General features: G+C 62.4%; 54 protein-coding genes (1 of these 54 running past the window's edge). 26 read left to right on the top strand and 28 right to left on the bottom strand.

All coding sequences use genetic code 11. The annotated features are described in order from the left end of the window. Positions 1-1,815, top strand: partial view of an adenosylcobalamin-dependent ribonucleoside-diphosphate reductase gene (locus NA619_RS16645; protein WP_255962971.1) — the 3' portion only. 336 nt of this gene lie to the left of the window's left edge; 1,815 of the gene's 2,151 nt are visible here — the last part of the coding sequence; its start codon lies beyond the left edge, outside the window; it ends in the stop codon at positions 1,813-1,815. 50 nt (positions 1,816-1,865) lie between these two features. After that, positions 1,866-2,561 (top strand): NrdJb, encoded by a 696-nt coding sequence (locus tag NA619_RS16640; protein WP_255962970.1) that lies wholly within the window; start codon positions 1,866-1,868, stop codon positions 2,559-2,561. 242 nt (positions 2,562-2,803) lie between these two features. Here the strand turns inward: NA619_RS16640 and ppnN are convergent, their stop codons facing one another. From ppnN to NA619_RS16610, 6 genes are all read right to left on the bottom strand, one after another. Further along, the gene (ppnN, locus tag NA619_RS16635) at positions 2,804-4,177 is read right to left on the bottom strand and encodes a nucleotide 5'-monophosphate nucleosidase PpnN (protein ID WP_255962969.1); all 1,374 of its coding nucleotides are present in this window, start codon (positions 4,175-4,177) and stop codon (positions 2,804-2,806) included. A 303-nt stretch (positions 4,178-4,480) separates the two neighbouring features. Beyond that, positions 4,481-5,413, bottom strand: coding sequence for a phosphatidate cytidylyltransferase (locus NA619_RS16630; RefSeq protein ID WP_255962968.1), 933 nt, complete (start codon positions 5,411-5,413; stop codon positions 4,481-4,483). A 1-nt stretch (position 5,414) separates the two neighbouring features. After that, complete coding sequence (locus NA619_RS16625) at positions 5,415-6,035, bottom strand: lysophospholipid acyltransferase family protein (RefSeq protein WP_255962966.1); 621 nt, start codon at positions 6,033-6,035, stop codon at positions 5,415-5,417. 103 nt (positions 6,036-6,138) lie between these two features. Continuing rightward, a complete protein-coding gene (locus NA619_RS16620) occupies positions 6,139-6,759 on the bottom strand; it encodes a CDP-alcohol phosphatidyltransferase family protein (RefSeq protein ID WP_255962965.1) in 621 nt (206 codons plus the stop codon). A gap of 187 nt (positions 6,760-6,946) precedes the next feature. Further along, complete coding sequence (locus NA619_RS16615; protein ID WP_255962964.1) at positions 6,947-7,897, bottom strand: homoserine kinase; 951 nt, start codon at positions 7,895-7,897, stop codon at positions 6,947-6,949. Positions 7,898-7,927: 30 nt separating this feature from the next. Next, positions 7,928-8,209, bottom strand: coding sequence for a DUF2782 domain-containing protein (locus NA619_RS16610; protein WP_255962963.1), 282 nt, complete (start codon positions 8,207-8,209; stop codon positions 7,928-7,930). A gap of 75 nt (positions 8,210-8,284) precedes the next feature. Here NA619_RS16610 and polA point away from each other — a divergent pair, with 75 nt between their 5' ends. After that, entirely contained in the window at positions 8,285-11,029 is a 2,745-nt protein-coding gene (gene polA, locus NA619_RS16605; protein ID WP_255962962.1) for a DNA polymerase I, read from the top strand. Positions 11,030-11,803: 774 nt separating this feature from the next. Here the strand turns inward: polA and NA619_RS16600 are convergent. From NA619_RS16600 to NA619_RS16575, 6 genes are all read right to left on the bottom strand, one after another. Further along, positions 11,804-13,747, bottom strand: a complete 1,944-nt coding sequence (locus NA619_RS16600) for a DUF4105 domain-containing protein (protein WP_255963029.1) — start codon at positions 13,745-13,747, stop codon at positions 11,804-11,806. Positions 13,748-13,767: 20 nt separating this feature from the next. Further along, positions 13,768-14,088, bottom strand: coding sequence for a DUF2388 domain-containing protein (locus NA619_RS16595; RefSeq protein WP_255962961.1), 321 nt, complete (start codon positions 14,086-14,088; stop codon positions 13,768-13,770). Between the two features lie 26 nt (positions 14,089-14,114). Further along, on the bottom strand, positions 14,115-14,408 hold the full coding sequence (locus NA619_RS16590; RefSeq protein ID WP_255962960.1) for a DUF2388 domain-containing protein: 294 nt from the start codon (positions 14,406-14,408) through the stop codon (positions 14,115-14,117). An 82-nt stretch (positions 14,409-14,490) separates the two neighbouring features. Further along, positions 14,491-14,808, bottom strand: a complete 318-nt coding sequence (locus NA619_RS16585; RefSeq protein WP_255962959.1) for a DUF2388 domain-containing protein — start codon at positions 14,806-14,808, stop codon at positions 14,491-14,493. Between the two features lie 106 nt (positions 14,809-14,914). Then, positions 14,915-15,115 (bottom strand): DUF1127 domain-containing protein, encoded by a 201-nt coding sequence (locus NA619_RS16580; protein WP_255962958.1) that lies wholly within the window; start codon positions 15,113-15,115, stop codon positions 14,915-14,917. 166 nt (positions 15,116-15,281) lie between these two features. Further along, positions 15,282-15,680, bottom strand: coding sequence for a nuclear transport factor 2 family protein (locus NA619_RS16575; RefSeq protein WP_255962957.1), 399 nt, complete (start codon positions 15,678-15,680; stop codon positions 15,282-15,284). Between the two features lie 177 nt (positions 15,681-15,857). Here NA619_RS16575 and NA619_RS16570 point away from each other — a divergent pair, with 177 nt between their 5' ends. From NA619_RS16570 to NA619_RS16555, 4 genes are read left to right on the top strand one after another with little or no spacing between them, the layout of a single operon-like run. Further along, positions 15,858-17,045: an ABC transporter substrate-binding protein gene (locus NA619_RS16570; RefSeq protein ID WP_255962956.1), complete on the top strand. Its 1,188-nt coding sequence runs from the start codon at positions 15,858-15,860 to the stop codon at positions 17,043-17,045. Between the two features lie 51 nt (positions 17,046-17,096). Continuing rightward, on the top strand, positions 17,097-17,966 hold the full coding sequence (locus tag NA619_RS16565; RefSeq protein WP_255962955.1) for a branched-chain amino acid ABC transporter permease: 870 nt from the start codon (positions 17,097-17,099) through the stop codon (positions 17,964-17,966). Continuing rightward, the gene (locus NA619_RS16560) at positions 17,963-20,449 is read left to right on the top strand and encodes a branched-chain amino acid ABC transporter ATP-binding protein/permease (RefSeq protein WP_255962954.1); all 2,487 of its coding nucleotides are present in this window, start codon (positions 17,963-17,965) and stop codon (positions 20,447-20,449) included. Before NA619_RS16565 ends, NA619_RS16560 begins: the two co-directional genes overlap by 4 nt. Continuing rightward, positions 20,446-21,669, top strand: a complete 1,224-nt coding sequence (locus NA619_RS16555; protein WP_255962953.1) for an amidohydrolase family protein — start codon at positions 20,446-20,448, stop codon at positions 21,667-21,669. Before NA619_RS16560 ends, NA619_RS16555 begins: the two co-directional genes overlap by 4 nt. On the opposite strand, the gene NA619_RS16550 is transcribed toward NA619_RS16555, so the two are convergent. Next, positions 21,666-21,983 (bottom strand): putative quinol monooxygenase, encoded by a 318-nt coding sequence (locus tag NA619_RS16550; protein ID WP_255962951.1) that lies wholly within the window; start codon positions 21,981-21,983, stop codon positions 21,666-21,668. The genes NA619_RS16555 and NA619_RS16550 overlap by 4 nt on opposite strands. Before the next feature lie 154 nt (positions 21,984-22,137). Here NA619_RS16550 and NA619_RS16545 point away from each other — a divergent pair, with 154 nt between their 5' ends. Further along, on the top strand, positions 22,138-22,728 hold the full coding sequence (locus NA619_RS16545) for an NAD(P)H-dependent oxidoreductase (RefSeq protein ID WP_255962950.1): 591 nt from the start codon (positions 22,138-22,140) through the stop codon (positions 22,726-22,728). A gap of 2 nt (positions 22,729-22,730) precedes the next feature. Here NA619_RS16545 and NA619_RS16540 read toward each other — a convergent pair whose 3' ends face one another. The 5 genes from NA619_RS16540 to NA619_RS16520 form a co-directional block, all read right to left on the bottom strand. Further along, entirely contained in the window at positions 22,731-23,426 is a 696-nt protein-coding gene (locus tag NA619_RS16540; RefSeq protein ID WP_255962949.1) for a GntR family transcriptional regulator, read from the bottom strand. An 86-nt stretch (positions 23,427-23,512) separates the two neighbouring features. Beyond that, on the bottom strand, positions 23,513-25,102 hold the full coding sequence (locus tag NA619_RS16535; RefSeq protein ID WP_255962948.1) for a gamma-glutamyltransferase family protein: 1,590 nt from the start codon (positions 25,100-25,102) through the stop codon (positions 23,513-23,515). A 169-nt stretch (positions 25,103-25,271) separates the two neighbouring features. After that, positions 25,272-26,723 (bottom strand): NAD(P)(+) transhydrogenase (Re/Si-specific) subunit beta, encoded by a 1,452-nt coding sequence (locus tag NA619_RS16530; RefSeq protein WP_255962947.1) that lies wholly within the window; start codon positions 26,721-26,723, stop codon positions 25,272-25,274. Further along, positions 26,720-27,046, bottom strand: coding sequence for an NAD(P) transhydrogenase subunit alpha (locus NA619_RS16525; RefSeq protein WP_241529796.1), 327 nt, complete (start codon positions 27,044-27,046; stop codon positions 26,720-26,722). Before NA619_RS16525 ends, NA619_RS16530 begins: the two co-directional genes overlap by 4 nt. Positions 27,047-27,058: 12 nt before the next feature. Further along, complete coding sequence (locus tag NA619_RS16520; RefSeq protein ID WP_255962946.1) at positions 27,059-28,180, bottom strand: Re/Si-specific NAD(P)(+) transhydrogenase subunit alpha; 1,122 nt, start codon at positions 28,178-28,180, stop codon at positions 27,059-27,061. Between the two features lie 580 nt (positions 28,181-28,760). On the opposite strand from NA619_RS16520, the gene gspE reads away from it, so the two are divergent. Genes gspE through NA619_RS16470 form a run of 10 tightly spaced genes read left to right on the top strand, consistent with a single transcriptional unit; the run spans position 28,761 to position 36,435 of the window. After that, complete coding sequence (gene gspE, locus NA619_RS16515; protein ID WP_255963028.1) at positions 28,761-30,272, top strand: type II secretion system ATPase GspE; 1,512 nt, start codon at positions 28,761-28,763, stop codon at positions 30,270-30,272. A 4-nt stretch (positions 30,273-30,276) separates the two neighbouring features. Further along, a complete protein-coding gene (locus NA619_RS16510; protein WP_255962945.1) occupies positions 30,277-30,417 on the top strand; it encodes a hypothetical protein in 141 nt (46 codons plus the stop codon). Further along, positions 30,417-31,631 carry a GspF family T2SS innner membrane protein variant XcpS gene (gene xcpS / locus NA619_RS16505; protein ID WP_255962944.1) on the top strand — a complete coding sequence of 405 codons (1,215 nt, stop codon included), beginning with the start codon at positions 30,417-30,419 and terminating at the stop codon, positions 31,629-31,631. The genes NA619_RS16510 and xcpS overlap by 1 nt, the downstream gene beginning before the upstream one ends. Positions 31,632-31,636: 5 nt before the next feature. After that, complete coding sequence (gene gspG, locus NA619_RS16500; protein WP_255962943.1) at positions 31,637-32,071, top strand: type II secretion system major pseudopilin GspG; 435 nt, start codon at positions 31,637-31,639, stop codon at positions 32,069-32,071. Positions 32,072-32,074: 3 nt separating this feature from the next. Next, a complete protein-coding gene (gene gspH, locus NA619_RS16495; protein ID WP_255962942.1) occupies positions 32,075-32,650 on the top strand; it encodes a type II secretion system minor pseudopilin GspH in 576 nt (191 codons plus the stop codon). After that, positions 32,647-33,054 carry a type II secretion system minor pseudopilin GspI gene (gspI, locus tag NA619_RS16490; protein WP_255962941.1) on the top strand — a complete coding sequence of 136 codons (408 nt, stop codon included), beginning with the start codon at positions 32,647-32,649 and terminating at the stop codon, positions 33,052-33,054. The genes gspH and gspI overlap by 4 nt, the downstream gene beginning before the upstream one ends. Then, a complete protein-coding gene (gspJ, locus tag NA619_RS16485) occupies positions 33,051-33,800 on the top strand; it encodes a type II secretion system minor pseudopilin GspJ (RefSeq protein WP_255962940.1) in 750 nt (249 codons plus the stop codon). Before gspI ends, gspJ begins: the two co-directional genes overlap by 4 nt. Beyond that, positions 33,797-34,780 carry a type II secretion system minor pseudopilin GspK gene (gspK, locus tag NA619_RS16480; RefSeq protein ID WP_255962939.1) on the top strand — a complete coding sequence of 328 codons (984 nt, stop codon included), beginning with the start codon at positions 33,797-33,799 and terminating at the stop codon, positions 34,778-34,780. Before gspJ ends, gspK begins: the two co-directional genes overlap by 4 nt. A gap of 3 nt (positions 34,781-34,783) precedes the next feature. Beyond that, on the top strand, positions 34,784-35,926 hold the full coding sequence (gene gspL, locus NA619_RS16475) for a type II secretion system protein GspL (RefSeq protein WP_255962938.1): 1,143 nt from the start codon (positions 34,784-34,786) through the stop codon (positions 35,924-35,926). Further along, positions 35,923-36,435 (top strand): type II secretion system protein M, encoded by a 513-nt coding sequence (locus NA619_RS16470; protein WP_255962937.1) that lies wholly within the window; start codon positions 35,923-35,925, stop codon positions 36,433-36,435. The genes gspL and NA619_RS16470 overlap by 4 nt, the downstream gene beginning before the upstream one ends. A gap of 124 nt (positions 36,436-36,559) precedes the next feature. Here NA619_RS16470 and NA619_RS16465 read toward each other — a convergent pair whose 3' ends face one another. The 3 genes from NA619_RS16465 to NA619_RS16455 form a co-directional block, all read right to left on the bottom strand. Beyond that, positions 36,560-37,960: an aminoacyl-tRNA deacylase and HDOD domain-containing protein gene (locus tag NA619_RS16465; protein ID WP_255962936.1), complete on the bottom strand. Its 1,401-nt coding sequence runs from the start codon at positions 37,958-37,960 to the stop codon at positions 36,560-36,562. 74 nt (positions 37,961-38,034) lie between these two features. Beyond that, entirely contained in the window at positions 38,035-40,110 is a 2,076-nt protein-coding gene (recG, locus tag NA619_RS16460; protein ID WP_255962935.1) for an ATP-dependent DNA helicase RecG, read from the bottom strand. A 4-nt stretch (positions 40,111-40,114) separates the two neighbouring features. Continuing rightward, on the bottom strand, positions 40,115-41,035 hold the full coding sequence (locus NA619_RS16455) for a hydrogen peroxide-inducible genes activator (RefSeq protein WP_102837173.1): 921 nt from the start codon (positions 41,033-41,035) through the stop codon (positions 40,115-40,117). Between the two features lie 166 nt (positions 41,036-41,201). On the opposite strand from NA619_RS16455, the gene NA619_RS16450 reads away from it, so the two are divergent. The 5 genes from NA619_RS16450 (at position 41,202) to NA619_RS16430 (ending at position 46,022) form a co-directional block, all read left to right on the top strand. Further along, positions 41,202-42,062, top strand: coding sequence for an SDR family NAD(P)-dependent oxidoreductase (locus tag NA619_RS16450; protein ID WP_255962934.1), 861 nt, complete (start codon positions 41,202-41,204; stop codon positions 42,060-42,062). Between the two features lie 714 nt (positions 42,063-42,776). Continuing rightward, on the top strand, positions 42,777-43,949 hold the full coding sequence (locus NA619_RS16445; protein ID WP_255962933.1) for a zinc-dependent alcohol dehydrogenase: 1,173 nt from the start codon (positions 42,777-42,779) through the stop codon (positions 43,947-43,949). A gap of 78 nt (positions 43,950-44,027) precedes the next feature. Next, positions 44,028-44,552 (top strand): transcriptional regulator, encoded by a 525-nt coding sequence (locus tag NA619_RS16440; protein ID WP_255962932.1) that lies wholly within the window; start codon positions 44,028-44,030, stop codon positions 44,550-44,552. Between the two features lie 75 nt (positions 44,553-44,627). Continuing rightward, the gene (locus tag NA619_RS16435; protein WP_255962931.1) at positions 44,628-44,834 is read left to right on the top strand and encodes a hypothetical protein; all 207 of its coding nucleotides are present in this window, start codon (positions 44,628-44,630) and stop codon (positions 44,832-44,834) included. A gap of 255 nt (positions 44,835-45,089) precedes the next feature. Further along, on the top strand, positions 45,090-46,022 hold the full coding sequence (locus NA619_RS16430) for an AEC family transporter (protein ID WP_255962930.1): 933 nt from the start codon (positions 45,090-45,092) through the stop codon (positions 46,020-46,022). A 30-nt stretch (positions 46,023-46,052) separates the two neighbouring features. Here the strand turns inward: NA619_RS16430 and NA619_RS16425 are convergent, their stop codons facing one another. Then, positions 46,053-47,000 carry a methyltransferase gene (locus NA619_RS16425; protein ID WP_255962929.1) on the bottom strand — a complete coding sequence of 316 codons (948 nt, stop codon included), beginning with the start codon at positions 46,998-47,000 and terminating at the stop codon, positions 46,053-46,055. Positions 47,001-47,027: 27 nt separating this feature from the next. Then, on the bottom strand, positions 47,028-48,479 hold the full coding sequence (locus NA619_RS16420; protein WP_255962928.1) for an iron-containing redox enzyme family protein: 1,452 nt from the start codon (positions 48,477-48,479) through the stop codon (positions 47,028-47,030). A gap of 193 nt (positions 48,480-48,672) precedes the next feature. Here NA619_RS16420 and NA619_RS16415 point away from each other — a divergent pair, with 193 nt between their 5' ends. Both NA619_RS16415 and NA619_RS16410 read left to right on the top strand, forming a co-directional pair. Further along, entirely contained in the window at positions 48,673-48,891 is a 219-nt protein-coding gene (locus tag NA619_RS16415; protein WP_255962927.1) for a hypothetical protein, read from the top strand. Positions 48,892-49,059: 168 nt separating this feature from the next. Beyond that, on the top strand, positions 49,060-49,395 hold the full coding sequence (locus NA619_RS16410) for a PilZ domain-containing protein (RefSeq protein ID WP_255962926.1): 336 nt from the start codon (positions 49,060-49,062) through the stop codon (positions 49,393-49,395). On the opposite strand, the gene NA619_RS16405 is transcribed toward NA619_RS16410, so the two are convergent. Then, on the bottom strand, positions 49,392-50,708 hold the full coding sequence (locus NA619_RS16405; protein WP_255962925.1) for an MFS transporter: 1,317 nt from the start codon (positions 50,706-50,708) through the stop codon (positions 49,392-49,394). The two genes, NA619_RS16410 and NA619_RS16405, sit on opposite strands and share 4 nt — an antisense overlap. A 284-nt stretch (positions 50,709-50,992) precedes the next feature. Here NA619_RS16405 and NA619_RS16400 point away from each other — a divergent pair, with 284 nt between their 5' ends. Continuing rightward, positions 50,993-51,688, top strand: coding sequence for a dienelactone hydrolase family protein (locus NA619_RS16400; protein WP_255962924.1), 696 nt, complete (start codon positions 50,993-50,995; stop codon positions 51,686-51,688). Positions 51,689-51,992: 304 nt separating this feature from the next. Here NA619_RS16400 and NA619_RS16395 read toward each other — a convergent pair whose 3' ends face one another. The 4 genes from NA619_RS16395 to NA619_RS16380 are packed head-to-tail and all read right to left on the bottom strand — an operon-like array spanning position 51,993 to position 56,290. Further along, on the bottom strand, positions 51,993-54,089 hold the full coding sequence (locus NA619_RS16395; protein WP_255962923.1) for a flagellar biosynthesis protein FlhA: 2,097 nt from the start codon (positions 54,087-54,089) through the stop codon (positions 51,993-51,995). Further along, a complete protein-coding gene (gene flhB, locus NA619_RS16390; RefSeq protein WP_255962922.1) occupies positions 54,086-55,225 on the bottom strand; it encodes a flagellar biosynthesis protein FlhB in 1,140 nt (379 codons plus the stop codon). Before flhB ends, NA619_RS16395 begins: the two co-directional genes overlap by 4 nt. After that, positions 55,218-55,997 carry a flagellar biosynthetic protein FliR gene (gene fliR / locus NA619_RS16385; RefSeq protein WP_255963027.1) on the bottom strand — a complete coding sequence of 260 codons (780 nt, stop codon included), beginning with the start codon at positions 55,995-55,997 and terminating at the stop codon, positions 55,218-55,220. The genes flhB and fliR overlap by 8 nt, the downstream gene beginning before the upstream one ends. A gap of 20 nt (positions 55,998-56,017) precedes the next feature. Continuing rightward, positions 56,018-56,290 carry a flagellar biosynthetic protein FliQ gene (locus tag NA619_RS16380; protein WP_045422699.1) on the bottom strand — a complete coding sequence of 91 codons (273 nt, stop codon included), beginning with the start codon at positions 56,288-56,290 and terminating at the stop codon, positions 56,018-56,020. Positions 56,291-56,501 lie beyond the last annotated feature (211 nt).

The following is a 56,501-nucleotide window of genomic DNA, read 5'->3' as shown; positions in this document are numbered from 1 at the left end:
GATTCGATGGACGACATCCTCGGCAAGGTTCACGAGGCCGGCCTGACCCTCAAGGCCGGCTGTGGCATCGGCTATGAATTCAGCACCTTGCGGCCGCGCGGCTCCTTTGTTTCCGGCGCAGGCGCGCATACCAGCGGGCCGCTGTCGTTCATGGATATCTTCGACAAGATGTGCTTCACCGTCAGCTCCGCCGGCGGTCGCCGTGGCGCGCAGATGGGCACTTTTGACGTTGGCCATCCGGATGTCCGCGAGTTCATCCGCGCCAAGCGTGAAGACGGCCGGTTGCGCCAGTTCAACCTCAGCCTGCTGATCACCGACGAATTCATGCAGGCGGTAGATCAAGACGCCGACTGGCCGCTGATCTTTCCCCTGCACCTTAAGGAAAAAGCCGAGCTTGATCTCGACGACTCGGAGCAGGTGGTGTGGCGCGAGTGGCCAAGCCATGAGGGTTACATCGTCCGGGACGACGGCTTGGTGGCCTGCAAGATTTATGGGCGGGTCAAGGCGCGGCATCTGTGGGACATGATCATGGTCTCCACCTACGATTATGCCGAGCCGGGCTTCATCCTCATCGACCGGGTCAACCAGCTGAACAACAACTGGTGGTGCGAAGCGATCCGCGCCACCAACCCTTGCGGCGAGCAGCCGCTGCCGCCCTATGGCTCCTGCCTGCTGGGCTCGATCAACCTGACCAGCTTCGTCATCGACCCCTTTGGTGCCGATGCGCGTTTCGACTGGGACAAGTACCGTGAAGTGGTGCGCCTGTTCACCCGCATGCTCGACAACGTCGTCGAGATAAACGGCTTGCCGCTGGCTCAGCAACGCCACGAGATCGAGAGCAAACGCCGCCACGGTATGGGTTTTCTCGGGCTCGGCTCTACGTTGACGCTGCTCAAGCTGCGTTACGGCAGCCCTGAAGCCTGCGTCTTTACCGAAGAAGTGGCCCGCGAAATGGCGCTGGTCGGCTGGGAGGTGGCGTTGGAGCTTTCCAAGGAAAAAGGTCCCGCGCCGCTGCTGACCGAGACCTTTGAGGTCACCGCCGAAATGCTGCGCAAGCGCCCTGAAATGGTGACGGACGGCTACAAGCTCGGCGACCAGGTAGCGGGCCGCGTACTGCACGCCAAATACTCACGCTACATGCAGAAGATTGCCGAATACGCCCCCGAGCTGATCGATCAGCTGGCCGAACAGGGCGCGCGCTTCACCCATCACAGCTCCATCGCCCCTACCGGCACCATCAGCCTGAGCCTGGCCAATAATGCCTCCAATGGCATCGAACCCAGTTTCGCCCATCACTACTCGCGCAACCTGATCCGTGCCGGGCGCAAAGCCAAGGAAAAGATCGAAGTGTTCAGCTACGAACTGCTGGCCTATCGCACGCTGATCAATTCGCGCGCCAAGCCGGGCTCGAACGAGCCGGGCGAGCAGCTGCCGGACTATTTCATCACCGCCGACGATGTCACCCCGACCCAGCACGTCGATATCCAGGCCGCGGCGCAGAAATGGGTCGACTCGTCGATTTCCAAGACCGCCAACGTGCCCACCGATTATCCCTTCGAAGCCTTCAAGGACATCTACCGCTACGCCTGGCGGCAGGGGCTGAAAGGCTGCACCACCTTCCGTTTCAATCCGGCGGCGTTCCAGGGCGTGCTGGTCAAGGAAGCTGATCTCGAGAAGACCCTGTACCGCTTCATTCTAGAAGACGGCAGCGTGGTCGAGCTCAAAGGCAATGAAGAGGTCGAGTACGACGGCGAGGTCAATTCCGCCGCCAACCTGTTCGACGCCTTGAAAGAAGGCTACTACGGCAAGTATTGAGCCCCGACTGATAACCGGACGGCCCGTGCCGTCTGGGTGGAGAACCTGTAATGACCGTCAAGATCACTCAACGCATCAAGGGCTTCAAGGTCGTCGACGAGACCTTGGAGCGTCCTGCCGTCACCGCTGAAAACACGACTGGAAAGGTCAGCGTGGTGGAGATGGATGAAAGTCTCCAGCGTCCGGAAACACTGGTCGGCATGACCTACAAGATCAAATCGCCGCTGTTCGAGCACGCGCTTTACGTCACCGTGAATGATGTCGTCCTCAACGCCGGTACGCCCCATGAACAGCGCCGGCCGTTCGAGATCTTCATCAACTCCAAGAACATGGACCATTTCCAGTGGATCGTCGCGCTCACCCGGATCATGTCCGCGGTGTTCCGTAAGGGTGGCGATTGCACCTTTCTGGTCGAGGAGTTGAAGGCGGTGTTCGATCCGCGTGGCGGCTATCTGAAGAAAGGCGGCGTCTACATGCCGTCCATCGTCGCCGAGATTGGCGGCGTGCTGGAACGTCACTTGATTCATATCGGCATGCTCGAAGGCCATGCCCTGGATGAAACCCAGGTCAAGTACCTGGCCGAAAAGCGCGCCGCCTACGAGGCCAGCCAGGGCGCCGTGACGGTGGAGCCGGGCGAAGGCTTTCCCGCCGGCGCGCAACTGTGCAGCAAGTGCAATACCCAGGCAGTGGTGCAGATGGACGGCTGCGCGACTTGCCTGAATTGCGGCAATTCGAAGTGTGGGTGAGCGGTTTGGATTACGCCTTCGAGCCGTCGGATTACGCCTTCGGCTAAGCCAATCTACATCCACCGGTACATCACCGGGGCCCGGCCGGACGAACCCGTGGAGTGGGATTTAGCCCGCCAGATGCTTCCGTGCCCCGTTCCGCCCTCTGCAACCGACCAACCGCCCGGTGGGCTGAAGCCCACCCTACGTTTACCGCGTAGCGTTTGGCCGGGCGACGATAGCCATCAGGGCCCTTTCTGATATCAGGTCACTACTCGGTAGCACGGCTCGTACGGCCGACCGCCCGGTAGCTTCATCCGATGCTGCTCGACGAAGGCCTGCAGCAGTTCATCCAGTGGCTTCATGATCGTCGGGTCGCCGTGGATCTCGTAGCGGCCGAATTCTTCGATGCGGCGGATGCCCTTGTCCTTCACGTTACCGGCGACGATTCCGGAAAATGCCCGGCGCAGATTCGCTGCCAGCAGGTGTGCCGGAACATCTCGGGTCAGCTGAAGGCTGGCCATGTTTTCGTGGGTGGGATCGAAGGGGTACTGGAAGCCTTCTTCGATCTTCAGCAGCCAGTTGAAGTGAAAGGCATCGTTGCGCTCGCGGCGGAACTGCTTGACCGCTTTCAGGCCCTCGACCATCTGCCGCGCGACTTCGGCCGGGTCATCGATGACGATCTGGTACAGGCTCTGAGCCTTCTCGCCAAGCGTGGCGCCGACGAAGTTGCGCAGCTGCTGCAGATAGGGCGCTGCGCTTTCCGGGCCGGTGAGGATGACCGGGAAGGGCACCTCGCGGTTGTCCGGGTGCAGCAGGATACCCAGCAGGTAGAGAAACTCTTCGGCCGTGCCGACGCCGCCAGGGAAGATGATGATGCCGTGACCCACGCGGACGAAGGCTTCAAGACGCTTTTCGATGTCCGGCAGGATGACCAGCTCATTGACGATCGGATTCGGCGCCTCGGCGGCGATGATGCCCGGCTCGGTCAGGCCCAGGTAGCGACCGCCAGCGATGCGCTGCTTGGCGTGAGCAATGGTTGCGCCCTTCATCGGGCCCTTCATCACGCCCGGTCCGCAGCCTGTGCAGATGTTCAGGTTGCGCAGGCCAAGCTCGTGGCCGACCCGCTTGCTGTACTTGTATTCCTCGGTGCTGATCGAGTGTCCGCCCCAGCAGACCACCATGTTCGGCTCGGCGCCGGGCCTCAGCGTGCGGGCGTTGCGCAGCAGGTGGAAGACGTAGTCGGTGATGCCCTGAGAGCTGGTCAGATCGATCCGCGGGCTGCCCAGTTCGCTTTCGGTGTAGACGATGTCGCGTAGCGCGCTGAAGAGCATCTCGCGGGTGCTGGCGATCATCTCTCCATCGACAAAGGCATCGGCCGGGGCATTCAGCAGCTCCAGCCGCACGCCGCGATCCTGCTGATGGATACGCACTTCGAAGTCGTCATAGGCTTCGAGCACGGTCTTGGCATTGTCGATGCGCGCACCGGTGTTGAGGATCGCCAGCGCGCACTGGCGGAACAGCGTATAGGTGCTGCCGGAACCGGCTTCGCTCAGTTGCTGGACTTCCCGTTGTGACAAGGTTTCGAGGCTGCCCTTGGGGCTTACCGAAGCGTTGATTACGTAGCGTGAGGTCATTCGTGGGTTCCATGAAAACAATGCCACCGAGCCAGGCAGGTCAGGTGCATCAGGTGGTGGGTGCCCGGCAGGAGCGGGCACGCATCGCAGTGGTTTGAGCCGCCCCACCCGGCCGCTGGTGGATGGCCGCGCCTGGATGCATTCGAGGCGCAACGGATCAACGGCCGAGCTCGGTCATGTTACTCCCGCCAGGCCGCCCCATGACCGGGCATTACTTGACGTTAAGGGTACGGGAAAGGTTCCGCATGATCACCCCTCGAACCTTTTGCTTTTACCTGCGGCACTGCGGCCCGTCGTCTAGCTTCAGCCCCACCAGTAGCGCACCAGATGGAAGAAGATCGGTGCTGCGAAACATACCGAGTCCAGGCGGTCGAGCATGCCGCCGTGACCTTCGATCATGTGCCCCCAGTCTTTCACGCCACGGTCGCGCTTGATTGCTGACATCACCAGTCCACCGAAAAAGCCGAGGAGATTCACCGTAAGGGCGATCAGCGCGGCCTGCCAGAAATTGAAGGGTGTGATCCAGAACAGTGCCGCACCGACAAGGGTTGCCAGCGCGATGCCGCCGACGAAACCTTCCACCGTTTTCGATGGGGACAGGTTGGGTGCGATCTTGCGTTTGCCGGCCAGCTTTCCGCAGACGTACTGAAGGACGTCCGAGAGCTGAACGACGATCACCAGCCAGGCGATCAGCAGAAGATTGCGGCCCTCGAACCCGGGTATCTGCAAGGTCAGCAATGCCGGCACGTGGGAGACGCAGAACACCGCGATCATCAGCCCCCACTGGACTTTCGAGGCGCGCTCCAGGAAGCGCGTGGTGTCGCCTCCCAGCGAGGCCAGGATCGGAAGCAGCAGGAAGATGTACACGGGGATGAAGATCGCGAACATGCCGTACCAGCCGATGCCGACTAACAGGTACTGCAAAGGCAGGACGAAGTAGAAGGCCGCAACAAGCGCCGGATAATCGCTGCTGCGGGTAGGGGTCAGCGTCATGAACTCGCGCAAGGCGAAAAACGAGACCAGATAGAACAGCACGACGACCGCGGTATGCCCCAGCCAGAACGCGAAACCGATTACCGCCACCATCACCCACCAGGCGTTGATGCGGGCGTTGAGGTTGTCGATCACCGGGTTTTCAGTTTCACCGCTGCGCCGCTTCAGAACGAAGCCGATCAAGGAGGCGAAGGCCAGCAGTGCGCCGATCCCGGCGAAAAGCATCATCGTATTTCGATCCATGTCAGGCTTCCTCCGGCGCCAGTTCCAGCAGCGCGTCACGTGCGCGTGCCAGGAAGGCTTCCTTGTCTTCGTTCTCGGCGATGCTCAGCGGCGCGCCAAAGCTGATGGTGCACAACAGCGGCAGCGGCAGCGTTCGGCCCTTGGGCATCACGCGGTTGAGGTTGGCGATCCACACCGGCACCAGCTCGATGTCCGGGCGCTCGAGACCCAGACGAAACAAGCCGCCCTTGAACGGCAGCAGACCTTCACCGGGGTTGCGGGTGCCTTCTGGAAACAGAATCAGCGAATGACCATCGTCCAACGCATCGAGCATGGGCTGCAGCGGGTTGATTGAGGGGTCGCGGCGTTCGCGATCGACCAGGACGCCGTGGAATACCTGATTGATGATGAAGCGTCGCAATGCGCTGCTTTGCCAGTAGTCGGCGCCGGCAACAGGCCGGGTGCGACGGCGCAGTTCCGGGGGTAGCGAGGCCCACAGCAATACGAAGTCGCCATGGCTGCTGTGATTGGCAAAGTAGATGCGTCTGGTCTTGACCGGGGCACAGCCGAGCCAGAGGCTGCGTGCACCGGTGATCATTCGCGCCCCACCGGTTATGGCGATGGCTAGCAGGGTTGCAAGCATAGATGTTCCTCAGGCCGCGTAGGCCATCAGTAGCGTGGCTCAGATTCGGCAGACAGGGTCTGCACGCACCTGTTCGATGGGGGAAGACGGGCCGGCAGTTCGATCATGCCGGGCCGGAAGAGGATTGCTCTTGCAGGCCGTGTCTTACACGGTTGATCAGCGTCAGCGCCGAAAGCGCGGCAATCAGCAGCAAGGCTGTGTTGATCCAGGCCGGCGGCAACAGACTACTGGCGATGCCGACCGCCAGTACGCCAAAGACGAAGGCACGATCACTTTTGCCCATGGGGCCATCGTAGCGTCGTGAAGCGCCGACCATGGGGCCGAGGACGCCGGCGTATTCGCTGATCAGCGCGAGTATCACGACCAGCACGACGGCGGCCGGCCAGACGCCAGTCACCAGCGCGAAGGGAAGATAGAGGGCACTGTCGGCTGCGACGTCGCAGAGTTCGTTGAGATAGGCGCCGAGCCTGGACTGTTGCCCGAACTCCCGGGCCAGCATCCCGTCGATAGCGTTGAGCGCCATGCGCAGCGTCATCCACACCGGGATCAACAGAAAGACCCAGACCACGTGCGCCAGTGAGGCTACGGTCGCTGCGACCAGCAACGAAATCACCAGCGCCAGCAGAGTGACCTGATTGGCCGTGACCTTCAGCCTGAAAAGGCGCTGCACCAATGGACGCAACAGGTCCTGAAAGCGAGGTTTGAGCTGGTAGATGGAGGGCATGCATCGATTCCTTTCGATGGTTAGGGCGGCGCCAGGCGAGAGCGGGGCCGCGGGCGGGACTCTGGGCCAAAGCCGTCCCGGTATCAAGGATCCAGGGCTGGCGGTGGCGGTTTTTGCGAGCCGATAAGCGAATTCGGCAGCCTGGCTTGGCTGCCATTTGCTCATACTGGCTCAATTGCAGGATCTTCTAGAACGCAAACGGCAGCGCGCTTCGGCATTGCTGACGGGCGGCGAGCAGCCGCTGAAATTCATCGGGGTCCTTGACCAGTACCGGTTGCCCGGCAAATTTCTGCGCAGCGATCAGTCGCGACAGCCAGAACCGCACGCAGGCGACACGCAGCATGGGTCGCCACAGTTCGGCCTCGGCGGGGGTGAAATGGCGCAGGCTGGAGTAGCCCGCCAGCAACGCCTGGCAGCGGTCGTCATCGATCTCGCCGTTGGGGTGCGAGCACCAGTCGTTCACCGTGATGGCGATGTCGTAGAGCATTGGCCCGGAGCAGGCGTTGTAGAAGTCGATCACGCCGGTGAGGTGGGTGCCCTCGAAGAGCACGTTGTCGCGGAACAGGTCAGCGTGCAGATTGGCACGGGGAAGGGCGAGGATCTTGGGCTTAAGTTCGGTGATCTCTGCGACACCATCGCGCAAGAGCGGCAGTTGATCCTCTGGTAACGCCAAGGCAAGGCTGGGACCTTCTTCCTGCATCCAGTCCAGACCGCGATCGCTGCGACGCTCGATGATCTGTTCGCGGGTCGCCAGGTGCAGCTGCGCCAGCAAGCGGCCCACTTCCGCGCAGTGGTGCGCGTTGGGCGATGCGACATGCTTGCCTGGCAGGCGCGGTTGCAGCATTGCCGGTTTTTCTGCCAGGGTGCGTAGGGCTTCGCCGCGATCGGTACGCAGCGCGTAGGGCACCGGCAGACCGTGACGATGGAGCACGTCGAGCAGTTCGATGAAGAACGGCAGATCCTGGCTGGGGCCGCGTTCAATCAGCGTCAGGACGAATTCGCCCTGTTCCACGCTGACGAAGAAATTGCTGTTCTCGCTGCCAGCGGCGATGCCCTCGAAATCGCGCAGGCGTCCCAGTCCATAGGGCGCCAGGAAAACTTCGAGTTCTTCGCGTTGCAGGGGCGTGAAAACCGACATGAGCTGCCTTCCGTTACGTATGGCGCCAGGTTACCAGCTGAAGATTTCCCAGGCCGGGATCAGCATGTCCGGCTTGTCGGCGCGAATGAAGTTGCTGTCGCCATCGGCGCGCACCAGGAAGTAGGGTTTGCCGTTCTTGGGGATGACTTTCACCGCGTAGAGAAAGCCGTTGACCCGGTATTCCTCGACGGTTCGCCCACCTTCCTGGCGGATGGTGACGTCGGGATCGCCCTCGACCGACTCCTGGGCAAAACCGCTCAGCGGCGCCAATGCCAGTAGGCCGGCCAGCAGCAAAGGTTTGATTGCGCGCATGATAACCTTGTCCCTTTGTCGTCAAGTGGTCCGTGCATTCTAGCCCCGGGCCCGCCGAAAAGGTTGATCCCGCTCATGAGCCAAGCGCCCCTCGTACTGGTGGACGGTTCGTCCTACCTCTATCGCGCCTTCCACGCCCTGCCTCCGCTGACTACCTCCACCGGCAAGCCCACCGGCGCGGTGAAAGGTGTGCTGAACATGCTGCTGTCGCTGCGCCGGCAATACCCGGACAGTCCCTTCGCAGTGGTTTTCGATGCCAAGGGGCCGACCTTCCGCGACACGCTGTTTGCCGAGTACAAATCCCACCGTCCGCCGATGCCCGATGACCTCCGCGGTCAGGTCGAGCCGCTGCACGCCAGCGTCCGCGCGCTGGGTATGCCGCTGCTCTGCGTCGAGGGCGTCGAGGCCGACGACGTGATTGGAACACTGGCGCGCCAATGTGCAGCACTCAAGCGCGACGTGATCATCTCCACTGGCGACAAGGACATGGCGCAGCTTGTCTGCCCGCACGTCACGCTGGTGAACACCATGAGCGGCAGCGTCTACGACATCGAGGGCGTGAGGACCAAGTTCGGTGTCGGCCCTGAGCTGATCATCGATTTCCTGGCGCTGATGGGTGACAAAGTCGACAACATTCCGGGCGTCCCTGGCGTCGGTGAGAAGACGGCGTGTGGCTTGCTAAATGGCATTCCGGGCGGGCTCAAGGGCCTTTACGAGAATCTCGATCAGGTGGCCGGGCTGCCGATTCGTGGTGCCAAATCCCTCGGCGCCAAGCTCGCGGAGCATCGTGACGCCGCATTCATGTCCTACGAGCTGGCGACGATCAAGATCGACGTGCCGCTGGATGTGGAAGTGGGCGATCTGATGCCTGGCGAGCCGCACCGGGAGGCCTTGATCGCCCTGTACCGCGAGCTGGAATTCAAGAACTGGCTCGACGAGCTGTTGCGTGAGGTCAGGGAGACCGGTGAAGACTGCGCGGTGCAGCCAGAAGGCTGTTCCATCCAGGCCGAAGCCGAATACGCGACGATCTTCGAGCAGGCCGAGTTCGATGCTTGGCTTGAACGCCTGAAGAACGCTGAGTGTTTCGCCTTCGATACGGAGACCACCAGCCTCGATGCACAGAAGGCGCAGTTGGTTGGCGTCTCGTTTGCCATCGAAGCCGGCAAGGCGGCCTATGTCCCGCTGGCCCACAGCTACATGGGCGTGCCGCAGCAGCTCGATCGCGATGCCGTGCTCGCGGCGCTCAAGCCGATGCTGGAGGACCCGAGCAAGCGCAAGATCTGCCAGCACGGCAAATACGACATGAACGTGCTGATGCACTACGGCATCGAGATGCGCGGCATGACGTTCGACACCATGCTCGAATCCTACGTGCTCGACGCCACCGCCACCCGCCATGACATGGACAGTCTGGCGCTCAAGTACCTGGGTCGCGGCACCATCCGTTTCGAAGACATCGCTGGCAAGGGCGCCAAGCAGCTGACCTTCGACCAGATCGCCGTCGAGCAAGCCGGTCCCTACGCTGCCGAAGACGCGGATGTCACCCTGCGCCTGCATCAGACCCTGATGAGCAAGCTCGAGGCCACGCCGTCGCTGCTCAAAGTGCTTAACGAAATCGAGATGCCACTGGTGCCGGTGCTGGCGCGCATCGAGCGCAACGGCGCATTCGTCGACGCCAATCTGCTCGGGCTGCAAAGCGTCGAGCTGGGCAACAAGCTCGTCGAACTGGAGCGTGAGGCGTTCGACATCGCTGGCGAGGAGTTCAACCTCGGCTCGCCCAAGCAGCTTGGTGCGATCCTCTATGACAAGCTTGGTTGCCCGGTGCTGTCGAAGACCGCCGGCGGCCAACCGTCGACGGCTGAAAGCGTGCTCGCCGACCTGGCCGAGCAGGATTACCCGCTGCCCAAGGTCATCATGCAGCACCGCTCCTTGAGCAAGCTCAAGGGCACCTACACCGACAAGCTGCCGCTGCAGATCAACCCCCGCACCGGGCGGATCCACACCAGCTACCACCAGGCCGTGACGGCGACGGGGCGGCTGTCCTCGTCCGACCCGAACCTGCAGAACATCCCGATCCGCACCGCCGAGGGTCGCCGCATTCGCCAGGCCTTCGTCGCTGCGCCGGGCTACAAGCTGCTGGCGGCCGACTACTCGCAGATCGAACTGCGGATCATGGCGCACCTGGCCCAGGATGCCGGCCTGTTGTACGCCTTCCAGAACGACCTGGACGTGCACCGGGCGACCGCGGCCGAGGTATTTGGGGTCGAACTGGATCAGGTCAGCAATGATCAGCGCCGCAGCGCGAAGGCGATCAACTTCGGTCTGATCTATGGCATGAGCGCCTTTGGCCTGGCCAAGCAGATCGATGTGGGCCGCAAGGAAGCTCAGGCGTACATCGACCGTTATTTCGCGCGCTATCCTGGCGTGCTCGCCTATATGGAGCGCACCCGCACCCAGGCCGCCGAGCAGGGTTATGTCGAGACGCTGTTCGGTCGCCGGTTGTATCTACCCGAGATCAATTCGAAGAACGGCGCCATGCGCAAGGGCGCCGAGCGCACGGCGATCAACGCGCCGATGCAGGGCACCGCGGCAGACATCATCAAGCGCGCCATGATCGCAGTGGATAACTGGTTGCAAGAAAGCGGGCTGGATGCGCGCGTCATCCTGCAGGTGCACGATGAATTGGTGCTCGAAGTCCGTGAGGATCTGGTCGAGCAGGTCCGCGAGCAGATCCTTCCGTTGATGAGCGGAGCCGCTCAGCTGGACGTGCCGCTGCTGGTCGAGGCGGGTGTTGGCAACAACTGGGACGAGGCGCATTGAGTGAGGGCAGCACCGCTGCGTCGCCACGGCGCTGTAGCGCCTCGCGATTCAGGGGAGAATGGCGCGGACCGGCCAAGGTAGCAGCGCGGAATGCCCGCTAAGGCCCGCGCTAGTGCGGTCTAAGCGTGGAACGAAAATATTTTTCCTTGGGCATTGAACTCGTGGATTGAAACCCCGGTCATAGGCTACGAAGGGTGTAGAAGCCCTTCGATGCTCCTTGTTGTGTTAAGTGTTGGCAGATCTCTGGTTACGCCATTGGCGTACCGGACTTAAACCTCGAACTTCCCCCTCCCCCAACGAAGTTCGAGGTTTTTTTTGCCTGCAGAAAAGTGCTCGAGATAGCCCGCCTCGCGGACTGAGCGACCCGGCGATCCGGCGATCCGGCGATCCGGCCGTAGGATGGTGTTGAGCGAAGCGATACCCATCAAGCAGGTCTGCTGAAGCTGATGGGTATCGCAGGCTCAACCCATCCTACGAACATCTAGCGATCGGCATTCAAGCTCAGCTTCCCGAACAATTTACGATCATGCCGGCACACAACTGTCCTCGGAGCGCCCAATCGTAGGATGGCGTTGAGCGGAGCGATACCCATCTAGCAGGTCTGCTGAAGCTGATGGGTATCGCAGGCTCAACCCATCCTACGAGCGTCTAGCGATCGGCGCTCAAGCTTAGCTCCCCGACAAATCCACGGTCATGCCGGTGCACAACCGTCCTCTGAGCGCACTCGATCGTAGGATGGCGTTGAGCGCAGCGATACCCATCGATCCGGCGCTATCAGGGCAGCTGCAAGCCCCCTCCGGCCTTGTGCAGACTACGTAGATGGCTACCGATCTGCGCCAGGTTGGTTTCAACGCTTTCCAGCTCCAGTCGTCGCTCTTCGCCCAGCAGCAGGCGCACCTCGTCGTTCAGCACTTCGGTCAGCTTGCTCAGACGAGCCTGTCGCTGACTGCTTTCCGATTCCAGGCGCTGCCATTCGCTGGCCTGCGGCAGCCCGTAGCCGCTTCCGTCGAGCAGTTCGGCCGGGCGGCTGAGATATCCGCTGTTGGCGAGAATGCCCTGCAAGGTCTCATCAGCCTTCGCCAGGCTTTGGTCGCCCCGCTCGCGCCCGCTCAGGTAGCGATTCTTCAGCTCCTCCTGTGCCAGCAGCAGGTGTCGGCGCAAGGCGGCCTGTTCCACCAGCAGCAGGGCCGCGCTTGCGCGCAAGTCGGCTTTTTCGATCCAGGGGCGGCGCTCATCAGCATTGAGATCCAGCCATTGCTCGACATCCGCCTGGGGCAAGCCGAGGCGTTCACGCAGGACCGCAAACATGGCTTCGTAGCGGTCTCGATAGGAGTCAAAGCGGTAACCCAGACGTAATGCCTCACGCGGATCGTCAAGCACGCTGTTGTCGGCCACACCCCGGTTGATCAGGATCTCCAACAGGCCACTGGGCAGGATGCTGTCCAGTGCGTCGAGTTCGGGGCGTGCGGTGCCGCTGCGCAGCAGTTTGAGGGTCTCCACCGCACAGTTGTTGGACAGGAAGTAGTAATCGCCGTCGTAGCTCCAGTGCATCTCTGCGCTGCGCTCCACCAGCATACCGATCTCGTCGCGTTGCAGCTTCAGGGGAATCGACGCGAGGCTGCGCAGTTCAACCTTGGTGTATTCGTCGATCACCTGGCCCAGCGGCAGCACGAACAGGCGAGAAGGGTAGACGCCGGTCAGGCCGTCCCAGCTGGATAGCTGCACGTCCCCGACGAAGGCGCGGAAGGACAGCACCAGGTGGTGATCCAGATCCAACCGACAATCGGCTCCGCGCGGCCGGCCCGGTGCGCAGATCACCAGCCGCAGCATGCTGTGACCCCAGCGACTTACCCAGGCATCGTTGGCTTCGGCAAACAGATAGTCGACTTCGTAGACGCGTTCCGGATCCAGTTCGACCAGTGGCGTGCGTGCGAAATCATGCCCCGCGTTGAGGATCGGTAGTCCTCCGCCGCAAGCCTGCGCGTTCGCCGGCTGCCAGCCGAAATGCGCCTGGAAGTAGCGATACAGCGAAGGCCGCCGACAGCCGTAACTGGGGTCGAGAAGAAAGTACTCCAGGTTCACCGCGATGAATTCCAGCGGGTTGGTCAACTCATAGGCATCGGGGCTACGCGCCTGCTGGGCATTTTCACGTTCGCGCTCGCCGCGCTGACCGACACGCTGGGGCCAGCCGGCCAGATCGAGAAGACGTGGGTCATCGCTCAGGGTGAAGCGGCGTTCGGTCTGGCCGCGGCAACTGTCGGGCAGGCCAACCAGGCCTAAGCTGCTGGCGCGCTGGCTGCAGAAGGCGAGCTGACGGTGATTCTCCGGAGTCCAGAGCCGGGCGCGGTCATACAGGTGTGCGACTTCGTGGATCAGCGTTGCCAGCATTTCCCGGCGCACCGTGCCGTGGGGCCGCTCGGTGCGCTGTTCGGCAGCGCTGCCATCGGTCAGCGCCGGCAACAGGCGCCGGTTGAGCAGCAGCAGATTGCCGCCAGCGCTGCCGTATACGTCATGGGTCAGCCCCTCATGCCAGCTAACACGGACGTCGCGGTCGAGCCGTTTGATCATTCGCGGCGGCAGTGCGGCCATCGCTTCGTCCAGCAGCTGCTGGCTGGCGGCGCGCTCGGCCGGTTGCAGATCGCGATCATCCAGGGTCAGGCGCAGGTCGGCCTGACAGAGTGTGGTGAACGAAGTAAGCGCGGTTAACCCAATGGCCAGCCAGCGGGCGCGGGATGATTTCACTGCGCGAGGATGGCTTCGGCAAGTACGAGGTCACTGGCCTGCTGCGCTTCCGGGAAGGCGCTGCGCAGGCTACTGAGCGCGGCTTCCAGGCGTGCGCCACGTATCTCGCCACCGCTGGCTACGAAGCCGGCAGCTTCATCACGGGCTTCACTGACGACCTTCATGTCACTGATGCGGCTGGTGACGTCAGAGGTGAAATTGATGCTGCGATCCAGTGCGTTGACGACGATGTTGCTGGTGGCGACCAGCGTCTGCGCCTGAGCGCCGCTGGCGAGGAGGAAAAGTGCGAAAGGCACGGCGATCAGCTTGAAATTCATGAGTCTTCTCTGGAAAACGGAGTGGGTCATTGGACGAGGATTGCTTCGGCCAGTTCAAGGTCGCTCGCTGCCAATTCCGGCTGCTGCTCACGCAACCAGAGCAAGGCCGCCTCCAGGCGCGCCGCACGGAGGTCGCCGTGGCTGGCGACGAAACCAGCCGCGTCTTCACGCGAGTCGAGGATGAGCTTGTTGTCGAAGGGCGCGCTTGTCACCTGACTGGCGACATAGCTGGAGACGACGGTCCCGGCGGTCAGGCTGTCGAACGCCTGGGCGCTGCTGCAGATGCAGCAGCCGAGAAGTGCAAGATAGAGCGAACGCATGTGAATCCTGGAACCGATAAACAGCCGCCAAGGCTAGCGAAACGCCAGCTCCAGAGCCAGCGCTGCGCTCACTGCATTGCGATCAGAGCGCGAGGATTGCGCCGGCCAATTGCAGATCGGTTGCCTGCAGGCTCGGGGCCTGGGTGCGGATGTGCTGCAACGCCGCTTCAAGTTGCGCGCCGCGCGCTTCGCCATTGCTGGCAACGAAGCGGGCCGCATCGTCCTTCGCATCCAGTACCAGTTTGTCATCGCCCAGATTCGAGGTGATGTCTGAGGTCCCTTCCACGGTATTCACCAGCGAGGCGCCGATGGCGTCGATGGTACCGGTGATGCTTCCCGCCGATGCGGTCCCGGCTACCAGGCAGGCTGCGGTGGCAACTGACAACAGATATTTGTTCATGGGGTTCTCCAGGCTGGACGCGAATTGCCGCCGATAGCCGCTATGACCCTCGGATCGGGCATGCCGTTCAGCTTACGGCTCGACGCCATTGCCTGGAAGCGCCATTTCAGCGCCAGAAGGGCTTGTCCAGCTCATGCATCCGCTCGCTTGGGCTGATGCCGATGTCGGCCAGCTGATGATCGTCGAGCGCCGCCAACTGCCGGCGGGTACGTGCCCGCTGCTGCCAGAACCTTAGTAGTTGCAAGGTCCGGCGCAACGACGGCAAGCCAATTACGGGTGTGTCTCTCCGAGTCAGTACGCGCTCCATGAGCCGCTCCTTCCCGCGTTGAACGGGGATGGGTTATGGGCAGATAGAGTCGCGTGCTGACGGGGTCGGGTTACAGTCACAGGCACTTTGAATTGTGCCGGTTCAGTTTGCGGCAGTAGTCATCTGTACTGCCTCACCGCGCCTCAACTGTATTTCTGCGTTCGGGTCAGGGCTTGGCGATCGATGGCGTCAGGATCCATTCGGCGCTGTCGTTCCAGACATCCATCCGCGTGATCTTGCCCTGGCGAACTTCGAAACGGTCGAGATAGCGGTTGCCGGAGAACGTGCTCCCGTCAGGCCATTCGCCGTACAGCGTGCCGTTGGAGTACACCACGGTGTGGTCCTGATGTTCGGTCCAGTCGAACTGCCCCAACTGCTTCTTTACCCAGCGATAGCGGCCCGCGTTGAAGGCGGTGATCTCCTTGGCACTGGGCATCGTACGGCCGCCGGTGAAGGTGATGTTGACGTCTGCCGACATGTAGCCCGCCGCTCTGACCGGGTCGGGCGCCATCGAGGCCTCCAGAAAATCGCTAACAATCTGGACCGCTTCGTTTTCATATTTCATATCGAGATCTCCTGAATGGATGTCAGCTATTGCTTGTAATCGGTGCGGGGCGCACGAAAAGCGTGCGTGTAGCAGCGCTATGCCGGCCTAAGTGACTGATTCAGAGCGTCTGCCGCCTATGGCACCCACTTTGCTAGCAAAGTTCGTACAAATGCTAGCTATCAGGAGTGTCGCCTCATGTTCAAGCTTTCGAGATCCCTATTTCGGCTATGCCCAAAAGTGGCAGCAGTCAGTGCTCTCGGCCTGTGTCTGCTGGGTCAGGCCAACGCTGAGGAGCCCATCAAGATTGGCCTGGTTGCGGCGCTTTCCGGCCAGTCAGCCAAGTCTGGCGAGGCGTTGACCCGTGGTTTGAACGTGGCCATCGACGAACTCAATGCAGCAGGTGGCATTCTCGGCCGGCCGGTGGAGCTGATTCGCCGCGACGACGAAAGCAATCCCGCCAAAGGCATGCTGGCGGCCCGCGAGTTGATCCAACGAGAAAAGGTCGCGGTGCTGTTCGGCGGCCTGGACACACCGGTTTCGCTGGCCATCGTGCCACTTGCCAATCAACTCAAGGTGCCGTTCATGGGCGTCTGGGCCGCCGGTACGGGTATCACCCGAAACGGTGCCAAGGACAACTACGTGTTCCGTGTCTCCGCCGTGGACGAACTGGTCGACGAGGCGCTGGTGGAGTACGGCGTCAAGCAGAAAGGCATGCAGAAGCCCGGCATGATTTTGGTGAACAACCCTTGGGGTGAATCCAACGAGCTCGGTTTTCGCGCGGCGCTGGAAAAGCGCGACATGCCCTACGCCGGTATCGAGCGCATCGAGGACAGTGACCTCGACGTGGTGCCGCAGCTGACTCGGCTGAAAAACGCCGGTGCGGATGCCCTGTTGATGGTAGGCAACGTCGGGCCCTCGGCGCAGGTGGTCAAGTCGCTCGACCGCATGAACTGGGACGTGCCGGTGGTTTCCCACTGGGGCCCGGCAGGTGGTCGTTTCAGCGAGCTGGCCGGCCCCAACGCCAGCCGTGTGCATTTCATCCAGACCTACGTATTTGGCGAGCAGAACAGTGCCAAGGGCGACGCGGTCATGGCTGCCTTGAAAAAACGCTATCCCGCAATCAAGACGATTGCTGATGTGACCCCGGCGGTCGGTATCGCCAATGCCTACGACGGCATGCACCTGGCTGCGCTGGCAATCGAGAAAGCCGGATCGGTGAAGGGCAGCGAAGTGCGCGACGGCTTTTATGCCATCGAGCAGTACGACGGCCTGATCAAGCAGTACAGCAAACCCTTCAACGCCGAAAAGCATGATGCCCTGGGACCGGACGATTACCTGTTCACCCATTTCGTCGACGGCCAGATCGTTCCCCTGCAACCCTGACCTGAGCCGGCCGCTCCGTCATTGACGGAGCGGCTGCAAGGAGCTGTCTTCATGATCACTGCCGCCATCGTCACCGGTCTTGGGCTGGGCAGCATGTATGCCCTGCTGGCGCTGGGTTTCCACATCACCTATGTGGTTTCGCGGACCGTCAACTTTGCCCAGGGCAGCGCCATGATGGTTGGCGCCGTGCTGGGCTACAGCTTTCATATCACCTGGGGCTGGCCGCTCTGGCTGGCGATTCCAATGACCCTGTCGCTATGCGCGCTCTACGGTCTGATGGTGGAGCGCTTTCTGGTCCGACCTTTTCATTCGTGCGGCTCTGATGCCTGGTTGATGGCGACGGTCGCGGCGGGAATTCTTGTCGATAACCTGGCGATGTTTACCTTTGGCAAGGAGCCCCGACAGTTCACCTCCGAGCTGGCGACCACCAGCGTTGCGCTGTTCGGTTCGAATATCTCGCTGCTGCAGATGCTGATTCCGCTGGCCGGCGCCGGCATCGCTCTGGCGCTGCTGCTGGTGCGCCGTTACACGCGGCTGGGCAAGGTGCTGGAAGCCTGCGTGCAGAACCCGGTGGCCGCCCGGCTGATGGGCATACGCGTCAACCGCGTTGTGGCAATCGCCTTCGCCGTGTCAGCCGTGTTCGCAGCCCTGGCGGGGTTGCTGATCGCGCCCTTGTTCAACGTCAGCGCCGAGATGGGCACGCTGTTCGGGCTCAAGGCGTTTGCCGTGGCGATTCTGGGCGGAATCGGTAGCGCCAGCGGCGTGTTCGCCGCCGGCCTGCTGTTCGGGTTGGTGGAAGCAGTGGTGACCCTGTACTTCGGTTCCGCCTTTACCCAGCTGTTCACGTTCGCCCTGGTCATTCTGGCTCTGGCGGTGCGGCCAAATGGACTGTTCGGCAGCAAGACACTGGTGAAAGTATGAAGACTTCGATTCTTGCCCCGGCGGGCATCGCCCTGCTGGCAGTAGCTGGCACAGCACTTTCGCTGATGCTCGACAGTTACTCGCTGCTGGTTTTCAGTTTCTTTGCGCTCACGGTGGTCGTGGGGGTCGGGCTGAATATCCTGATCGGCCTCAGCGGGCAGATCTCCTTCGGTCACATCGCCTTCTATGCCATTGGCGCTTATGCCTCGGCACTGCTGACCATGGCCGGCTTGCCGCTGGCGCTTGCAATGCCCGCCGCGGCGCTGCTGTGCGGGGCCGTCGGTGCCCTGCTGGCGATTCCGGCGTTGCGGGTTACCGGGCCTTATCTGGCGATGATCACCATTGCGTTCGCCCTCGTGGTTCACCATGGCCTGATCGAATGGCGTGGGCTCACTGGCGGTGCCAATGGCCTTATGGGCATTCCCATGCCCGAGTTAGGCGCGCTGGATCCGGCCGTGCTGATGGCGCTGATCGCCACGGCGATGATGGTGATCGCACTGGCCTTTTATCGTCGCCTGCATCAGAGCGGCTGGGGCACGGCGATGCGCGCGGTCAAGGCATCCGAGATTGCCGCTCGCTCCCTGGGTTTCAACCCGGTGCAGACCAAGACCCTGGCTTTTGGATTGTCGGCACTGCTGACCGGCTTCGCCGGTGCGTTGGTGGCGCCGCTGATGATGTTCATCAATCCGGCCTCCTTTCCTTTCTCCCAGTCGATCCTGTTCGTACTGGCCGTGATCGTAGGCGGTGCCGGGACGCTGTTCGGCCCTCTGCTCGGCGCCCTGCTGATCGTGCTGCTGCCCGAGATGCTGGCCGACTTTGCCGAATACCGCCTGCTGATGTTTTCCGCGCTGCTGCTGGTGGTGCTCTGGATTGCGCCTCGCGGCGTGCTTGGCAGCCTCGCCCGGCTGTGGTTCCGTCCGGTCGCGGCGAAGCCGCCGGCAGTTGCCGATCAGGCGCTGCTGGCCAGATTTTTTAGTGAGGGTCGTCAAGCTGCCGGGCTCGAGGTCGAGGACATCAGCATCGGCTTTGGCGGCGTGCAGGCGGCGGACAAAGTCAGCCTGAAGGCGCCGCCGGGCAGCATCACCAGCATCATCGGCACCAACGGGGCGGGCAAGACCACGGTGCTGAACATGATCAGCGGGTTCTATACGCCCGACTCGGGCAGCATCCGTCTGGGCGGACTGGTCTCCGGTCTGCCGGCCTGGAAAATCGCGCGCGCCGGCATCTCGCGTACCTACCAGACCACTCAGTTGTTCGGCGAACTGACGGTGCTCGAGAACATCCTTGCCGGCTTGCAGCAAGGCCGTCTCGGCGGGATTTTCCGGCGCCCCGGCGCTGAGCACCGCGAGCTGGCGATGCACTTGTTGTCGCTGGTGGGCTATCGCGGTTCGGTCAACACGCCAGCCGATGATTTGCCCCATGTGGATCGCCGTCTCGTGGAAATCGCCCGCGCACTCGCGGCGCGTCCGAAGGTGCTGCTGCTGGACGAGCCGGCCGCTGGCCTGGGTCGCGGTGAAACTGACAGCCTGGCTGCGCTGTTCAGGGTCTTGGCCGGTTTCAACATCGCGGTGATTCTGGTCGAGCACGACATGGCGCTGGTGATGGCGGTTTCCGAACGCATCCTGGTGCTTGATGCCGGCAAGCCAATCGCCTGGGGCCTGCCGGAAGAGGTCCGCAGCAATCCTCGAGTGGTGGCCGCGTACCTCGGCGGCACCAGCTATCAGGCGCCCCAGCGTGACGAGCCGTGGGCGGGCTCGCGTGACGCGCGCCTGTTCATCAAGGATCTGGTGGTGGATTACGGCGCGGCGCCGGTGGTCGAAGGCGTCAATCTGGTGGTTAACCCCGGCGAGCTGATCGCCATCCTTGGTGCCAATGGCGCGGGCAAGTCGAGCATCCTCAAATGTCTGGCGGGACTTCACAACGCCACCTCGGGCACCATCTTGCTGGATAACGAGAATATCGAGCACGTGGATGCCAGCGCCATCGCGGCGCGAGGGCTGGCGCTGGTGCCGGAAGGGCGGCAGGTCTTCCCTCAGCTCAGCGTGCGGGACAATCTGCTGCTGGGCGGCTATTCGCGCACCGAGGCATTCGATGCCGAGGCGGAAATCGAAGCCATCCTCAAGCGTTTTCCCCGCCTGCGTGATCGCATCGACAGCCCGGCCGGGCTTCTGTCCGGTGGCGAGCAGCAAATGGTGGCGGTGGGCCGCGGGCTGATGGCCAAGCCGAAAATTCTCCTGCTGGACGAGCCTTCATTGGGGCTTTCACCCGCGATGATCGGTGAGCTGTACGACGCCTTGGCAGCGCTGCGGGACGAAGGCGTGACGTTGCTGCTGGTCGATCAGATGGCCAACCTCGCACTGCAGGTGGCCGATCGCGCCTATGTGCTGGAAACCGGCCGCATCGTTAAATCCGGTACGGCTGAACAGCTGCGCGGTGACAGCGAACTGGAAGCCGCCTACCTCGGGCATGGGACGGCCGCATGAGCGCACTGCACATCATTAACGCGCGCCGCAGCGCCGCCGATCCGCTGAGCGAGCTGCTGATCGAGAGCGGCCATTTCGTCGCTCGGTTCAGCGCCGACAGCGCGCCTCGGGTTCTGGACCTCGCCGGGCGGCTGGTTCTGCCAGGGTTGATCGAAACCCATATCCACCTGGATAAGGCCTGCATTCTGGAGCGTTGCCAGTTGACCGAGGGCACGCTGGCCGAAGCCATCGTCCAGACCCGCATTGCCAAGGCCTCATTCAGCGAGGACGACGTCTACGCACGCGGCGCACAGGTGCTGGAAAAGGCGATCATTCAGGGCACCACTCATATGCGCACGCACGTGGAGATCGATCCAGGCATTGGCCTGACCGGATTTCGCGCGGTCCAGCGGCTAAAGCGGGACTATGCCTGGGCTGTCACCTTGGAAATCTGCGTTTTTCCTCAGGAGGGCATGCTCAACAATCCGGGCACGGAGCGATTGCTGTGCCAGGCGCTGGAAGAGGGTGCCGAGGTGCTTGGCGGTTGCCCCTACACCGATAGCGACCCGGGCGCGCAGATACGGCGGCTGTTCGAGCTGGCGGTGCGGTATGACCGCGACCTGGATTTCCATCTGGATTTCGATCTCAACCCTGAAGGCATGACCATCGGCGAAGTGATTCGCTGTACCGGACTGCATGGATGGGGCGGCCGAGTCGCCGTGGGCCATGTGACCAAGCTTTCCGCGCTGCCACTGGCGCACCTTGAGGAAGTTGCCCGTGCGTTGGCGCAGGCCGGCGTGAGCGTGACCGCATTGCCGTCCACCGATCTGTTTCTCGGTGCCCGCGACAGGTTCAATGACAAGCCTCGAGGCGTTGTGCCCCTGGCGCACTTGCATCGCTGCGGAGTGACCTGTTCGCTGTCGACCAACAACATCGGCAACCCTTTCACGCCCTACGGCGATGCCTCGCTGGTGCGGCAGGCCAATCTGTTCGCCAACGTGACCCAACTATCGACCGAGATGGAGCTGCTCGATTGTCTGGGATGGGTGTCGAGCGAATCGGCACGTTTGCTCAGGCTGCCCGATTACGGTCTGCAGCCGGGGTGTCGGGCGGACTTCATCGTCTTTGATGCACCTTCGCCAGCGGCGGTCATTGCACAGATCAGCCCGCCGCTAATGGGGTTCAAGGCAGGCCGGCAGACCTTCGAGCGTGCGCTGCCGCGTTTGTTGACGCCGCGCTAGTGGTGCGACGCAGAGGCGTCGCTGAGCGTTTCGATCGGTCGGATCACTAAGTCCTGGCTCAGATAGTCCATGCGCTGCTCGTGGAAACGCTGCATATGCGGCAGCGCGATATGTGCGGCAAAGGCTTCGGCCGAGGCCCAGATCTCGAAAAAGATGAACAGAGCTGGATCATGCGCGTCACGCAGCATGTGATATTCGATGCAACCCGGCTCTGCACGGCTGGGCTCGATGTAGGTGCGAAAAAGCGCCTCGAATGCTTCGGATTTATCCGGTTTGGTATGGGCGTGCAGAATGAACCCGTAAGGATCTGGCATGGCGAAACTCCAATTATCGAGAAGCAACGCTAAAGCAAAATCGAGGTTCCGATTGCTGACTTTCAGTCAAAACCCTTTTGCCCTTAGGCGGGTGTTTCGCTGCGCACCTCCTGTTTAAGCTGCCGCCATCCAGAACAACCCAGGTCAGTTTTTCATGAAAAAAGTGCTACTGCTCAATGGCGGCAAGAATTTCGCCCATTCGGAAGGGCGTTACAACGCCACCTTGCATCAGACCGCCCTCGCGTTTCTCGATCGCGCCGGATTCGACGTAAAGACTACCGAGATCGATCAGGGCTACGACCTGGCCGAAGAAGTCGGCAAGTATCTCTGGGCCGATGTGATCATCTATCAAATGCCGGGCTGGTGGATGGGCGCGCCCTGGATCGTGAAGCGTTACCTCGATGAGGTCTTCACCGAAGGCCACGGCAGCCTCTATGCAAATGACGGCCGGACGCGCTCGGACGCCTCACAGAGATACGGCAGCGGCGGGTTGCTACAGGGCAAGCAATACATGATCTCTGCTACCTGGAACGCGCCGCAGCAGGCCTTCGATGATCCAGCGGACTTCTTCGAGGGAAAGGGCGTCGACGCCGTCTACTTCCCTTTCCACAAGGCCAACGAGTTCCTCGGCATGAGCAGCCTGCCGACCTTTCTTTGTGTGGATGTGATGAAACAACCGGCTATCGAGGCGGATGTCGCCCGTTACGAGCGCCATCTGGCGGACGTACTCGGCGTCTCCGCCTGAATTCAGAGATCGCTGAGAATTCGGCGGATGTCCACTTCGGGCTCGGCCAGCTCATCCAGCGCGAGCTGAGCTTCCAGCTCGTCCAGGTGCTCGATCATCACCCGTACCGCTTTGTCTCGGTCGCCTTGCTCAAGCGCGTTGACGATCTGCTCGTGCTCGTCGGACGCGCAGGCCGGTTGGTCGTTGCGCTGATAGAGCGCGACGATTAACGAGCTGCGCACCATCAGGTTGCCGAGAATTTCCGCGAGCACGGTATTGCCGCTGATTTCACCGAGCATCAGATGAAACTCGCTGAGTTCTCGCACGATATCGCGCCGGTCGCTGGCGTTGGTCGCCTTGCGCTCGCTGCGCATATGGGCGGCGGTACGCTGGCGATTCTGGCGCATGGCCTCGGGCGTGATGCTTTCGACGATGGCGCGCTCAATGGCGCGCCGCGCCGCGAATACATCCCGTGCCTCCTTGGCGCTGGGCTGGGATACGAGGGCGCCGCGGTTCGGCTCAATGGTGACGATGCGCTGCATGGCCAGGCGCTGCAGGGCACTCTGCACATGGTTTCGATTGGCTTTCAGCGCCTCCACGATCTGCGCCTCGATCAACCGCGTTCCGGGGCGCAGGCGATGCTGGGCGATGGCCTTGGACAAGGCGTCGACGATGCGCTGCACTTCGATCTGCTTGCTGGTAACGGTCCTGGACCCCATATCTGCTGCCGACTCCCAATGTGGCTTGCAAGCGATGAGCGCTAGCAATGCGCATTATCAGCACTTGAGTTGCGCGAGCAACCTCATCAGCACGAATTGGGCTCAACCGGGTCCTGCCCGAGGCTGTTGCCCTGGCCGCGGGGGTCGTGCATTGCGAAGCGCCGGCCATCGGTTTCGATGGCAATGGCGCCGGCTTGTCCGGTGTACGGGCTGAGGGAAGGAATGATCTCCACTTCATGGCCCATGGCCTGGAGCTTCGCGACCACCGCCGGGTCGATGTCGGCTTCAAGTTTCAGGTTGTCGGTGCTGTCGAAGAAACTGCGCCCGAGAAGAAAGCGGGGCATGCGCAAGGCCTGATCGATCGGCCGGTCGAAATCCACCAACTGGGTGGCCAGCACCATTTGCGTCTGCGGCTGGCCGTCACCGCCCTGGGTGCCGAAAAAAAGCCGTCGCCCATCGTCTGCCAAATAGCAGGACGGGTTGAGCGTATGCGCGGGGCGTTTGCCAGGCGCCCAGGCGTTCGGATGCCCGGGGGCGGCATTGAAGCCGGCGGCGCGGTTCTGCCAGATCACCCCGGTGTTACCGAGAATGCAGCCGGAGCCGAAGTCATGGAACAGGCTTTGGATCAGACAGGCCGTTCGGCCTTCAGCGTCAGTAGCAGCCATCCAGATGGTGTCGGCAGGGCGACCCGGTTCCGCCCACGGCGAGGCGCGGTTGTCGTCGATGCGGTTGGCGCACCCAACGGCATTGGCTTCGCTCAGGGTAGAGGCATAGTCCCAACCACTGGCACGTGGATCATGCAATTCGCCGTTGCGGCGCAGCAGTCCCTGTTTGATCGCCTCAACGAGGAAATGGTAATAGCGGGCGCTGCCACTGCCGCTTTCGGCGACCGGTTTATGCTGCAGCGCGGCCATGGCCTGCAATGTGTAGAGCCCCTGGCATGGTGGCGCGACGTTGAACAAGCGCCCCTGCCGATAGCGCACGGAAATCGGCTCGACTTCTTCGGCGCGCGTGGCAGCCAGATCGGACAGGCTCAGGCCGCACTCCAATCTGCTGAACGCTTCCGCAAAGGCTCGGGCAAGTTCGCCCTGGTAGAAATCCTCGATGCCGTGACGCGCCAGCTGCCGCAGGGTGTCGGCCAGTTGGGGTTGCTTCAGACGGTCACCCTGTTGCAGCCAGCGGCCTTCGCTCTTGCACAGCTGGTGGAGGTCCGGCAGGCCTTCGATCAAATCCCTGCGCTGATGCTGCCAGAACAGCTGCGAGGCGGAGATCTCCACGCCGCTCTGCGCAGTCTCGGCCGCGTCGCGAAGCAGGTCAGCCCAGCCCAGGCGGGAGCCCCATTCGTGGCGGCTGATGCCCTGCGCGATTTGCCAGCTGGCCAGTGCGCCCGCAGTGGTGGCGACCGCGCTCGGCCCGCGCAGACCAATCTTGCCGCCCATCGGTAGCTGTTGTCCTGCCTGGCCAATCCCCACAATGGTGCGCACCCGGCGGTCATGGATCATCCAGAGTGCATCGCCACCCAGTCCGGTCATGTGCGGATAAACAGCCGCGAGCATTGCGCTGGCTGCGAGCATTGCGTCAATGGAAGTGCCGCCCGCATCAAGAATGCGCATGCCGGCGGCCGTGGCCGCAGGGTGTGGGGTGCAAATGACGCCGCGGCGAGATTCGGCCAACATGTATTTGATTCCTTGATTGCTAGCGATCTGATTTCAGGTTGCTAACGTCAAGGCAATAAGTGTTCCGCATACGCGGGGTGTTCAGTAGCCATGCGAACCGAGATGAAGTCACACATGAAAAAACCCCTCGCGGCGATACCGGGAGGGGTTCTGGTATAGCGGACGTCGCTTACTCCACGGCTTTAACCATGTCCTCGACGACCTTCTTGGCATCGCCGAAGACCATCATGGTCTTGTCCATGTAGAACAGCTCGTTGTCCAGACCGGCATAGCCGCTGGCCATGGAGCGCTTGTTGACGATGACCGTCTTGGCCTTGTACGCCTCAAGGATCGGCATGCCGGCGATGGGCGACTTGGGATCGTTCTTCGCCGCCGGGTTGACCACGTCGTTGGCGCCGAGCACCAGCACCACATCGGCCTGGCCGAATTCGGAGTTGATGTCCTCCATCTCGAACACCTGCTCGTAGGGCACTTCGGCCTCGGCCAGCAGCACGTTCATGTGCCCGGGCATGCGCCCGGCGACCGGGTGGATCGCGTACTTCACGGTCACGCCGCGGTGGGTCAGCTTCTCGGCAAGCTCCATCAGCGCGTGCTGGGCGCGGGCTACCGCCAGGCCGTAGCCGGGCACGATGATCACGGTGTCGGCGTTGGTCAGCAGGAAGGCTGCGTCATCGCTGGAGCCGGATTTCACCGGGCGTTGCTCCTTGCTGCCCGTCGCCGCGCCGGCATCGGCGTCGGCACCGAAGCCGCCGAGGATGACGTTGAAGAACGAGCGGTTCATCGCCTTGCACATGATGTACGAGAGAATTGCGCCGCTCGAACCCACCAGCGAACCGGCGATGATCAGCATCGAGTTGTTCAGCGAAAAGCCGATACCGGCCGCCGCCCAGCCCGAGTAGCTGTTGAGCATCGAGACCACCACCGGCATGTCGGCACCGCCGATGGGGATGATGATCAGCACGCCGATGACGAAAGCCAGCGCCACCAGAATCATGAACGCAGTGAAGTTGCCGCTGAAGGTGTAGATCAGGCCCAACACCAGAATCGCGACGCCAACGGCGAGGTTGATCTTGTGCTGGTTGGGGAAGGACACAGGCGCCCCCTGGAACAGGCGGAACTTGTACTTGCCCGAGAGCTTGCCGAAGGCGATCACCGAACCGGAGAAGGTGATGGCGCCGATGGCTGCGCCGAGGAACAGCTCCAGGCGGTTGCCAGCCGGGATCGGATAACCGATAGCCTGGACGATGCCCAGCGACTGCGGCTCCAGCACTGCCGCGATGGCAATGAATACCGCGGCCAGGCCGATCATGCTGTGCATGAAGGCGACCAACTCGGGCATCTTGGTCATCTCGACGCGCTTGGCCATCAGCGTACCGATGGTGCCGCCGATCAGCAGTCCGAGGACGATGAAGCCCAGGCCGCTCCAGGGGCTGGCGCTCTCGGCCAGCTGTGAGCCGAGCTTGAACACCAGGAACACCGTGGTGACCATCGCGATGCCCATACCGATCATGCCGAACAGGTTGCCGCGGCGTGAGGTGGTCGGGTGCGACAGGCCTTTGAGCGCCTGGATGAAGCTCACCGAGGCGATGAGGTAGAGCAGGGTGATCAGGTTCATGCTCATGGCTTGGACTCCGCCTTGGCGCCCGAAACGGCGCGCTCCTTCTTCTTGAACATTTCCAGCATGCGGCGGGTAACGAGAAAGCCGCCGAAGACGTTCACTGCGGCCAGGGTCACGGCCAGGGTGCCCATCAGCTTGCCCATCGGAGTAACGGTCAGGGCGGCAGCAAGCATGGCCCCGACGATGACGATCGCCGAAATCGCATTGGTGACCGCCATCAGGGGTGTGTGCAGCGCGGGGGTGACGTTCCAGACCACGTGGTAGCCGACGTAGATCGCCAGCACGAAGATGATCAGGTTGTAGATGCCATCAGAAATCATGTCCATGTTCGGGCTCCCTTAACCGTTGGTCCGCACGACCTGGCCGTCGCGGCACATCAGGCACGCGGCGACGATGTCGTCTTCAAGATTGAGCTGGAATCGGGCTTCGCCATCGATCACCAGCTTGAGGAAGTCCAGCAGGTTGCGGGCGTATAGCGCCGAAGCGTCCGCCGGCACGAGGGTCGCCAGGTTGGTGTAGCCAACCAGGGTCACGCCGTGCTTGACCACTACCTGATCGGCTTCGGTCAATGGACAGTTGCCGCCCTGAGAGGCGGCGAGGTCGATCACCACCGAGCCGGGCTTCATTTGCTGCACGGTTTCTTCCTGCAGCAACGTCGGAGCTTTGCGGCCCGGGATCAGCGCGGTGGTGATGATAATGTCGGCCTGCTTGGCGCGCTCGTGCACGGCCTGAGCCTGTCGCGCCATCCAGCTTGCTGGCATCGGTCGGGCGTAGCCACCGACACCTTCGGCGCACTCGCGCTCTTCGTCGGTTTCGCAGGGCACGTCGACGAACTTGGCGCCGAGGGATTCGATCTGCTCCTTCACCGCCGGACGCACGTCCGAGGCTTCGATGACTGCACCCAGGCGCTTGGCCGTGGCGATGGCCTGCAGACCGGCTACACCAGCGCCGAGGATCAGCACGCGGGCGGCTTTCACCGTACCGGCGGCCGTCATCAGCATCGGCATGAAGCGCGGGTATTTATCTGCCGCGACCAGCACAGCCTTGTAACCGGCGATGTTGGCCTGCGAGGAGAGCACGTCAAGGCTCTGCGCGCGCGAGGTGCGCGGCGCGGCTTCCAGGGCGAAGGCGGTGATGCCGCGTTCTGCCATGCGTGCGATGTTTTCGTTGTCGAAGGGATTGAGCATACCGACGAGTACCGTGCCGGGCTGCATTTGCGCCAGCTCGGTTTCGCTCGGTGCGTTCACCTTCAGCAGGATCTCTGCTGCGAACGCCGCAGCGGCATCGGCGATGGTTGCGCCTGCCGCTTCATAGGCACTGTCCGGGACGCTGGCCTGTAGGCCGGCCCCGCTCTGCACCGTCACCTGATGCCCCTGGCCGATCAGCTTCTTTATAGTTTCCGGTGTCGCGGCAACGCGCGTTTCACCGGGCCTGGTTTCGAGAGGAACACCTATGTGCATTGTTCTTGTTCTCCTGCTTGATCGTAACCAGCGGGCTGCCCGGTAACCGGGTTGTTGCACCGCTGGTGTTACTTTTCGCCCGGCCACTGCGGTTGGCGGTCGGGTGTGGATCGGCTAACGGACCCCTGCACTGCTGGTCGGGCTCGTTTAGCAGGTCATGTACGACCACTGCGCTCGGTCTCACGTAACCTGCTTTGGCGCGGCATTCTGCAAGGCCTGAAAAAATCAAACAACTGTTTTAATGAGAACGACAATGTGGCGCTTCGTTCACGATATGACTGTTAGGTTGCTTGGCATCGCTACAGGCGGCGCCGGTATTGGCTTCGACTTTGGTCTAAGGTTCCAAATCATGATGTGCGCGGCGCAATCATGAATGACGGACCATAGACGGTGTATCCGTCGGCGGGCTTGTCTGTATGCGACGTTGGTGCCGGTTGGCGCGGCGGCGCGTAATGGCACAGAAAAAATTCAACACAGGGTTTGCAATGTCATGCATTCCTTGTAGTCCATAGCTGTTGGCCGTGCCGGCATCGGACCGCCGGCCAACATGAGTCGCACCCTCTGCGAGAAACTATCTGGCATGGCCGAACTAGATCTGAACGAGATGACCCTTCTGGACGAGCCGCTCCCACGGCGCTTGCCCTTCGCCTTTGCTCGCCGTCACGGGGTCATCCTGCTGGAGCGCCCGGAGGGCATGCGTCTATGCGTGCGCGAAGGTGCGCCGCTGACGGCATTGCAGGAGGCGCAGCGCGTGGCCGGTAGCCCATTGGCCATGCAATGGCTGGCGCAGGATGAATTCGAGCAGGCCCTGAGTGCCGCTTACCAGCACGATTCCTCCGCTGCAATGCTAATGGTCGAGGGGCTGGGCGATGAGATGGACCTGCATAGCCTGGCTGATCAGATTCAGGAAACCGAGGACCTGCTCGAGCAGGAAGACGACGCACCGATCATTCGCCTTATCAATGCGATCCTCGGCGAAGCGATCAAGGAAAACGCCTCCGATATTCACGTCGAAACTTTCGAAAAACGTCTGGTGATCCGCTTTCGCATCGACGGCATCCTGCGCGAAGTGGTGCAGCCCAAGCGCGAGCTGGCGGCGCTGCTTGTGTCGCGGATCAAGGTCATGGCGCGGCTGGATATCGCCGAAAAGCGTATCCCGCAGGATGGCCGGATTTCCCTGCGGGTTGGCGGACGCGAGGTGGACATTCGTGTATCGACGCTGCCTTCGGCCAACGGTGAGCGCGTGGTGCTGCGTTTGCTCGACAAACAGGCCGGACGCCTGACGCTGCAGCACCTGGGCATGAGCGACCGTGATCGCAATGTCATGGAACAGGCGGTGAAAAAGCCGCACGGCATCATTCTGGTTACCGGCCCGACAGGTTCCGGTAAGACCACCACGCTATACGCCAGCCTGGTCACGCTTAATGACCGCTCACGCAACATCCTCACGGTCGAAGACCCCATCGAATACAACCTCGAAGGCATCGGCCAGACCCAGGTCAACACCAAGGTCGACATGACCTTTGCCCGCGGCTTGCGCGCGATCCTGCGTCAGGACCCGGACGTGGTGATGGTCGGCGAAATTCGTGACCAGGAAACCGCGGACATGGCCGTACAGGCCTCGCTCACCGGTCACCTGGTGCTCTCGACACTGCACACCAACAGCGCCATCGGTGCGGTGACGCGCCTGGTGGACATGGGCGTCGAGCCGTTTCTGATCTCGTCTTCGCTGCTCGGCGTACTGGCCCAACGCCTTGTTCGCGTGCTGTGTAATGACTGTAAACGTGCGTACGTGGCAGACGAAGCCGAATGCGCGCTGTTCGGCCTCGACCCCAGCGAGGCGCCGATGCTCTATCACGCCGAGGGCTGCGATGTATGTCGGCAGCTGGGTTACCGTGGGCGGACCGGCATCTACGAATTGGTGATGTTCGACGACTCGTTGCGCAGCATGATCCACACCCGTGCAGCCGAGCAGGACATGGTTCGCCATGCGCGCCGGCTGGGCCCGAGCATCCGCGATGACGGCCTGCGCAAGGTGCGTGAAGGCGTGACGACTATTGAAGAAGTGTTGCGCGTGACCCGCGGGGAATAAGCGCATGAGTTGTACCGGCACAAGGACCGCTACCCAGGCCATGACTGCGTTTGAATACCGACTCTCGACCGATCACCGCGGCGTTCATCGCGCAGGCGTCGTGCATCGTGTCGCCCATGGCCTGACACTGTTGGCTGAACACTGATGGCAGCGTTTGAATACATTGCGCTTGACCCCCGGGGCCGCGAGCAGAAAGGCCTGATCGAGGCCGATAGCGCGCGACAGGCGCGGCAACTGCTGCGCGAGAAGCAGTGGTCGCCGCTGGACGTCAAGCAAGCCAAGGCCAAGGAAGACACCGGCGGTGGCGGCTTTGCCTTTGGCCGCGGGCTCTCGGCGCGCGACCTGGCGCTGGTGACGCGGCAGCTGGCGACCCTGGTTCAGGCGGCGTTGCCCATTGAGGAGGCCCTGCGTGCCGCGGCGGCGCAGTCGGCGTCGCAGAAGATCAAGTCGATGCTCTTGGCCGTGCGTGCACGGGTAATGGAAGGCCACAGCCTGGCCGGCTCGCTGCGTGAATACCCGTCTGCCTTCCCAGAGCTTTATCGCGCCACCGTGGCGGCTGGCGAGCATGCCGGGCATCTCGGGCTCGTGCTCGATCAGCTGGCGGACTACACCGATCAACGTCAGCAGTCACGGCAGAAGATCCAGCTGGCGTTGCTCTACCCAGTGATTCTGCTGGTGGCCTCACTGGCCATCGTGGTGCTGCTGCTTGGGTACGTGGTGCCGGATGTGGTGAAGGTTTTCGTCAACACCGGCCAGGACCTGCCGGCGTTGACCACCGGGCTGATCGCGGTGAGCGAAGTTGTGCAGCAGTGGGGCTGGCTGATGCTGCTGGGGACTATTGCCGCTGGGTTTGCCATGCGGCAGGCTCTGCGCGACGAGAAGATCAAACGGCGCTGGCATGCCTTTATCCTTCGTATCCCGCTGGTGGGGCGGCTGGCACGGGCGGCCAACACCGCGCGGTTCGCCTCGACCCTCGCGATTCTTACCCGCAGCGGCGTGCCGCTGGTGGATGCGCTGGGCATCGCAGCGGCTGTAATCGCCAATCTGCGTATTCGCGACAAGGTGATCGAGGCGGCGCAGCGGGTGCGTGAGGGCGGCAGCCTGACCCGCGCGCTGGACGCCACCAACGAATTTCCGCCGATGATGCTGCACATGATCGCCAGCGGCGAGAAATCTGGCGAACTGGACCAGATGCTGGCGCGAACCGCGCGTAATCAGGAAAACGACCTGGCCGCGCAGATCTCGCTCTTGGTAGGACTCTTCGAACCCTTCATGCTTGTGTTCATGGGGGCTGTGGTATTGGTGATCGTTCTGGCGATCCTGCTGCCGATTCTTTCTCTCAACCAACTGGTGGGCTAGTGAGCATGACGTTGAAGCAATACAAGCAGAGGGGCTTCACCCTCATCGAAATCATGGTTGTGGTGGTGATCCTCGGGATCCTCGCCGCGCTGGTAGTACCGCAGGTGATGAACCGTCCGGACCAGGCCAAGGTGACCGTGGCCAAAGGCGACATCAAGGCCATCGGCGCCGCCCTCGACATGTACAAACTGGATAACTACTCCTACCCCAGCACCCAGCAAGGCCTGGATGCATTGGCGAAGAAGCCCGGCGGCAATCCGCAGCCAAAGAACTGGAACCGCGACGGCTACCTCAAGCGCGTGCCCAAGGACCCATGGGGCAATGAATATCAGTACCTCTCGCCCGGCACTCAGGGGGCCTACGATCTGTACTCCTACGGCGCCGATGGCAAGCAGGGCGGTTCCGAGCTGAACGCGGATATCGGTAACTGGGACCTCTGATCGATGCACCAGGCGCGCCGGGAGGGCGGCTTTACGCTGATCGAGCTGATGGTGGTGATCGTCATCCTCGGCAGTCTGGTGGGCCTGGCGGTGCTATCGATGGGCAGCTCCAATTCGTCGCGGGAGATTCGCGACGAGGCGCAGAGGCTGGCGACACTGATCAGCCTGATGGCCGATGAGGCGGTGCTCGACAGCCGCGAGTACGGTCTGTTGATCAGCCAGGAAGGCTACCGCGTGATGCACTACGACGAAGCCGATGCGCGCTGGCAAGATGCCGGCGATGGCAAGGCGCACCGGGCGCCGGACTGGATACGTCTCGAACTGGAGCTCGAAGGCTCACCGTTGAAGCTGGTGGCACCGGTCAAGCGCGAGGACGACCCTATCGGCTTGTCCAAAGAGGGGGACCGAGAACGCCGTCGCGCCCCGCGTGTTCAGCCGCAGCTTTTGATTCTCTCGAGCGGCGAGTTGTCCCCCTTCACCCTGACCTTCTCCGATCAACGTCCCGGCGGCAGCGGCTGGACCGTCACCAGCGATGGTTTTCAAATGCCCCGCGCCGAGCCGCTGGAAACCCGCCGATGAGTGCAGGCCCGTCGCACGCGCGGGGGTTTTCCCTGCTGGAAGTACTGGTGGCGCTGGCGATCTTCGCCATCGTCGCGGCCGTGGTGCTGACTGCAGCCGGGCGCAGCGTGAACAACGCCGGACGCCTGGAAGCACTGACCCTGGCCGGATGGATCGCCGACAACCGCCTCACCGAGCTGCAACTGCTGCAGCCAGCGCCCGCCATTGGCCGCGAAGACCAGGAGCTGGAGTTTGGCGGGCGCAAATGGCAGACCCTCAGCGAAGTAGAAACCAGCGGCACGCCGGGGCTATTGCGCATTCAGGTCTGGGTCGCTGCGGTCGAGCCACAGCGCAGGGCCAACAATGGTTCGATAGAACAGCGCGCCGTGACCAGCCTGACCGGCTTCGTCGGCGTCGAGCCATGAGCCGAGCCATGGGCAGTCTGGTCACCAGCGGCCAACCGCGACTGCATGGTGCCGCGGCCGGCTTTACCCTGCTTGAATTGCTGATCGCCATCGCCCTGTTCGCGTTGCTGGGGCTGGCAACCTACCGCATGCTCGAATCCGTCCTGCGCAGCGACGAAGTGATCCGTGCCCAGGAAACACGATTGCGTGAACTCGGTCGGGCTGTTTGGCGCCTCGAGCAGGATCTGGTTCAGGCCGTGCCGCGGCCAGTGCGAGACGGCTACGGCGATGAGCAGAACGCGTTTATCGGCCAGCTCGCCGGTTTCGAGGGCGGTGCCTCGCTGGAGCTGACGCGCAGCGGCTGGCGCAACCCTACCGGGCAGCCTCGCTCCAATCTCCAGCGCGTCAGCTGGCGCCTCGCCGGCAGCACGCTGGAGCGTCAATACTGGACGGTGCTTGACCGCGATCTGGACAGTGAGGCCCGTGTGCAGCAAGTGCTCGATGATGTGACCGAGCTGCGCCTGCGCTATCTCGATGCGGAGAACAGTTGGCACGAGGAGTGGCCGCCATTCGATTTCGGTCGCGGCGATCCGGGTGAAGAGGGGCGGCGTATGCCGGTAGCCGTCGAGGTCTCTTTCGATCACCAGCGCTACGGCACCATCACCCGCCTGCTGCGATTGCCCGACGGCCCGACTCCGGAACCCGAATTCATCCAGCCGGACTCCCAGGGCGTGCCGGAACCGGGCGGCGTGGGAGAAATGCAGTGAAGCCCCAGCGCGGCGTGGCGCTCATCACCGTGTTGCTGGTCGTGGCCATCGTCACCGTGGTCTGCGCTGGCATGATTGCCCGTCAGCAACTGTCGATCCGCGGCACGGCTAATCAGGCGCAGGCGCGTCAGGCCTGGCAATACGCGCTCGGCGGTGAAGCGCTGGCGCAATCGATCCTGCGCCGCGATCTGCAGGGGTCAGGGCAGGGCACCGGGTTGCCCGCCGTGGATCATATGCTCGAACCCTGGGCCATGCCGCAGCCGGCGTACGACCTCGACGAAGGACAGGGGCAGGTTCAGGTCCGTATCGAAGACCTGGCCGGGCGCTTCAATCTCAACAGCCTCGTGCAGGAGCAGCAGGCGAATGCCGCGGCGCTGGCGCAGTTCCGCCGCCTGCTGCTGCGCCTGCAGATAACCGAACCCTACGCCGAGCGTCTGGTGGACTGGCTGGACAGCGACCAGCAGCCTACCGGTGAGCAGGGCGCCGAGGACAATGCCTATCTCCTGCTTGACCCCCCGTACCGCACGGCCGGCACGCGCCTGGAGGATCTTTCGGAGCTGCGCCTGTTGCTCGGCATGCGTGATGAAGATTTCCAGCGCATGGCGCCCTACGTCACGGCGCTGCCCGCCGACACGCCGCTGAACGTGAACACGGCCAGCGCCATGGTGCTGTCGAGTCTTGCCGACAGCCTCAGCCCAAGTGCAGCCGAGTCACTGATCGAGATGCGACAGGCCGCTCCGTTCCGCGATACGGCTACTTTCATGGCGCAACCGGCGCTTAGCGGTGTCCAACTGCAAGGCACCAACATCGCGGTAACCAGTCAATTCTTCCAGGCCATCAGCGAGGTGCGTCTGGCAGACCGCCGGCTGGCATTGGTGAGCCAGATCCGGCGTGAAGAAAACGGGGACATTCGCGTATTGAAGCGCAACCTGGGGCAGCCGCCACGCTTGCCCCAACCAACCAGTAACGGAGATCGATAGCCGATGGACTGCCTGTTTCTGCCCGCTGATTGCGGCACCCGGATCGACAGCGATACCCGGGTCTACTGGCTGCCGGGTGAGGGTGAGGAAGGTTGGATGCCTCTGGCAAGCGTCGTCGAGCGAGCGCCGGCGGCCGTGACCCTGGTGCTGCCGGCCGAGGTTTGCAGCTCGTTCGCGGTCGCACTGCCGACGCGCAAGGCGCGCTGGGTCAACCAGGCGTTGGCCTACGCGATCGAAGAGCTACTGGCTGAGAACGTCGATGACCTGCACCTGACCCATGGCGATGCACTGGAGGATGGCCGGCGTCGGGTCATCGCTGTCCGCCGACAGCTGCTGGCCGACTGGCTGCAGGACCTGCAGACCCTCGGGCTGACGGTCGTCGCGATCCATGTCGACGCCGACTTGCTGCCGCGGGATGGCACGCAGTTGTTATTCATCGACGGCCGCGCACTGCTTGGCGGCAGCCCCGAAGCCCGCCTGGCCTTTGACGGCGCGCAATGGCCGCATCTTGCCGGACAGTGCCCTGCACCCCATCACGGGCAAGGCACGGCAAGCGACGCCCCGGCGCCGCTGGATGATTATCAGCAGCTGGACGATCCATACCGGTTCCTGGCCTCGGGCCGCGCTGCGGCGCTGAACCTGGCGCAAGGCGACTTCGCCGTCCAGGCGGCAGGCAGTGGGCTCGGTCAATGGAAGCCGGTGGCGCTCGTGCTGGCGCTGATTCTGGTGGTGCAGCTGGTGTTCAACCTGGTGCAGGCCTGGACGCTGGAGAGCCAGGCCGAGCGCTATGCTGAAGCCAGTCGGGCCCTTTACACCGAGCTGTTCCCGGAAGACCAGCGCATCGTCAACCTGCGTGCGCAGTTCGACGCGCATATCGGCCAGAGCTCTGGCGGCTCGAGCGGCTTCATGCGCCTGCTCGATGAGGTCGCGCTGGCGCTCGCCGAAGGTATTCCCGTGTCGATCGGTCAATTGGATTACAACCAGGCCCGAGGTGATCTGGCCATGCAGGTTCGCGCCAGCGATTTTGCCGCTCTCGAGCAGCTGCGCCAGCGCCTGGGTGAGACCGGAGAAAGCGTCCAGTTGGGCTCGGCCAGCCGTGACGGCGATGCCGTCAGCGCCCGTGTGGTGATTGGAGGTCGAGGATGAACCTGAGACAACAGATGCGCGTGCGCCTGGCCGAGTCGCCGCTCTGGATGCGTTGGCAGCGCCTGCAACCCCGCGAGCGTATGTCGCTGACTCTGCTCGGCGCCTTTCTGCTGGTTGCGTTGCTCTATGTGCTGCTCTGGCAGCCGGCGCAGCATCGCGCGCGCGATGCCCAGACCTATTTCCAGGAGCAACGCGAGCTGCATACCTATATGGAGCAGAACACCGAGCTCGCCCGGCAGATGTCGCGCAGCAATCCGGTGACGCTGGCGCCCGAGCAGTTGCAGGGACTGGTCACCCAGACCGCTCAGCAGAACGGCCTGACCATCGAGAGCTTCGACTTCGGCAATGACGGCAGTTTGCAGGTGACCTTGCCCGGTGCGGGCTACGGCACGCTGCTGCGCTGGTTCGATGAGTTGCAAGCGGCCGGCGCGACGCTGGCCGAGGTCAGCATCACTCAGGTCGGGGAAGGTTTGGTGGATGCCCGGGTGAGTTTCCGGGCGGAAGGTTAGAGCGCGCAGAGGCCGCTCAACGACGAGCGGCCGACGTCTTTAATTCATCGCCGCGCTTTGCCGCACGAGAAATACGGCAGGCTATCGCGGGTAGCGTCGCGATGGCCGTAGCCGTTTTACTCGTTTAGGTCGGCTGAACCTGCATCGCCAGTGCGCGCAGGGCAGCTTCGGCTTCAAGCACCTTGTTCACCACGTCATTGGCCTTTTCACGGCTCAGCCCGAGGCGATCGAAGAGGTCCTGCGGGATCTCGCTGTAGGGACCGGAGCCGATACCGCGGTTGCGCAACAGGCGTACCGCCAAGCAGACCAGATTGGCGTGGCCAGCATGCTCGCCCTGATAGTGCTGGTCGTGCTGAAAGCGCAGCGCTGTCGACAGCTCGTCGGGCATCCCCCAGTAACGCATCAGCCAGGCGCCGATCTGTTCGCGGGTAATCCCCAGCAGATGTTTTTCGATGACGCTGTGGCTCAGGTGCGGGTTGACCTCCATGTGCCGGCAGATCAACGAGAAGTGCGGCGGGAATACATGCGCCAGCACCAGATAACCGAAGTTGTGCAGCAGACCCGCCAGATAGCTTATGCCGGCTTCCGGGCGCTGCGTACGCGGGATGGCGCGGTTCAGCCCTTCGATCACCGCCGCTGTATAGATCGACTGCTGCCAGTACGGCGTTGCCTGTTGCGGCTGATCCTTTGGTAGGCTCAGGGTCTTGCCCAATGCCAGGCCGAGGGCCAGGTTGATCACCAGATCGAAACCGAGCACCCGCACGATGGCATCTTCCACCGAGCGGATCTTGCCGGGTGCTGCGTAATAGGGCGATGCGGCCCAGCTGACCACCTGAGCCGCCAGGGCCGGGTCGGTCTCGACCACACCGGTGATGTCGTCAATGGTGGCATCGGGATCGACGCGCAGCTTGATGATCTTTTGTGCGGTCTGCGCCAGCGGCGGGATTTCGATGGTCTCTTCCAGACGCTTCTGAATCCGTCGTGCGGTAAAACTTTGCACCGCCTGGGTGATTTCCGCGCTGTCTTCCTCGGGACGGTCGAGGTTCGGCTGGATGGTGCTCAGCGGCACCGCGAACTGGCCGGCGCTGGCTTTGCTGAGCATCTGCTTGAAATCGCTGCTAGCCACGGCGAGCAACAAGCCTGGCTGACCGGATTGGATCAGCAGCTCAGATTGCTGCAGCAAGCGTTCCTCATAGAGACAGGGTGAGCTAGTCAGCGGCGGTAGGCCCGGCAAAACCTTGAGGTCGTGCTTGGAAAGCATGCGGGTCAATCGATCCGGCTTGACTGCAATCAGCTGGCGCCCGGTCAGCTCGGCGAGGCGAGCAAGGTCGAGCAGGTGGTCCCGAGGGTAGAGCACCAGCAACGCGCCGATGGCGTCGTCGACCAGCACCGCCTCCATGCGCTGAGCTGGATCCAGGTCGGATCGTTCCTCGCAGGTGCGATAAGGCAGTGCCAATTTGTCCAGCAGCTGGACGATCATTGGCGGGAGCGAATTATGGTTATTGCTTTCGGCAGCCGTGTTCATGAATCTGTCCGTGTTATTCCCGATCGGCGCAGTATAGCCATACCGTTAGTGCGGTTTGAGTTTGCCGACGAGCGTCAAACTTGCCCGTATTGCTGGCCATGGCGCAGCCACCGCTCTAGCAAGGGGCTTACGTGCTGCGGCCAACGTTCCAAAAGCGCCTGTGCCGCATCGCGTACGGCAGGCAGAAGATCGGCATCACGCATGAGATCAGCGACCTTGAACTGAAGCAAGCCGGTCTGGCGAGTGCCGAGCATCTCGCCCGGTCCGCGCAGTTCGAGGTCCTTTTCCGCGATGATGAAGCCGTCGCAAGTCTCGCGCATGATCGCCAATCGCTCGCGGCCGATCTGCGAAAGCGGCGGATGGTAGAGCAACACGCAGTGACTGGCCGCGCTGCCGCGCCCGACTCGTCCACGCAGCTGGTGCAGCTGGGCGAGACCCAGGCGCTCGGGGTTTTCGATGATCATCAGGCTGGAGTTGGGAACGTCGACACCCACCTCGATCACCGTGGTGGCGACCAGCAATTGCAGGCGACCTTCCTTGAACTCGGCCATCACCGCCGCTTTTTCCACCGGCTTCATCCGTCCATGAATCAGCCCGACATTGAGCCCGCCGAGGGCTGCGGAGAGATCTTCGAAGGTGGTTTCGGCCGCCTGGCAGGTAAGCTCTTCGGATTCCTCGATCAGGGTGCAGACCCAGTACGCCTGGCGCCCTTCGTTACAGGCCGAACGCACCCGCTCGATGACTTCCAGGCGGCGGCTGTCAGCCACCAATACCGTATTTACCGGGGTACGTCCCGGCGGAAGCTCATCGAGAATCGATGTGTCCAGATCGGCATAGGCGCTCATGGCCAGCGTTCGTGGAATGGGGGTGGCGGTCATGATCAGCTGATGCGGGCAGAGCCGTCCCTCGACACCCTTGCGTCGCAGCGCCAGCCGCTGTTGCACGCCGAAGCGGTGCTGCTCGTCGATAATCACCAGTGCGAGCCTGCTGAACCGCACCTCATCCTGAAACAGTGCGTGGGTGCCGACCACCATTGGGCAACCGGCTGCAATGCGCTCCAGCGCCGCGGATCGGGCCTTGCCCTTTAGTTTGCCGGCCAGCCAGCCGACTTCGATGCCCAGCGGCTCGAGCCATTTGCAGAAGGTGATGAAGTGCTGCTCGGCAAGGATTTCGGTCGGTGCCATCAGGGCCACCTGATAGCCGGCTTCCAGCGCCTGCAGCGCGGCAAGGGCAGCAACCACGGTCTTGCCGGCGCCCACGTCGCCCTGCACCAGGCGCAGCATCGGCTCGTCCTGGGCGAGGTCGTAGGCGATCTCGGCACCGACTCGTTGCTGGGCGCCAGTGGGCTGGAAGCCGAGATTCTGCAGATAACGTTTCGGCAGCTCGCGGGGCGCAGGCAGCGGCGGTGCGTGCTGAGCGCGGCTGCTTTCGCGCAGGCGCTGCATGGAAAGCTGATGCGTCAGCAGTTCCTCGAACGCCAGACGATGCTGCGCCCAATGACGGCCTTCGGCGAGTTCCTCCAGATCGGCGTCCGGCGGCGGACGGTGCAAATAGCGGATCGCTTCGTCGAGCTTCGCCAGTCGGTAGTCGCGGATCAGCTCATCTGGCAGCCAATCGGGCAGGCTGTGCGGACCTAGCCGCGCCAGCGCCTGTGCGGTCAGCTGGCGCAGCCGCTGCTGGGTCAGGCCTTCGGTGGTCGGGTAGATCGGTGTCAGCGTCTGTTCGACGGCCACCGGTTCGTCGTCATTTAGCGCGCGGTATTCGGGATGATAGATCTCAAGTCCCGACGCGCCCGGGCGTGCTTCGCCATAGCAGCGCACCTGGGTGCCGCGCTTGAGCGCCTCTTTCTGGGCTTGGCCGAAATGGTAAAAGCGCAGGCTCAGACTGCCGCTGCCGTCATGCAGACGGACCAGCAGGCTGCGGCGCCTGCCCATGACCACGTCGGCGCCGGTGACGGTGCCTTCGATCACCGCGTCCTGACCGGGTCGCAGGGCACCGATCGGTACGATGCGGGTGCGGTCCTGATAGCGCAATGGCAAGTGGAACAGCAGGTCCTGCAAGGTTTCCAGGCCGACTTTGGCGAGCTTTTCGGCCAGCGCCGCGCCGACGCCTTTTATCGCGGTCACCGGGACCGCCGCCAGCTCGCTCATGGCTTCAGGCTTTGTCGGCGGGCGGTTTCGCAACCGAGCACAGGCGGATGGAGTCGGCCAGTACCTCGATGGCTCTCGGGCGCGGGAAGCTGGCGCGCCAGGCAATCGCCACGGTGCGGAACGGCACGGGCGGCGTCAGCGGGCGGATGTCCAGCACGCCGGGGGAGTAATGGTGACTGTCGACGGCCGACAGCGGCAGGATGGATACACCCAGTCCAGAGGCAACCATGTGGCGGATGGTCTCCAGCGACGAGGATTCCACCGTGGTGTGGCTCGGCGCCTCGCCCTTGCGCGTGGTCGGGCAGGCTTCGAGGACTTGATCGCGGAAGCAGTGGCCTTCGCCCAACAGCAGCAGGCTCTTGTCGTTGAGCATCTCGCTGTCGATGGTTTCCTTCTTCGTCCACGGATGGCCGGCGGGCATCAGCACATAAAAGGGCTCGTCATACAGCGGCAGCGTCAGCACATCGGCTTCCTGGAACGGCAGCGCGATGATGATCGCGTCCAGCTCGCCGGTGCGCAGCTTGTCGCGCAGGATGTGGGTGAAGTTTTCCTCGATATACAGCGGCATGTCCGGCGCCACGCGATGCAGCTGCGGGATCAGATGCGGGAACATGTAGGGGCCGACGGTGTAGATGGCGCCGACCTTGAGCGGGGCGGCCAGCTGATTCTTGCCGGCCTGGGCCAGCTCACGAATGCTCTGCGCCTGCTCCAGCACTTTCTGCGCCTGGGTGACGATGCCTTCACCGACGGGCGTCAGCCGCACTGCGCTCTTCGTCCGCTCGAAGATCAGCACGCCAAGCTCGTCCTCGAGCTTTTTCACGCCCACCGACAAGGTGGGCTGGCTGACGTGGCACCGCTCGGCGGCGCGGCCAAAGTGGGATTCCTGGGCGAGCGTGACGATGTAGCGCAGTTCGGTCAGTGTCATAGCGTTATTCCATCAGAGTGCTGGCTAGCATAGCCTTTGCTCGTGTTCGAACCAACTGGCCAGCAGCCGTTCCTTATAAGGTGACAAGCGGAAACCTTGTCGGCAGCAGTACACTGATGAAAGGCGGGCCGAATGGGTGGCCCGCACCGGTTATGGAGCAACCGCCATGGCAATTCGTCCCTCAGTAATGATCGCCGGCTGCGGCGATGTCGGTATACGCCTCGGGCTGCAGTTGAGCCGAGCGGGTTGGACGGTATACGGCTTGCGTCGTCAGGCAGCGAGCCTGCCGGTGCCAATCCTGCCGGTACGCGGTGACCTCGCCTCGGCTGAAGTGCCGCGTGGCTGGCCCAACGGCAATCTCGATTACCTGGTCTATGCCGCATCGGCCAGCCAGCACGACGAACCCGGCTATCGGCAGGCTTACGTTGAAGGCTTACGCAACGCGCTTGGCTGGCTGAAACAGCGCGGGCAGCAACCCAAGCGCGTGTTCTTTCTCTCGAGCACCGGGGTGTACGCCCAAAATGGGGGCGAATGGATCGATGAGACCTCCGCCACCGAACCCACTGGCTATACCGGACAGGTGATGCTCGAAGCCGAGCAGGTGGCTCTCGATTGTGGTTTCCCGGCGACCCGGGTGCGCATGGCCGGGCTGTACGATCCGGTGCGGCCGTGGATGCAGAATCAGGTTCGTGCCGGGCTGCGCGTCGAGTGCGAGCCGCCGCAATACAGCAACCGCATCCACCGTGACGATGCCGCCGCGCTGCTGACGTGTCTGCTGCAGACCGATCTCAACGGCGGCGATCTGGAAGATTGCTATCTGGGCGTCGACGATGACCCTGCACCCTTGCACGAAGTGGTCGAGTGGTTGCGCGAACGTCTCGGCGTGACCCAATGGGCCGAGCAAACCATGACCCGCCGCGCAGGCAGCAAGCGCTGCAGCAACGCCCGCGCCCGGGCCCTTGGATGGGTGCCGCAGTACCCGAGCTATCGTAACGGCTACGCCTCCATTCGCCCCGGCAAAGGCTGAGCGGCAACGAGGCCCGCGTTGATTGCCGCGGCATTTGTATGAGCCAGGGGGACGCCCAGTCCTTGCTGGCGATCCGTGTTTTTCTGTTGTGCCGAGCCACGCTAGCCCCCTGATCGCGAGCAAGCTCGCTCCTACGAAAAGCGCTGTGCTCGGTCCGTGAAGACCGCCGCGGCATCTGTAGGAGCCAGGGGGTGCCCAGTCCTTGCTGGCGATCCGTGTTTTTCTGTTGTGCCGAGCCACACTAGCCCTCTGATCGCGAGCAAGCTCGCTCCTACGAAAAGCGCTGTGCCCAGTCCGCAACGACCGCCACGACGCTTGAAGGAGCCAGGGAGGCGCCCAGTCCTTGCTGGCGATCCGTGTTTTTCTGTTGTGCCGAGGCCACGCCAGGCCCTGATCGCGAGCAAGCTCGTTCCTACGAAAAGCGCTGTGCCTAGCCCGCGAAGATCACCGTAGAAATGACACGAACACGCTGTAAAGGGCCGATATAACAATTCCGGCGCCAGTTATCGCTGTCCGTCGGCGATTTCGCTCATTGCATTAAATTCAGGCAACTCTGCCGGCATCGTGCTTACTAAAACCTTGATAGCACGCACGCCGTACACCTTGCCGCATGGCAGCAGTCGGGTCAGGAGCAGCTGCCGCCTCTAGCGGCGATCAATCAGGAAGAACCACTACGGCGGCGTTTTCGAACACCGAACCTGGAGATTTTTCCAAATGAGAGCCCTTCGCTGGCACGGCAAACACGATATTCGCTGCGACAACCACGTTCCCGATCCGTCTATAGAAGATCCTCGCGACGCCATCATCAAGGTGTCCTCCTGCGCGATCTGCGGCTCTGACCTGCACCTGTACGACGGTTTCATGCCCGGCATGCAGCACGGCGACATCATGGGCCACGAGTTCATGGGCGAGGTGATGGAGGTCGGCTCGGCAAACAAGAAGCTTAAGGTCGGCGACCGCGTGGTGGTGCCCTTTACCATCGTCTGCGGCGACTGCGACCAGTGCAAACGCGGCAATTTCTCGGTGTGTGAGCGTTCAAATCGCAACAAGGATGTCGCCGACAAGGTTTTTGGCCACTCCACAGCTGGCCTCTATGGCTATTCGCATCTGACCGGTGGTTATGCCGGCGGCCAGGCCGAATTCGTTCGGGTGCCCTATGCCGATGTCGGTCCGGTAGTGATCCCCAATGGCCTGACCGATGAGCAGGTTCTGTTTCTGGGTGACATTCTGCCTACCGGCTGGCAAGCCGCAGCCCAATGCGATATCCAGCCTACCGACACCGTTGCCGTCTGGGGGGCAGGGCCGGTCGGCCAGTTTGCCGTCCGCAGCGCGCTGATGATGGGTGCCATGCAGGTCATCTGCATCGACAACGTACCCGAGCGGCTGTCCATGGCCCGCGCGGGCGGCGCCATCACCATCAACTTCGATGAAGAAAGCGTGCTCGAGCGCCTCAAGGAGCTGACGCGCGGCAAGGGTCCAGAGAAGTGCATCGACTCGGTGGGCATGGAGGCGCATGCGGGCCGCTCGATCGATTCGATGTACGACCGCGCCAAGCAGGCATTGATGCTGGAGACCGATCGTCCCCATGTGCTGCGCGAAATGATCTATGTCTGCCGTCCGGCCGGCATCATTTCTATTCCCGGCGTGTATGGCGGTCTGATCGACAAGATTCCCTTCGGCGCAGCCATGAACAAGGGCCTGACCTTCCGCATGGGCCAAACCCACGTCAACCGCTGGACCGACGACCTGCTCAGGCGCATCCAGGAAGGCGAAATCGATCCTAGCTTCGTCATCACCCACAGCGTCAGCCTCGAGCAGGGTCCGGAGATGTACAAGACCTTCCGTGACAAGCACGACGGTTGCATCAAGGTCGTTCTAAAGCCTTGAGGGCCTGGGCGATTCCCGGCTTCCCTAAAGTAGGGAATCGCCTGTCTGCTTTCCCAGCCCCGTAGGAGGGACAGATTCATGAGCGTTCCACATCGAGTCACCCGCACCAATCATTCCGCCCGCACGCTGGCCCGTGGTCTTGGCTGGCTCAGTATCGGCCTGGGCGTCGCGCAACTGGTCATGCCCGGGAAGCTGGCCCGTTTCCTCGGCGTGCCGGGTAACGAAAGCTTGATCCGCGCGTGCGGCGCAAGAGAGATTGCCACTGGCGTCGGCTTGCTGCTGACCGATAACCCCAAGCCCTGGATATACGGCCGCATCGGTGGCGATGTACTGGACCTGGCAGGTCTCGGTATGAGCATCGAGAACGGCACCGAGCAGGTCAACGCGGCGATCGCAGCGGGTGCTGTGGCTGGCATCACGGCATTGGATATTTCGTGCGCCCGGGGTCTGGCTTCTGAAGACGAATTGGTAACGGAGTGGGATTACAGCGACCGTAGTGGTTTTGCGCAGTCGCCCGAAACCATGCGTGGACGGGTCGAGGCGAAGTTTGCCGCGGCGCGGGCTGAGCCGAATGGGTATAGCCCTTCTGTACTGTTGCATTGAGGTGAGAAGAGGGGCGCGAAGCGAATCGCTGCCGCAGTTTGAAACGGTGTTTCAGGGCGATTAACGAGTCGTTTGATGGCTTGGTTTCGCCCTGCTGGGCGAGTCCTTTTTGGCAGTCGCCGGATGGCCGGCCTGCCAAAGGAACCAAAAAAGGCCTGGCCCTGCATATTGCGTTATTTCGGGGGCGGTCGTGGCCGCGAAGCTTTTGGGCTTTTTGGCTTTTTGGCTTTTTGGCTTTTTGGCTTTTTGGCTTTTTGGCTTTGGGCTTTGGGCTTAGTTTGAGTTGCTACCCCACTAGGCGGTTGGCTGAGTCTTGGTTTCGCCCTGCTGGGCAACTCACTTTTTCCAGACGCGGAAAAGTAAGTCGCCCAGCAGGGCGAAACAGTGCCATCAAGCGACTCGATAACCGGCTTATCAGCCGTACCTGCCACCTCAAGACAACCGCAAACACCCCTATCTTTGCTAAGGTTCAACGCCTTTCGTTATAACCCCATCCCGCCACCCCCCACTGCCCGTAACCCTACTGCCCGAGCACCCATGTCCGCCGTCGTCAACATCGTCCTCCCAGTCTTCGCCCTGATCCTGCTGGGTTTCATTTGCCGCCGAACCGGCCGCATGGGACCGATGGGTGCCTCGGAGCTCAACCGATTCGTCGTCTGGCTGGCACTGCCCGCGCTCCTGTTCAGCGTCGTCGCCAATTCCAGCTGGGAGCAGCTTTGGCAGCCGGGCTTTATCACGGCATTCTCTGTGGGCTGCCTCGGGGTGTTCGGCTTTACGCTTGGCTATCGGCTGCTGCAAAAGCAGCCCCTGGCCGATGCCAGCCTCGATGCGCTGGGCGCGTCCTACGCCAATACCGGCTATATCGGCATTCCGCTGTGCATGCTGGTTCTCGGGGATGAGGCGCTGCAGCCGGCGATGGTCGCGTGCATCGTAGTGGTCTGCGTGCTTTTTGCTATTGCGCTGGCGTGCGTAGAAACCGGCCTGCACACCGGACAGGGCTTCAGCAAGACCCTGCGCAAGGTCAGCCTCGCGCTGCTGCGCAACCCACTTGTAGTGGCGCCGATGCTGGGCGGTTTCTGGGCCGCAAGCGGGCTGGTGCTGCCGGTACCGTTAGAGACTCTGCTGAAGCTGCTCGGCGCAGCGGCGGCGCCCTGTGCGCTGGTGTCCCTGGGCCTGTTTCTCGCGCAGCCGCAGCCCGGCGGTAAGGTCTCAGGCGTCTGGCCATTGGTGACCTTGAAACTGATCGTGCAACCGCTGATTACCTGGTATCTGGCCTTCCAGGTCTTCGAGTTGCCTGCGCTGTGGGCTTATTCGGCGTTGTTGCTCAGCGCTCTCCCCACAGGCACCGGGCCCTACATGCTCGCCGAGTTCTACGGCCGGGAAGCTTCGCGGGTATCCCGCGTGGTGCTGTATTCCACGCTGGGATCGCTGCTCACCCTGTCGGCGTGCCTGATACTGCTGCCGGTGTAGGGTAGAAAACCGCGAAGGGTTTACTCTGCCTCAATCAGCCGGCCGGGTCACTTCAAGCACTACAGCGGCGATGCGATCGCATTCTGTATAGGCGCCGTCGAGCAGTTCTTCGCCGAAGACATCCGGATCCATCTCGCGATAGGCCCAGTTGAATTCGCGCCCTTCCAGACGCTGGCTGATTTCCTTGAGGAAGGGGTCCTGATTGCCGTGCATCGCCACGCCGGTATAGAGCAGCAATGTGCCGCACGGAGCCAGGCGTTCCAGTGCAGTGTCGAAGATGGCCAGCGAAAGCCCAGCCCCCAGCGGGCCGCCACCGTGGCGGTAGGCTCGCTCGCTCGGGTCGATCAGATAGGGCGGGTTCGCCAGGATCAGATCGAATTCACCGCTGACGTCTCCGAGCAGGTCGCTGTGCCGTGCGGTCAGGTTGTCAGCGCCGGCCAGCGCGGCATTGATGCGGGTGAGGCGCAGCGCGGCGGGATTGATGTCTACTGCCAGCACTTCAGCTTGTGGCCTTGCCAGCGCAGCAAGAATCCCACCCGCGCCTGAACCGGCGCCGATGTCCACGACCCGGCCGATATGGCCTTTGTGGTTGTTCAGATGCGCTTGGATGGCGTTGGCGAAACGGTAGGTATCCGGGCCGAAGAACACCGCATCGGGTTCGTCGGTGGGGTAGGCCGAATGCACGAACAGCTGTCCATCGAGGCTCGACAGCCTTACTCGGCTGCGCCACCGCGAGTCGCAGGGGGCAAGCACCCCGGCCTGGTCCATCAGGCTGAAGATCGCAGTGGGCAGGAGTTCATGATGAAACGGCCGGCTCCAGCCGAACACGCCAGTCAGGTCCTTGGCCAGCGCGTTTTCGACGCGGCTGTTGACGCGTTCATGGGTCAGCGGGGTTGGGGTGATGAAGTGATAGCCGCGCTCGCGAAGGGCCTCGGCCAGGTGTAAAAGCGCGCGGTCCTGAGCAGTTTCGGTGGTCATACATTTCCCTGGCGAGATATCGCCTTCTCAGTTGAACAGTCCAGTAAAGATTCGGGTGGCCAGCAATCCCGCCGCGCTGTGGTGGCGGGTCGGCGCCAGTAAGGGCAGCAGGTGGCGCATGCGTGCGTCGCGGCTCGGCAGTTGTGTCAGTTGCTGTTCCAGCAGCTGGGTTTCCTGATCGAAATCGCTCACTGCAACACCCTGGTTCTGCACCAGTGCGGGCTTGAGCGGGCGCTCGTTGCCTGGACGGCGACGACCGTTGAACTGTCCCTGGCGCTGAGCCAGTGATGGGTGCGGTTTGCCGCGGGTTGGCGCCTGCTCGGCCAGCCAGTCACCAGCGATCCAGTCGTGAATCAGCTGCTGCTCATGAGCGCTGAAAACGCCGAACATAGGAGCCTGATCGCCAGTGATCAACTGCCAGAAACGGCTGTGCTGAGGATCTTCGTGACGCTTGATCCAGCTACGGCCCTGCAGCGTTTCGAGAAACTGCGGAATCAGCGCCGGCTCGGCCAGCCACTGATTCACGGTGCGGCCATCGAAGCGGCAATAGTCCGAATGCACGAACTGCCCGACGCCGGCTTTCTTTTCCAGAACGCGCAGCACTTCCTGCTCCGGATCGAAACTGCCGATCACCGACAGCGTGCTGGCCCCCAGGTCATTGAGGCGATAGCCGTTCATGACCCGTCGATAAAACTCTTCGCTGTCGCCCACTTGTGGCCAGGCAGCCAGCAATCCTTGGATTGCCTTCTTCGCGTGACCATTGTCAGCGTTGTCGACCGTGACATGCAGCGTGAAGTAGTAAGGGTCGATGCCAAGCTCGGTGAGTTCGTAGGAGCTGATCAGCAGGTGCAGTGGCAACTGCTCGTAGCCCAGATTGAAGCCGATCACTTCCGGTAGAAACTGCTCGGCGTGCTCGGCAAGAGCCAACTGGATCGCGCCCTGGATGAAGTTGTCATCGTCCAGGTTCTGCCAATCGTCGCAGCCCTGGCTGGCGAGCAGCTTGCGGTACAGCACTACGTGGTTCTTTTCCGGCAAGCCTTCGCCCAGCTCTTCGAGGTAGGTCTGGATCAGCGAGGTGAAGCGCGAATCGTCCCAGCGCTGCAGCAAGCCATAAAGCCAGGCGCCGTCCACCAGTTTGGTTGGCGCTACGCCCTGCAGAAAATGCAGCGCATGAGCCTTGCTGGAAAAGTACCGGCGCGGCGCACCGGCCCGGCGAGCGTCAAGGTAGGCCTGATACTGCCCACCGACCTTGGCCGTGTGGCCATCCAGCCATTCGCCGAGCCCGCTCGGATCCTGCGGCAGATCACATGGCAGCGCTGATGCGGCATCCAGCTGCGCTAGCAGGTAGTCCACAGCGCGCTCGCGGACGTTCTCGTTTTCGGGAGCATCGAGCAGGGCGAAGTACAGCGCCCGGGAAGGCGCGGCGGCCTCGCAGGTTACGGGCATGGTGTCGACGGGCAGGCTTCGAGTCAGTTGCATAAGTTCACACGGCGGCAGTGGGGAAGTCCCCAGATGATTTTTTGGCCGTCTGTATAGGCGATAAGTTCAGCGCGCCCGCCGAATGGCCAGTCATCCTGCAGGGGCGATTTGCGTGCAACTTCTGGGATCAGGCGTCTTCCTAACTTGGGGGGATGCCCATCGGTATCCGAACGCGCAACCAGCTGGAGGTCCCATGAACCAATCCGAACGTGGCAAAGAAAACCTCGAATCGATCAACGACCGTAACGAAGAGCGCATCGACAAGGCGGGAGGCAAAAGCAATGGCGAAGTCGCTGGCGGCGATCGCGACGACGTGCCAGGCGGCGCCTACAACGTCCCGTGTGATATCACCGACGACGTCAGCGACGAGGACGCGTTGAAGCGTGGCAAGCAGGACCGCTCGGAACGTTAGCGGCATTGCGGAGCGGTGCACCCAACCGCTCCGCTAGTAAAAATATTCGAGTCGGCCCTTAATTTCTGTCGAGATTCGGTCGCCTGCAGCCTTTAAGTACACCGCCGTCATCGTGCCCGGGAGGACGCTTCCAGGCGCGGCGGATAAAAGGACTGCCAGAGCCTCGCCATGCGCCAACACAGCCGCCTAACCTTCCGCCATCTCAGCCGTATCCAGGTCACCAATCGCCTCAGCGGCGACCCCATGGGTTACGTGGCTGACATGTCCATGGGCGGTTTGCGTCTGGTCGCCAAGCAGCCACTGGGTATGAGTGGCTGCTATGAGATGTGCCTGCACGTGCCGACCGTGGGCGAAAAGACCCGGGAAGTACAGGTGGTGGTGCTCTGCCAGTGGGTGCGCAAGGATTCCCGCCGCGACAGTTTTGAAATGGGCTTTTCTCTGGATCGCCCCAGTGATGACTACACGCGGTTGATCGGCGAGCTCATGCCCAAACGGCGCGATTAGCGATTCACCACCTTCGCCGGCAGCGCAAAGACCAGCAGCGAACCCATCAGCAGACACGCCGCGAAGAACAACAGCGCACTGCCGCTCTTCCCGGTGATATCCAGTGCCAGCCCGATCAGGGTATTACTCACCAGACCCGCAATATTCGCCAGCGAGCAGGCCAGGGCGAAGCCGGTCGCCGCCGCGGTGCCGGTTAGAAAGGTCGCCGGCAGGCTGAAGAAGACCGGTACCGCCCCGATGATCGTTGCCTGGGCGATGGAGAACAGCAGAACCGTCGCCATCACGCTGTCGGTGAATGCGGTGCTCGCTGCCATGGCCGCGGCGCCAATCCAGAACGGCAGGATGATGTGCCAACGGCGTTCGCGGAAACGGTCCGAGCTGGCGCCAAGCAGCAGCATGCCGATCACCGCAGCGATGCTTGGCAGTGCGGTCAGCAGGCCGATATCCGAAACGTCGGTGACGCCGGCGTTGCGAATGAAGGTCGGCATCCAGAAGCCCATCGCATAAGCGCTCAGCAGGATCGCGAAGTCGATGCCGCCCAGCATCCACACCTTCAGATTGAAGAAGCCCTGACGAAAACTCTCACCACTGGCCGGGCTCTGCGCCTCGTCGACAGCGAGATCGCGAAGAACCTGGCCTTGCTCGCGGACGTCCAGCCAATCCGCTTGCTGGGGGCCATCGGGCAGCATGCGCAGCGTCATCAACCCGAGCAGCACGCTGGGAATGCCTTCCAGCAGGAACAGCCATTGCCAGCCACGCAGCCCTTGAATCTGATCGAAGTGGTCGAGGATCCAGCCCGATAGCGGTGCGCCGATCACGCTCGATAGCGGCAGGCCGATCATGAACAGCGCGATCATCCGCCCGCGTCGATACGTCGGAAACCACAGCGTCAGGTAATACAGCACGCCCGGCAGAAAGCCCGCCTCGGCGATACCGAGCAGGAAACGGACGAGGTAGAACTGCCCCGGCGTGGTCACCAGCATGGTGCAGGCCGAGAGCACACCCCAGGTGATCATGATTCGCGCGATCCATATCCGCGCGCCGACGCGTTTGAGGATCAGGTTGCTCGGCACCTCGAACAGGATGTAGCCGACGAAGAACAGCCCCGCGCCGAACCCGAAAGCGGCATCGCTGAGCTGCAGTTGCTCGGCCATCTGCAGTTTGGCGAAGCCCACGTTGATGCGGTCCAGATAGGCCGCCAGGTAGCAAAAGCAGAGAAACGGGATCAATCGCCAGGCGATCTTGCGGTAGAGGCGCTTGCTGTTCGGCTCACCGGTCGGATCATGGGCGTCTGCTGAGGGCGCCTGAGGCATCGATTATCTCCGTGGCGTTTGGGTGGTGATGGGGTTCGAAAGGGACAGACCATGGTAGCGGACAGGCTCTGGTTATGACGTATGCATTGGCAGAGGCAAATTTGTTCGCCCGGCAGGTGTTGACTGGGCGAATGAATTCGCCCCTACCGAGGCTGATCACTTCTCCATCTACGCTGGATCATCCTGGACGAACTACGCCGGCCCTGACCTGTCGCACCTGTTCCAGCCGTGCGCAGCGCACCGCGCCGTGATCGGCATATGTCCGCAACCCAACGGAGACCGGCATGACTTCAGAGTGGATCGACATTCCCGCGCAGGACGGCAAGACCTTCAAAGGCTATCTAGCGCTACCGCCAGCAGGACATGGCCCCGGTATCGTGCTGATTCAGGAGATATTTGGCGTCAATGAGCATATCCAGTCCGTCGCGGACCAGTACGCGTCCGATGGCTACGTAGTGCTGGCGCCCGATCTGTTCTGGCGCAGCGAGCCGGGCGTCAAGCTGGGTTATGGCGGCGATGATTGGGAGCGTGCCTTCGCTCTGATGCAGGCGCTGGATTTCGATCTGGCCATCGATGATCTACGGCGCACTGCCGAGCTACTGCGAGAGCGCGACGACTGCAACGGGCGCGTCGCCTCCGTAGGCTATTGCATGGGCGGGGTTCTGTCGTTCCTGAGCGCCGCCAATGCGGGCGTCGATGCTGCGGTCTGCTACTACCCCGGCAGCATCGAGAAGCGTCTGGACCAGGCCGATAAGATCAAGTGTCCGACGCTGTTCCACTTCGCCGAAGAAGACGACCACATCGACAGTGATGCAGTCGCTGACGTGCAGGAAAAGATGGCCCAGGTCGGCCAGGCGCAGGTCGAGACCTACCCGGGAGTGGACCACGGCTTCAACTGCTGGGCGCGGCCGGCCTACAACCAGAATGCGGCCGCGCTGGCCCATGGGCGGACATTGGTGTTCTTGGCAGAGAATCTCTAAGCAACCCGGACGGCTGTGGGTGCGGCTCCGCTGGCGGTTTGCGGCCCCAAGGCCCTTGATCGCGAGCAAGCTCGCTCCTACGAAATCGGCCCGCACACGCCAGGAGCAAGTCACCGCTCCGCACCCGTAGGAGCCAGCTTGCTGGCGATCCGCGTCCGTCGCATCTCAGTTAAAGGGTCGCTTGATCGCGCTCCTACAAAAGCAGCCTGCTCAAGGGGGGGCGGGGGCGCCGCTCCGCACCTGTAGGAGCCAGCTTGCTGGCGATCCGTAAGGGCAGATGACCGCGGGTCAGGACTGCGATCGGTTAACCCAGCGTGCCGAGAATGTTTACGCCGACCCGATCCGGAATTTCATTCTGCGACAGCACGTGCAGGCCCGGGCTGAACACCCGTGCGTAGCGCGACAACAGGGGGCGCAGCTGCGGCATCACGGTGAGGATCGGCGGGTGGCCGTCCTTGCGCAGCTTTTCCTTAACCACCGGCATGCTGTTCTGCAGCTGGTTGAGCAGGCTCGGCTCCACCGGAATGTTGTCCAGGCTCACCTGGCCGGCTTGCTGGGCAATCGCCAGAGCGTTGAGCAGGGTGTTCTCTAGCGCATTTTCCAGCACGAACACCGCCAGTTCGCGACGATCACCGGCAATCATCGAAACGATGCTGCGGCGCAGGGCGTAGCGCACGTCGGCGGCCAGCAGCACCGGGTCCTTGGTGGTTTCGCTGCATTCGAGCAGCGTGCTGGCGATGGTTTCGATATCGCGCAGCGGCACTTCCTCCAGCAGCAGCTGGCGATAGACGCGCATCTGCTGGGTGTAACTCAGAGCATTCTTAAGGCTTTCAGCGAGCTTCGGCGCCTGCAGCGTCAAGCGCTGCATCAGGTGCTCGACGTCGTCGTGCTTGAACAGGTCCGGCAGATGCTCGCGCACCACTTTGTTCAGGTGCGTGGCGACGACACTGGCGCAGTCGATGACCTGATAACCGAGGTTCAGCGCACGCGACTTGTCCGTGGGCTGAATCCACACCACCTGCATGCGGTAGGCCGGGTCGGTGCCGAGGATGCCGTCGATCTCGCCATAGAGTTCGGGCGAAGGGATCGCCATCAGGCGGTCTGCGTGCAGCTCGGCGCCGTCGATCTTCTCGCCATTGATGTAGATGTCGTATTGCGAGGCCTTCAACCGCAGGCTGTCGCGTATCTGCACTTCCGGAAGCAGAAAGCCCAGGTGCTCGGACAGCGTCTGGCGTACGCCACGCACCCGCGCTGGCAAGGGCGCGCCGGACGCTTCGTTGACCAACCCGACCAGTTTGTAGCCCAGTGAGATGGACAGGCGCTCCACCAGCGGGATGTCTTCCCAGGCCAGCGATTGTGCCTTTTCCTTGTCCATCGCCTGGCCGATGGCCTGGATTTCCTTGAGATCAGCCCCAGCAGCAGGAGGCTCGTGCATTGAGACGCGCCAGGCGATAAAGCCGATCAGCGCGGCAAAGCCGAGGAACGCCAGATGCGGCATGCCCGGCACCATGCCGAGCACGAAGAGAATGCCAGCCACGGTGTAGAGCGAGGCAGGGTTGGCCAGCAGCTGGCGCTGAACCTGGCTGGTGATGTCGCTGGATTCATTGATGCGGGTGACGATGATCGCCGCTGCGGTGGACAAGAGCAGCGCCGGAATCTGCGCAACAAGGCCGTCACCAATGGTCAGCAGGGCGTATTGCTTGAACGCCTCGCCGGCGGCCAAATCGTGGACGAAGACGCCGATGGCGAAACCGCCGAAGAGGTTGATCAGCAGGATCAGGATGCCGGCGATGGCATCGCCGCGGACGAACTTCGAGGCGCCGTCCATTGCACCGTAGAAGTCGGCTTCCTTGGCCACCTCCTGGCGTCGCGCCTTGGCTTCTTCGTTGGTTAGCAGGCCGGCGTTTAGGTCGGCGTCGATAGCCATTTGCTTGCCGGGCAGGGCATCCAGGGTAAAGCGCGCCGTGACCTCGGAGATCCGCTCGCCGCCCTTGGTGATCACGATGAAGTTGATCAGCATCAGGATCACGAACACCACCAGACCGACGATGAAGTTACCGCCGATCACCACCTCACCGAAGGCTTCGATCACCTTGCCCGCCGCGCCCGTGCCGCTGTGGCCTTCGAGCAGCACCACCCGCGTCGAGGCGACGTTCAGGGTCAGGCGCATCAGCGTGGTGACCAGAATCACCGTCGGGAACAGCGAGAAATCCAGCGGACTCTTCGACGACACGCTGACCAGCAACACCAGAATCGACATGGCGATGTTGAAGGTGAACAGCACGTCCAGCAACTGCGGTGGCAGCGGTAGGATGATCATCGCCAGGATCGACAGGATGATCAGCGGAATCCCAATCCGTCCGCTGCTGAAGGTCGGTGTCAGTTTCTGAATCAGGCTCATGATCGGGCTCGGTTGAACAGTTCTTCGGGAATATGGATGTCACTGGTCAGCGTGGGCTTCGCGCGCCGACCCTGCTTCCAGGCCTTGAGCTGGAGGATGTACGTCAGCACGTGGGCGACCGCGGTGTAGAGCGGCGCCGGAATCTGCTGGTTGACCTGGGTGCTGTAGTAGATCGCCCGCGCCAGTGGTGGCAGCTCGATCACCTCCAGCCCGTTGGCCTGGGCCAGCTTGCGGATATACAGCGCGGTCTCATCGACGCCACGGGCGATGACAAAAGGTGTTTCGGCCTTCTTGGGGTCATACTTGAGCGCCACCGCATAATGCGTCGGGTTGACGATCACCACATCGGCATCCTTGATCACACGGCTGATCTGCCGTTGGGCCAGCTGGCGCTGCAGCTGCTTGATGCGCGCCTTCACCTCAGGGCGGCCTTCCTGGTTCTTGTGCTCTTCCTTGCGTTCCTGCTTGGTCATGCGCATTTTTTTCAGGAAGAAGAAGCGCTGCAGCGGGATATCGATGAACGAGAACAGCACGAACACCAGCAGCAGCGAAATCGCCAGGTCGAAGGTCAGCGAGAAGGCGCTGCCGATGGCATTGCTGATGTCGCTGCGCTGCAGCGCGATCAGCTTGGGCGCGGCGTAGTACAGCTGGCCAGCGGCGATGCTCAGCAGTGCGGTGATCTTCAGCATCGACTTGAGCAGCTCCGTCCAGTTCTGCGCCCCGACCATCCTCCCAAGCCCGGTGATGGGGTTGAGCTTGCTGAACTTGGGGGCGAAGTTCTTCGAGGCGAACACCCAGCCGCCCGGCACCAGGGCGAAGGCGATGACCAAGATCGGCGTGATCAGCAAGGGCAGCAACACGCTGATGAACACCAGCAGGTTGTGGGTGAGGATCAACTGCAGGTCGTCGACGCTCATCTCGCTTTCATGGAAGTTGATGTACGAGTAGCTGAACGCCTGCTGCATGCCGTCGAAAAAGAAGCCGATGCTGAACTTCAGCACCAGCAGGGTCGCCAGCAGCGAGACCGTGGTGGCGACGTCCTTGGAGCGGGAAACCTGGCCATCGTCGCGACTCTTCTTGAGTTTCTGCTCGGAGGCCTCTTCGGTTTTTTCCTGGCTGCTGTTCTGCTCAGACATCGCGGCCGCTCCGCAGAATCTCGCCGATGTTGCCCAGCAGTTCGCGGGTCAGGTGCAGGTAGGATTCGGACAGGTTGGGCAGGGTCAGGTAGATCAGCACCAGCCCGGCGATGATCGCCATGGGGAAGCCCAGGGAGAACAGGTTCATCGCTGGCGAGATGCGGTTGAGCAGACCAAAGCAGAACTGCACCAGGGTCATGCAGAAGACGATCGGCAGGGCGATCAACAGCGCCGCGGATATCACCCAGCTCAGCGACATCGCGATGGTCTGCAGGCCGTCGAAATGAATGCCGCTGCCGATCGGCCAGAGAACGAAGCTCTGGTAGATGATGGTGACTATCACCAGATGCCCATCGGTGGCGAAGAACAGCAGCGCCAGCAGGATGAAATACAGCTGATAGATGATCGATGCCGACGACACCCCGTTCATGGGGTCATTGAACACCGCCATGGACAGGCCCAGCTGAGTCGAGACGATGTCGCCGATCAGCGTGAAGACGGTAAACACCAGCATCAGCGCCAGCCCCAGCAGCAGGCCCATGGCGATCTGCTCGAAGGCGGTGAGCAGGCCTTTGAGCGACAGCGGGTCGATGGGCGCCGTCGCTGGCAGCGCGGCGGTGAGCACCACTGTCAGGGCAATGGCCAGCAGTACGCGAACCCGCACGCTGAGCGACTTGTGGCTGAACATCGGTGCGAGGCTGAACACGGCCATGATTCGGCAGAACGGCCACCAGTAGCCCAGCAACGATTGCAGGTACTGACCGACCTGCATGATGGGTTCGTTGCCCATGGCTAACCGACCAGCCGCCCGGCTTGGGTGAAGGTTTCGATGAACAGGTCGCTGAACGTGCGCAGGATCCAGTGCCCGGCGAAGACCAGCATGCCGAGGGTGATCAGCAGGCGTGGCAGGAAGCTGAGCATTTGTTCATTGATCTGGGTAGCAGCCTGGAAAATGCTCACGAGCAGGCCGCCGAGCAGGCTTGGTACCACCAGCACGCAGACCACCAGCACGATGACGTGGATGGCGTTGGAGATGATATTGACGGCGGTGTCGGGGGTCAGCATGGGAGCACCTGGTGGGTGATGCGGCCGCTACAGGCCGCGGCGAGCCGGTGGTGGCTTTGGCCTCGGGTGCAATGGCTGTTTGTTTTAGCTGGCTGGGGCATTGGTTTCGCCCTGCTGGGCGAGTCCCTTTTGGCAGTCGCCCCAAAAGGAACCAAAAGGTCTCGCCCCTGCATCCGGGTCTCGCTACGCTCGACTTCCCTCGCTCCGGTGA

The organism is Stutzerimonas stutzeri, assembly GCF_024448895.1.
GTDB lineage: Bacteria > Pseudomonadota > Gammaproteobacteria > Pseudomonadales > Pseudomonadaceae > Stutzerimonas > Stutzerimonas stutzeri_Q.
The sequence above is the reverse complement of the archived record's forward strand: the minus strand, read 5'-3'. Positions and strand labels throughout refer to the sequence as shown.

Coding starts and splice junctions, on each gene's coding strand:
- NA619_RS16640 (WP_255962970.1), top strand. CDS start 1,866: ATGACCGTCAAGATCACTCAACGCATCAAGGGCTTCAAGGTCGTCGAC.
- ppnN (WP_255962969.1), bottom strand. CDS start 4,177: ATGACCTCACGCTACGTAATCAACGCTTCGGTAAGCCCCAAGGGCAGC.
- NA619_RS16630 (WP_255962968.1), bottom strand. CDS start 5,413: ATGGATCGAAATACGATGATGCTTTTCGCCGGGATCGGCGCACTGCTG.
- NA619_RS16625 (WP_255962966.1), bottom strand. CDS start 6,035: ATGCTTGCAACCCTGCTAGCCATCGCCATAACCGGTGGGGCGCGAATG.
- NA619_RS16620 (WP_255962965.1), bottom strand. CDS start 6,759: ATGCCCTCCATCTACCAGCTCAAACCTCGCTTTCAGGACCTGTTGCGT.
- NA619_RS16615 (WP_255962964.1), bottom strand. CDS start 7,897: ATGTCGGTTTTCACGCCCCTGCAACGCGAAGAACTCGAAGTTTTCCTG.
- NA619_RS16610 (WP_255962963.1), bottom strand. CDS start 8,209: ATGCGCGCAATCAAACCTTTGCTGCTGGCCGGCCTACTGGCATTGGCG.
- polA (WP_255962962.1), top strand. CDS start 8,285: ATGAGCCAAGCGCCCCTCGTACTGGTGGACGGTTCGTCCTACCTCTAT.
- NA619_RS16595 (WP_255962961.1), bottom strand. CDS start 14,088: ATGAATTTCAAGCTGATCGCCGTGCCTTTCGCACTTTTCCTCCTCGCC.
- NA619_RS16590 (WP_255962960.1), bottom strand. CDS start 14,408: ATGCGTTCGCTCTATCTTGCACTTCTCGGCTGCTGCATCTGCAGCAGC.
- NA619_RS16585 (WP_255962959.1), bottom strand. CDS start 14,808: ATGAACAAATATCTGTTGTCAGTTGCCACCGCAGCCTGCCTGGTAGCC.
- NA619_RS16580 (WP_255962958.1), bottom strand. CDS start 15,115: ATGGAGCGCGTACTGACTCGGAGAGACACACCCGTAATTGGCTTGCCG.
- NA619_RS16575 (WP_255962957.1), bottom strand. CDS start 15,680: ATGAAATATGAAAACGAAGCGGTCCAGATTGTTAGCGATTTTCTGGAG.
- NA619_RS16570 (WP_255962956.1), top strand. CDS start 15,858: ATGTTCAAGCTTTCGAGATCCCTATTTCGGCTATGCCCAAAAGTGGCA.
- NA619_RS16565 (WP_255962955.1), top strand. CDS start 17,097: ATGATCACTGCCGCCATCGTCACCGGTCTTGGGCTGGGCAGCATGTAT.
- NA619_RS16560 (WP_255962954.1), top strand. CDS start 17,963: ATGAAGACTTCGATTCTTGCCCCGGCGGGCATCGCCCTGCTGGCAGTA.
- NA619_RS16555 (WP_255962953.1), top strand. CDS start 20,446: ATGAGCGCACTGCACATCATTAACGCGCGCCGCAGCGCCGCCGATCCG.
- NA619_RS16550 (WP_255962951.1), bottom strand. CDS start 21,983: ATGCCAGATCCTTACGGGTTCATTCTGCACGCCCATACCAAACCGGAT.
- NA619_RS16545 (WP_255962950.1), top strand. CDS start 22,138: ATGAAAAAAGTGCTACTGCTCAATGGCGGCAAGAATTTCGCCCATTCG.
- NA619_RS16540 (WP_255962949.1), bottom strand. CDS start 23,426: ATGGGGTCCAGGACCGTTACCAGCAAGCAGATCGAAGTGCAGCGCATC.
- NA619_RS16535 (WP_255962948.1), bottom strand. CDS start 25,102: ATGTTGGCCGAATCTCGCCGCGGCGTCATTTGCACCCCACACCCTGCG.
- NA619_RS16530 (WP_255962947.1), bottom strand. CDS start 26,723: ATGAGCATGAACCTGATCACCCTGCTCTACCTCATCGCCTCGGTGAGC.
- NA619_RS16525 (WP_241529796.1), bottom strand. CDS start 27,046: ATGGACATGATTTCTGATGGCATCTACAACCTGATCATCTTCGTGCTG.
- NA619_RS16520 (WP_255962946.1), bottom strand. CDS start 28,180: ATGCACATAGGTGTTCCTCTCGAAACCAGGCCCGGTGAAACGCGCGTT.
- gspE (WP_255963028.1), top strand. CDS start 28,761: ATGGCCGAACTAGATCTGAACGAGATGACCCTTCTGGACGAGCCGCTC.
- NA619_RS16510 (WP_255962945.1), top strand. CDS start 30,277: ATGAGTTGTACCGGCACAAGGACCGCTACCCAGGCCATGACTGCGTTT.
- xcpS (WP_255962944.1), top strand. CDS start 30,417: ATGGCAGCGTTTGAATACATTGCGCTTGACCCCCGGGGCCGCGAGCAG.
- gspG (WP_255962943.1), top strand. CDS start 31,637: ATGACGTTGAAGCAATACAAGCAGAGGGGCTTCACCCTCATCGAAATC.
- gspH (WP_255962942.1), top strand. CDS start 32,075: ATGCACCAGGCGCGCCGGGAGGGCGGCTTTACGCTGATCGAGCTGATG.
- gspI (WP_255962941.1), top strand. CDS start 32,647: ATGAGTGCAGGCCCGTCGCACGCGCGGGGGTTTTCCCTGCTGGAAGTA.
- gspJ (WP_255962940.1), top strand. CDS start 33,051: ATGAGCCGAGCCATGGGCAGTCTGGTCACCAGCGGCCAACCGCGACTG.
- gspL (WP_255962938.1), top strand. CDS start 34,784: ATGGACTGCCTGTTTCTGCCCGCTGATTGCGGCACCCGGATCGACAGC.
- NA619_RS16470 (WP_255962937.1), top strand. CDS start 35,923: ATGAACCTGAGACAACAGATGCGCGTGCGCCTGGCCGAGTCGCCGCTC.
- NA619_RS16465 (WP_255962936.1), bottom strand. CDS start 37,960: ATGAACACGGCTGCCGAAAGCAATAACCATAATTCGCTCCCGCCAATG.
- recG (WP_255962935.1), bottom strand. CDS start 40,110: ATGAGCGAGCTGGCGGCGGTCCCGGTGACCGCGATAAAAGGCGTCGGC.
- NA619_RS16455 (WP_102837173.1), bottom strand. CDS start 41,035: ATGACACTGACCGAACTGCGCTACATCGTCACGCTCGCCCAGGAATCC.
- NA619_RS16450 (WP_255962934.1), top strand. CDS start 41,202: ATGGCAATTCGTCCCTCAGTAATGATCGCCGGCTGCGGCGATGTCGGT.
- NA619_RS16445 (WP_255962933.1), top strand. CDS start 42,777: ATGAGAGCCCTTCGCTGGCACGGCAAACACGATATTCGCTGCGACAAC.
- NA619_RS16440 (WP_255962932.1), top strand. CDS start 44,028: ATGAGCGTTCCACATCGAGTCACCCGCACCAATCATTCCGCCCGCACG.
- NA619_RS16435 (WP_255962931.1), top strand. CDS start 44,628: ATGGCTTGGTTTCGCCCTGCTGGGCGAGTCCTTTTTGGCAGTCGCCGG.
- NA619_RS16430 (WP_255962930.1), top strand. CDS start 45,090: ATGTCCGCCGTCGTCAACATCGTCCTCCCAGTCTTCGCCCTGATCCTG.
- NA619_RS16425 (WP_255962929.1), bottom strand. CDS start 47,000: ATGACCACCGAAACTGCTCAGGACCGCGCGCTTTTACACCTGGCCGAG.
- NA619_RS16420 (WP_255962928.1), bottom strand. CDS start 48,479: ATGCAACTGACTCGAAGCCTGCCCGTCGACACCATGCCCGTAACCTGC.
- NA619_RS16415 (WP_255962927.1), top strand. CDS start 48,673: ATGAACCAATCCGAACGTGGCAAAGAAAACCTCGAATCGATCAACGAC.
- NA619_RS16410 (WP_255962926.1), top strand. CDS start 49,060: ATGCGCCAACACAGCCGCCTAACCTTCCGCCATCTCAGCCGTATCCAG.
- NA619_RS16405 (WP_255962925.1), bottom strand. CDS start 50,708: ATGCCTCAGGCGCCCTCAGCAGACGCCCATGATCCGACCGGTGAGCCG.
- NA619_RS16400 (WP_255962924.1), top strand. CDS start 50,993: ATGACTTCAGAGTGGATCGACATTCCCGCGCAGGACGGCAAGACCTTC.
- NA619_RS16395 (WP_255962923.1), bottom strand. CDS start 54,089: ATGAGCCTGATTCAGAAACTGACACCGACCTTCAGCAGCGGACGGATT.
- flhB (WP_255962922.1), bottom strand. CDS start 55,225: ATGTCTGAGCAGAACAGCAGCCAGGAAAAAACCGAAGAGGCCTCCGAG.
- fliR (WP_255963027.1), bottom strand. CDS start 55,997: ATGCAGGTCGGTCAGTACCTGCAATCGTTGCTGGGCTACTGGTGGCCG.
- NA619_RS16380 (WP_045422699.1), bottom strand. CDS start 56,290: ATGCTGACCCCCGACACCGCCGTCAATATCATCTCCAACGCCATCCAC.